45 protein-coding genes and 4 pseudogenes are annotated in these 56,971 nt (G+C 70.5%); 15 read left to right on the top strand and 34 right to left on the bottom strand.

Annotated elements, in window-relative coordinates; all coding sequences use genetic code 11:
* Window positions 1–123 precede the first annotated feature (123 nt).
* Window positions 124–2,583: a DNA gyrase/topoisomerase IV subunit A gene (locus ACZ5DS_RS05055; RefSeq protein ID WP_468234245.1), complete on the top strand. Its 2,460-nt coding sequence runs from the start codon at window positions 124–126 to the stop codon at window positions 2,581–2,583.
* On the opposite strand, the gene ACZ5DS_RS05050 is transcribed toward ACZ5DS_RS05055, so the two are convergent.
* From ACZ5DS_RS05050 to ACZ5DS_RS05020, 7 genes and pseudogenes are all read right to left on the bottom strand, one after another.
* The gene (locus ACZ5DS_RS05050; RefSeq protein ID WP_468234242.1) at window positions 2,580–3,647 is read right to left on the bottom strand and encodes a CobW family GTP-binding protein; all 1,068 of its coding nucleotides are present in this window, start codon (window positions 3,645–3,647) and stop codon (window positions 2,580–2,582) included. The genes ACZ5DS_RS05055 and ACZ5DS_RS05050 overlap by 4 nt on opposite strands.
* Window positions 3,648–3,712: 65 nt before the next feature.
* Window positions 3,713–3,844 (bottom strand): annotated as a pseudogene (locus ACZ5DS_RS05045) (citrate/2-methylcitrate synthase); the annotation flags it as partial.
* 62 nt (window positions 3,845–3,906) lie between these two features.
* Window positions 3,907–6,198, bottom strand: coding sequence for an MMPL family transporter (locus ACZ5DS_RS05040; RefSeq protein WP_468234240.1), 2,292 nt, complete (start codon window positions 6,196–6,198; stop codon window positions 3,907–3,909).
* A gap of 157 nt (window positions 6,199–6,355) precedes the next feature.
* A complete protein-coding gene (locus ACZ5DS_RS05035; protein ID WP_468234238.1) occupies window positions 6,356–6,604 on the bottom strand; it encodes a hypothetical protein in 249 nt (82 codons plus the stop codon).
* The gene (locus ACZ5DS_RS05030) at window positions 6,601–6,942 is read right to left on the bottom strand and encodes an ArsR/SmtB family transcription factor (RefSeq protein WP_468234235.1); all 342 of its coding nucleotides are present in this window, start codon (window positions 6,940–6,942) and stop codon (window positions 6,601–6,603) included. The genes ACZ5DS_RS05035 and ACZ5DS_RS05030 overlap by 4 nt, the downstream gene beginning before the upstream one ends.
* Before the next feature lie 131 nt (window positions 6,943–7,073).
* Entirely contained in the window at window positions 7,074–8,135 is a 1,062-nt protein-coding gene (locus ACZ5DS_RS05025) for a hypothetical protein (RefSeq protein WP_468234233.1), read from the bottom strand.
* 52 nt (window positions 8,136–8,187) lie between these two features.
* Complete coding sequence (locus ACZ5DS_RS05020) at window positions 8,188–8,964, bottom strand: 4'-phosphopantetheinyl transferase family protein (protein ID WP_468234230.1); 777 nt, start codon at window positions 8,962–8,964, stop codon at window positions 8,188–8,190.
* Between the two features lie 192 nt (window positions 8,965–9,156).
* On the opposite strand from ACZ5DS_RS05020, the pseudogene ACZ5DS_RS05015 reads away from it, so the two are divergent.
* Both ACZ5DS_RS05015 and ACZ5DS_RS05010 read left to right on the top strand, forming a co-directional pair.
* A pseudogene (locus tag ACZ5DS_RS05015) lies at window positions 9,157–10,588 on the top strand (tryptophan halogenase family protein).
* A 74-nt stretch (window positions 10,589–10,662) separates the two neighbouring features.
* A complete protein-coding gene (locus ACZ5DS_RS05010) occupies window positions 10,663–12,000 on the top strand; it encodes a cation:proton antiporter (protein WP_468234226.1) in 1,338 nt (445 codons plus the stop codon).
* On the opposite strand, the gene ACZ5DS_RS05005 is transcribed toward ACZ5DS_RS05010, so the two are convergent.
* Window positions 11,997–12,407: an ArsR/SmtB family transcription factor gene (locus tag ACZ5DS_RS05005; protein ID WP_468234223.1), complete on the bottom strand. Its 411-nt coding sequence runs from the start codon at window positions 12,405–12,407 to the stop codon at window positions 11,997–11,999. The two genes, ACZ5DS_RS05010 and ACZ5DS_RS05005, sit on opposite strands and share 4 nt — an antisense overlap.
* A gap of 155 nt (window positions 12,408–12,562) precedes the next feature.
* On the opposite strand from ACZ5DS_RS05005, the gene ACZ5DS_RS05000 reads away from it, so the two are divergent.
* The 4 genes from ACZ5DS_RS05000 (at window position 12,563) to ACZ5DS_RS04985 (ending at window position 17,286) form a co-directional block, all read left to right on the top strand.
* A complete protein-coding gene (locus ACZ5DS_RS05000; RefSeq protein WP_468234221.1) occupies window positions 12,563–13,819 on the top strand; it encodes a citrate synthase in 1,257 nt (418 codons plus the stop codon).
* A gap of 53 nt (window positions 13,820–13,872) precedes the next feature.
* On the top strand, window positions 13,873–14,814 hold the full coding sequence (locus ACZ5DS_RS04995) for a sucrase ferredoxin (protein WP_468234218.1): 942 nt from the start codon (window positions 13,873–13,875) through the stop codon (window positions 14,812–14,814).
* 94 nt (window positions 14,815–14,908) lie between these two features.
* A complete protein-coding gene (locus tag ACZ5DS_RS04990; RefSeq protein ID WP_468234217.1) occupies window positions 14,909–16,609 on the top strand; it encodes an ATP-binding protein in 1,701 nt (566 codons plus the stop codon).
* Window positions 16,606–17,286 carry a response regulator gene (locus tag ACZ5DS_RS04985; protein ID WP_468234214.1) on the top strand — a complete coding sequence of 227 codons (681 nt, stop codon included), beginning with the start codon at window positions 16,606–16,608 and terminating at the stop codon, window positions 17,284–17,286. The genes ACZ5DS_RS04990 and ACZ5DS_RS04985 overlap by 4 nt, the downstream gene beginning before the upstream one ends.
* 13 nt (window positions 17,287–17,299) lie before the next feature.
* On the opposite strand, the gene ACZ5DS_RS04980 is transcribed toward ACZ5DS_RS04985, so the two are convergent.
* The 3 genes from ACZ5DS_RS04980 to ACZ5DS_RS04970 form a co-directional block, all read right to left on the bottom strand.
* Entirely contained in the window at window positions 17,300–18,352 is a 1,053-nt protein-coding gene (locus ACZ5DS_RS04980; protein WP_468234212.1) for an ABC transporter substrate-binding protein, read from the bottom strand.
* Between the two features lie 62 nt (window positions 18,353–18,414).
* The gene (locus tag ACZ5DS_RS04975; RefSeq protein WP_468234210.1) at window positions 18,415–19,278 is read right to left on the bottom strand and encodes an ABC transporter permease; all 864 of its coding nucleotides are present in this window, start codon (window positions 19,276–19,278) and stop codon (window positions 18,415–18,417) included.
* Window positions 19,268–20,083, bottom strand: coding sequence for an ABC transporter ATP-binding protein (locus ACZ5DS_RS04970; RefSeq protein ID WP_468234207.1), 816 nt, complete (start codon window positions 20,081–20,083; stop codon window positions 19,268–19,270). Before ACZ5DS_RS04970 ends, ACZ5DS_RS04975 begins: the two co-directional genes overlap by 11 nt.
* Before the next feature lie 159 nt (window positions 20,084–20,242).
* On the opposite strand from ACZ5DS_RS04970, the gene ACZ5DS_RS04965 reads away from it, so the two are divergent.
* Window positions 20,243–20,935, top strand: a complete 693-nt coding sequence (locus ACZ5DS_RS04965; protein WP_468234204.1) for a response regulator — start codon at window positions 20,243–20,245, stop codon at window positions 20,933–20,935.
* Between the two features lie 20 nt (window positions 20,936–20,955).
* On the opposite strand, the gene ACZ5DS_RS04960 is transcribed toward ACZ5DS_RS04965, so the two are convergent.
* The 6 genes from ACZ5DS_RS04960 to ACZ5DS_RS04935 form a co-directional block, all read right to left on the bottom strand.
* Entirely contained in the window at window positions 20,956–22,548 is a 1,593-nt protein-coding gene (locus tag ACZ5DS_RS04960; RefSeq protein WP_468234201.1) for a solute symporter family protein, read from the bottom strand.
* Window positions 22,545–23,093 carry a DUF485 domain-containing protein gene (locus ACZ5DS_RS04955; protein ID WP_468234198.1) on the bottom strand — a complete coding sequence of 183 codons (549 nt, stop codon included), beginning with the start codon at window positions 23,091–23,093 and terminating at the stop codon, window positions 22,545–22,547. The genes ACZ5DS_RS04960 and ACZ5DS_RS04955 overlap by 4 nt, the downstream gene beginning before the upstream one ends.
* 69 nt (window positions 23,094–23,162) lie before the next feature.
* Window positions 23,163–23,852 carry a response regulator transcription factor gene (locus ACZ5DS_RS04950; RefSeq protein WP_468234195.1) on the bottom strand — a complete coding sequence of 230 codons (690 nt, stop codon included), beginning with the start codon at window positions 23,850–23,852 and terminating at the stop codon, window positions 23,163–23,165.
* Entirely contained in the window at window positions 23,849–25,000 is a 1,152-nt protein-coding gene (locus tag ACZ5DS_RS04945; RefSeq protein WP_468234192.1) for a sensor histidine kinase, read from the bottom strand. Before ACZ5DS_RS04945 ends, ACZ5DS_RS04950 begins: the two co-directional genes overlap by 4 nt.
* Window positions 24,997–25,518, bottom strand: a complete 522-nt coding sequence (locus ACZ5DS_RS04940; RefSeq protein ID WP_468235087.1) for a DUF1453 domain-containing protein — start codon at window positions 25,516–25,518, stop codon at window positions 24,997–24,999. The genes ACZ5DS_RS04945 and ACZ5DS_RS04940 overlap by 4 nt, the downstream gene beginning before the upstream one ends.
* Before the next feature lie 343 nt (window positions 25,519–25,861).
* Window positions 25,862–27,985: a DNA gyrase/topoisomerase IV subunit B gene (locus ACZ5DS_RS04935; protein WP_468234189.1), complete on the bottom strand. Its 2,124-nt coding sequence runs from the start codon at window positions 27,983–27,985 to the stop codon at window positions 25,862–25,864.
* Window positions 27,986–28,425: 440 nt separating this feature from the next.
* Between ACZ5DS_RS04935 and ACZ5DS_RS04930 the strand changes: the two genes are divergently transcribed.
* Entirely contained in the window at window positions 28,426–28,656 is a 231-nt protein-coding gene (locus tag ACZ5DS_RS04930; RefSeq protein WP_468234186.1) for a DUF7455 domain-containing protein, read from the top strand.
* Between the two features lie 98 nt (window positions 28,657–28,754).
* On the opposite strand, the gene ACZ5DS_RS04925 is transcribed toward ACZ5DS_RS04930, so the two are convergent.
* From ACZ5DS_RS04925 to ACZ5DS_RS04895, 7 genes are all read right to left on the bottom strand, one after another.
* Complete coding sequence (locus ACZ5DS_RS04925) at window positions 28,755–29,615, bottom strand: serine protease (protein WP_468234184.1); 861 nt, start codon at window positions 29,613–29,615, stop codon at window positions 28,755–28,757.
* Between the two features lie 122 nt (window positions 29,616–29,737).
* Window positions 29,738–31,282, bottom strand: a complete 1,545-nt coding sequence (locus tag ACZ5DS_RS04920) for an RNA polymerase sigma factor (RefSeq protein ID WP_468234182.1) — start codon at window positions 31,280–31,282, stop codon at window positions 29,738–29,740.
* A 433-nt stretch (window positions 31,283–31,715) separates the two neighbouring features.
* Entirely contained in the window at window positions 31,716–32,603 is an 888-nt protein-coding gene (locus ACZ5DS_RS04915; protein WP_468234180.1) for a FadR/GntR family transcriptional regulator, read from the bottom strand.
* A gap of 162 nt (window positions 32,604–32,765) precedes the next feature.
* Window positions 32,766–35,168, bottom strand: coding sequence for an ATP-binding cassette domain-containing protein (locus tag ACZ5DS_RS04910; protein WP_468234177.1), 2,403 nt, complete (start codon window positions 35,166–35,168; stop codon window positions 32,766–32,768).
* A gap of 163 nt (window positions 35,169–35,331) precedes the next feature.
* On the bottom strand, window positions 35,332–36,090 hold the full coding sequence (locus ACZ5DS_RS04905; RefSeq protein ID WP_468234174.1) for an NUDIX hydrolase: 759 nt from the start codon (window positions 36,088–36,090) through the stop codon (window positions 35,332–35,334).
* Window positions 36,091–36,219: 129 nt separating this feature from the next.
* Entirely contained in the window at window positions 36,220–38,247 is a 2,028-nt protein-coding gene (locus tag ACZ5DS_RS04900; protein WP_468234172.1) for a glycogen debranching N-terminal domain-containing protein, read from the bottom strand.
* Window positions 38,248–38,720: 473 nt separating this feature from the next.
* Entirely contained in the window at window positions 38,721–40,274 is a 1,554-nt protein-coding gene (locus tag ACZ5DS_RS04895) for a DUF4192 domain-containing protein (RefSeq protein ID WP_468234169.1), read from the bottom strand.
* A gap of 176 nt (window positions 40,275–40,450) precedes the next feature.
* Between ACZ5DS_RS04895 and ACZ5DS_RS04890 the strand changes: the two genes are divergently transcribed.
* On the top strand, window positions 40,451–42,616 hold the full coding sequence (locus tag ACZ5DS_RS04890) for a RecQ family ATP-dependent DNA helicase (RefSeq protein ID WP_468234167.1): 2,166 nt from the start codon (window positions 40,451–40,453) through the stop codon (window positions 42,614–42,616).
* 286 nt (window positions 42,617–42,902) lie between these two features.
* Window positions 42,903–43,523, top strand: coding sequence for a hypothetical protein (locus ACZ5DS_RS04885; RefSeq protein ID WP_468234164.1), 621 nt, complete (start codon window positions 42,903–42,905; stop codon window positions 43,521–43,523).
* A 426-nt stretch (window positions 43,524–43,949) separates the two neighbouring features.
* On the opposite strand, the gene ACZ5DS_RS04880 is transcribed toward ACZ5DS_RS04885, so the two are convergent.
* From ACZ5DS_RS04880 to ACZ5DS_RS04870, 3 genes are all read right to left on the bottom strand, one after another.
* Complete coding sequence (locus ACZ5DS_RS04880; RefSeq protein ID WP_468234162.1) at window positions 43,950–44,582, bottom strand: hypothetical protein; 633 nt, start codon at window positions 44,580–44,582, stop codon at window positions 43,950–43,952.
* 68 nt (window positions 44,583–44,650) lie between these two features.
* Window positions 44,651–45,352, bottom strand: coding sequence for a ribonuclease HII (locus tag ACZ5DS_RS04875; protein ID WP_468234159.1), 702 nt, complete (start codon window positions 45,350–45,352; stop codon window positions 44,651–44,653).
* An 81-nt stretch (window positions 45,353–45,433) separates the two neighbouring features.
* Window positions 45,434–46,057 (bottom strand): TetR/AcrR family transcriptional regulator, encoded by a 624-nt coding sequence (locus tag ACZ5DS_RS04870; protein WP_468234156.1) that lies wholly within the window; start codon window positions 46,055–46,057, stop codon window positions 45,434–45,436.
* A 185-nt stretch (window positions 46,058–46,242) separates the two neighbouring features.
* On the opposite strand from ACZ5DS_RS04870, the gene ACZ5DS_RS04865 reads away from it, so the two are divergent.
* Together ACZ5DS_RS04865 and ACZ5DS_RS04860 are read left to right on the top strand one after the other, a co-directional pair.
* Entirely contained in the window at window positions 46,243–47,790 is a 1,548-nt protein-coding gene (locus ACZ5DS_RS04865) for an MFS transporter (RefSeq protein ID WP_468234153.1), read from the top strand.
* Window positions 47,791–47,887: 97 nt separating this feature from the next.
* The gene (locus tag ACZ5DS_RS04860) at window positions 47,888–48,094 is read left to right on the top strand and encodes a hypothetical protein (protein WP_468234150.1); all 207 of its coding nucleotides are present in this window, start codon (window positions 47,888–47,890) and stop codon (window positions 48,092–48,094) included.
* Between the two features lie 70 nt (window positions 48,095–48,164).
* On the opposite strand, the gene ACZ5DS_RS04855 is transcribed toward ACZ5DS_RS04860, so the two are convergent.
* The 3 genes from ACZ5DS_RS04855 to ACZ5DS_RS04845 form a co-directional block, all read right to left on the bottom strand.
* Window positions 48,165–49,070: an ADP-ribosylglycohydrolase family protein gene (locus ACZ5DS_RS04855; protein WP_468234147.1), complete on the bottom strand. Its 906-nt coding sequence runs from the start codon at window positions 49,068–49,070 to the stop codon at window positions 48,165–48,167.
* A 12-nt stretch (window positions 49,071–49,082) separates the two neighbouring features.
* Window positions 49,083–49,742: a histidine phosphatase family protein gene (locus ACZ5DS_RS04850; RefSeq protein WP_468234144.1), complete on the bottom strand. Its 660-nt coding sequence runs from the start codon at window positions 49,740–49,742 to the stop codon at window positions 49,083–49,085.
* 164 nt (window positions 49,743–49,906) lie between these two features.
* Window positions 49,907–50,512, bottom strand: a complete 606-nt coding sequence (locus ACZ5DS_RS04845) for a YdbC family protein (RefSeq protein WP_468234141.1) — start codon at window positions 50,510–50,512, stop codon at window positions 49,907–49,909.
* Window positions 50,513–50,632: 120 nt separating this feature from the next.
* Here ACZ5DS_RS04845 and ACZ5DS_RS04840 point away from each other — a divergent pair, with 120 nt between their 5' ends.
* The gene (locus ACZ5DS_RS04840) at window positions 50,633–51,199 is read left to right on the top strand and encodes a TerD family protein (RefSeq protein ID WP_468234138.1); all 567 of its coding nucleotides are present in this window, start codon (window positions 50,633–50,635) and stop codon (window positions 51,197–51,199) included.
* A gap of 179 nt (window positions 51,200–51,378) precedes the next feature.
* Here ACZ5DS_RS04840 and ACZ5DS_RS04835 read toward each other — a convergent pair.
* The 4 genes and pseudogenes from ACZ5DS_RS04835 to nrdR all read right to left on the bottom strand — a co-directional run.
* Window positions 51,379–51,627, bottom strand: a pseudogene (locus ACZ5DS_RS04835) (hypothetical protein); the annotation flags it as partial.
* A gap of 2 nt (window positions 51,628–51,629) precedes the next feature.
* Window positions 51,630–51,740: pseudogene (locus ACZ5DS_RS04830) on the bottom strand (hypothetical protein); the annotation flags it as partial.
* 34 nt (window positions 51,741–51,774) lie between these two features.
* Window positions 51,775–54,663 (bottom strand): vitamin B12-dependent ribonucleotide reductase, encoded by a 2,889-nt coding sequence (locus ACZ5DS_RS04825; RefSeq protein ID WP_468234136.1) that lies wholly within the window; start codon window positions 54,661–54,663, stop codon window positions 51,775–51,777.
* A gap of 163 nt (window positions 54,664–54,826) precedes the next feature.
* Window positions 54,827–55,378 (bottom strand): transcriptional regulator NrdR, encoded by a 552-nt coding sequence (gene nrdR, locus ACZ5DS_RS04820; RefSeq protein ID WP_468234133.1) that lies wholly within the window; start codon window positions 55,376–55,378, stop codon window positions 54,827–54,829.
* Window positions 55,379–55,941: 563 nt separating this feature from the next.
* On the opposite strand from nrdR, the gene lexA reads away from it, so the two are divergent.
* Window positions 55,942–56,721, top strand: a complete 780-nt coding sequence (lexA, locus tag ACZ5DS_RS04815; RefSeq protein ID WP_030750750.1) for a transcriptional repressor LexA — start codon at window positions 55,942–55,944, stop codon at window positions 56,719–56,721.
* The last annotated feature ends 250 nt before the right edge of the window (window positions 56,722–56,971 follow it).

Genomic DNA, 56,971 nt, shown 5'->3' with positions numbered 1-56,971 from the left:
CAGACGCCTTGCAGACACCGGGCCGGGCCGCAGGGACCGGGTCGTGGCACGGGTTGTCAGTGCCTCGGTCCACAATGGTCCGCGTCAGATCCGTCAAACGCTTCAGCAAGGAGCCAGGCAGCGATGGCCCGCCGCAGCACGAAGACCCCGCCGCCCGACGATTCGTTCGAGGAGAAGATCCTCGACATCGACGTCGTGGACGAGATGCGTGGCTCCTACCTTGAGTACGCGTACTCGGTCATCTACTCGCGCGCCCTGCCGGACGCCCGCGACGGCCTCAAGCCGGTGCACCGCCGGATCGTCTACCAGATGAACGAGATGGGCCTGCGCCCCGACCGCGGCTATGTGAAGTGCGCGCGTGTCGTCGGCGAGGTCATGGGCAAGCTGCACCCGCACGGCGACGCGTCGATCTACGACGCCCTGGTGCGCATGGCCCAGCCGTTCTCGATGCGCGTCCCGCTGGTCGACGGCCACGGCAACTTCGGCTCGCTGGGCAACGACGACCCGCCCGCCGCCATGCGGTACACCGAGTGCCGGATGGCCTCGGCGACGAGCCTGATGACCGATTCCATCGACGAGGACACGGTCGACTTCACGCCGAACTACGACGGCCAGGAGCAGGAGCCGGTGGCGCTGCCCGCCGCCTTCCCGAACCTGCTGGTCAACGGCTCCTCGGGCATCGCGGTCGGCATGGCGACGAACATGCCGCCGCACAACCTGCGCGAGGTCATCGCGGCGGCCCGCCACCTGGTCAGGTACCCGAACGCGGACCTGGACGCGCTGATGAAGCACGTCCCGGGCCCCGACCTGCCCACCGGCGGCCGGATCGTCGGCCTGGACGGCGTCCGGGACGCGTACGCGACGGGCCGCGGCACCTTCAAGATCCGCGCGACGGTCTCGGTCGAGACCGTGACCGCCCGCCGCCAGGGCCTGGTCGTCACCGAGCTGCCGTTCACGGTCGGCCCGGAGAAGGTGATCGCCAAGATCAAGGACCTGGTCAACGCGAAGAAGGTCCAGGGCATCGCCGACGTCAAGGACCTCACCGACCGTGAACACGGTCTGCGCCTGGTCATCGAGATCAAGAACGGCTTCGTGCCGGAGGCGATCCTGGAGCAGTTGTACAAGCTGACCCCGATGGAGGAGTCCTTCGGCATCAACAACGTGGCGCTGGTGGACGGCCAGCCGCTCACCCTGGGCCTGAAGGAGCTGCTGGAGGTCTACCTCGACCACCGCTTCGACGTGGTGCGGCGCCGCAGCGAGTTCCGCCGCAGCAAGCGCCGCGACCGCCTGCACCTGGTCGAGGGCCTGCTCACGGCCCTGGTCGACATCGACGAGGTCATCCGGCTGATCCGCTCCAGCGAGAACTCCGCGCAGGCCAAGCAGCGCCTGATGGAGCGCTTCTCGCTGAGCGAGGTCCAGACGCAGTACATCCTCGACACGCCGCTGCGCCGGCTCACCAAGTACGACCGCATCGAGCTGGAGGCGGAGCAGGAGAAGCTCACCGCGGAGATCGCGGAGCTGACCCGGATCCTGGATTCGGACGCGGAGCTGCGCAAGCTGGTCTCGGCGGAACTGGCCGCCGTGGCCAAGCAGTTCGGCACCGACCGGCGCACGGTCCTGCTGGAGTCGGCCGGCGCCCCGGTGGCCGCTGTGCCGCTCCAGGTCGCCGACGACCCGTGCCGGGTGCTGATGTCCTCCACGGGCCTGCTGGCCCGTACGGCGACCGACGAGCCGTTCCCGGAGGACGCCGGCGCCCGGCGCACCAAGCACGACGTGATCGTCTCCGCGGTCCCGGCGACCGCACGGGGCGAGATCGGCGCGGTGACCTCGGCCGGCCGCCTGCTGCGGATCAACGTGGTCGACCTGCCGCAGCTGCCCGAGACGATGACGGCGCCGAACCTCTCCGGAGGGGCGCCGCTCGCGGAGTTCGTGTCCCTGGAGGACGACGAGACGGTGGTCTGCCTGGCCACGCTGGACGAGTCGTCCCCGGGTCTGGCGCTCGGCACCGAGCAGGGCGTCGTCAAGCGTGTGGTGCCCGACTACCCGTCCAACAAGGACGAGTTGGAGGTCATCACGCTCAAGGAGGGCGACCGGATCGTCGGCGCGGTGGAGCTGCGCACCGGCGAAGAGGACCTGGTGTTCATCACGGACGACGCGCAGCTGCTGCGCTTCCAGGCCTCCATCGTCCGCCCGCAGGGCCGCCCGGCCGGCGGTATGGCGGGCATCAAGCTCGCCGAGGGCGCGAAGGTCATCTCGTTCACGGCGGTCGACCCGGCCGCCGACGCGGTGGTCTTCACGGTGGCGGGCTCTCGCGGCACGCTGGACGACTCCGTGCAGACGACGGCCAAGCTGACCCCGTTCGACCAGTACCCGCGCAAGGGCCGGGCCACCGGCGGTGTGCGCTGCCAGCGGTTCCTGAAGGGCGAGGACTGCCTGTCGCTGGCCTGGGCGGGCCCCACCTCGGCCCGGGCGGCACAGAAGAACGGCACCCCGGTGGCGCTGCCGGAGCTGGACCCGCGCCGGGACGGCTCGGGCACGTCGCTGGCGAAGACGGTGTCGGTGGTCGCGGGACCGGTGTTCTAGGCCTCGTACACCTCTGCGTCGGGTTCCTCCTCGGAGCCCTGGACGTACCGCAGGACGCCCCACATGCCGTGCTCGTCGGCGTGTGGGGCGTCGTTCCTGCACGCCTCCAGTTCCTTGCCGAGGGCGCCCGCGTCGATGCCGGAGCCGATCAGCACGAGCCGGGTGAGGCGGGCGTCGGCGGCCGGCCAGGGCTCGGGGTAGAAGCGCAGGAACCGGCCGACGGCATGGACGGCGTACCGGTTGGCGGTGTCGTGGGGTCCGAAGTCGACGTAGCCCTTGATCCGGTACAGCCCCTCCGGACGGCTGTCCAGGAACTGCATCAGCCTGCGGGGTTCCATCGGCAGGTCGGCGGCGAAGGAGAGGCTGTCGTAGCCGGTGTGCAGATGACCGGAATGGTCGTGGTCGTCGCCGTCCTCGTGCAGGTCGTCGAAGGACAGCTGCCCGATGCGCTCCTCGCTCGGCCGGCAGTCGAAGAGGAACTCCGGGTCGATACGGCCGAAGGTGGCGGGGACGACGGCGGCACGGTCGGTGAGCGAGCGGACGAGGCCGAGGACGCGGTCGGCGTCCGGTGCCCGGTCCAGCTTGTTGACCACGACGAGGTCGGCGAGGGCGAGGTGCCGGTCGATCTCGGGGTGCCGGGCCCGGGTGCCGTCGAACTCGGCGGCGTCCACGACCTCGACGAGGCCGCCGTAGACGATGCCGGGATGCTCGCTGGCGAGCACCATCCGCACGAGTTCCTGCGGCTCGGCGAGTCCGCTGGCCTCGATGACGATGACGTCGATGCCGGCGGCGGGCGCGGCGAGCCGGTCCAGGTAGCGGTCGAGTTCGCTGGCGTCGACGGCGCAGCACAGGCAGCCGTTGCCGAGCGAGACGGTCGAGTCGCCGAGGGCTCCGGCGACGGCCATCGCGTCGATCTCGATGGCGCCGAAGTCGTTGACGATCGCCCCGATGCGGCTGCCGCCGCTGCGGTGCAGCAGGTGGTTGAGAAGGGTGGTCTTTCCGGATCCGAGAAATCCTGCGAGTACGACGACGGGGATCTGCTGCGGGGTGCGGCTGTTGCCCAACGGGCGCCCTCTCTTCCGTGGACCGACTGCCTGACCAGGATAAGAGCCGGCGCCCTGGGGCGGGCTCACGGCCGAGTCGGCACCGCCGTCCCGGGCTCCGGTCCCACATACCGCGCCACCGGACGGATGATCTTCGAATCCGCCGCCTGTTCCAGGATGTTGGCGCTCCAGCCGACCACCCGGGCCGCCGCGAAGGTTCCGGCCCGGAGGTCGGCGATGCCGAGCCTCCGGGCCGGAGCCGGGGGGAGGTACGCCCCGTCTACTGGACGGGGGAATTCCGGACGGGGCGTACCGGTTCGGGGGTGTCCGCGGCGGAGTGCGACGCCGCGGTGCGGCCGTGCCGGTCCCGGGCGGCCGGCCAGGCACGGTCGCCCAGGAGGGCCATGGCGGCGGGCAGGAGGACGCCTCGCACGATGGTGGCGTCGATCAGGATGGCCACGGCCATGCCGATGCCCATCATCTTGTACTCGATGGCGGTGAGGCTGACGAACACCGTGAACACGGCGGTCATGATGACGGCGGCGCTGGTGACGACTCCGGCGCTGCTGCTGATGCCGCCGACGATCGCCTCCCTGGCGGGGGCGCCGTTGGTCCAGCGTTCCTTGATCCGGCTGAGGATGAAGATGTGGTAGTCCATGCTCAGCCCGAAGAGGATCACGAACATGAACAGCGGCAGCCAGGCGACCACGCCGCCGTACGAGGTGAAGCCGAGCGGCGATTCCAGGTGGCCGTTCTGGAAGACCCAGGTGAGCACGCCGTAGGCGGCGCCGATCGAGAGCAGGTTGAGCAGGATCGACACCAGCGGGATGGTCCAGGACCGGAACGCGATCACGAGGAGTACGAAGGCGAGGGCGAGGATGAAGACGAAGACGGCGACGCTGCGGCTGTTGAGCTGCCGGGCGAAGTCGTACGGCTGTGCCGTCTTGCCGCCGACGGCGTAGTCGATTCCCCCCACCTTGCCCAGGGTGGCGGGGAGGACCTTGTTCCTGAGCTTTTCCAGGGACTGGTTGGAGGTGTCGTCGGTGCCCTTGCCGATCAGCGGCACCCGGACCACCATCGCGTCGCCGACCGGCACGGCGGTGATCGGTTCCGCGATGCCGTTGCCGGGCGTCTCTGCCTCGCGGTGCAGCGCGTCGATCGCCTCGCGCAGGGCGGGGGTGTCGGCGCCGGCGCCGTCCCGGCCGGCGATCGCGACCCGGGCGGGGCTCGACGAGCCGGGGAAGGCGTCGTTCATGCGCACCGCGGCGTCCACGGGGGCGACGCTGCGCGGGAGGCTGTCGGTCGTGGCCGGGTCCTGCAGGTGCATGCCGAATGCGGGCAGCGCCACGACGGCCAGGACGAGCGCCGCGAGACCGCCGGTGAGCGCCGGACGCCGTACGACGGTACGGGCCACGGCGGACCAGGTACGCGACTCGCGCGCCGCGGTCCGGCGGCGGCCCAGCCAGGGGATGCGGGCCCGGTCGACGCGGTGACCCAGGGCGGCCAGCAGCGCGGGCAGCACCGTGACGGAGCCGACCACGGTGAGACCCACGACCACCACGGTGCCGGCCGTGAGGCCCTTGAAGACGTCGAGCCCGGTGAACAGCAGGCCGCACACGCAGACCATCACGGTGAGCCCGGAGACCACCACCGCGTGGCCGGACGTGCGGGCGGTGATCGCGAGCGCCTGCCGGGTCTCGCGTCCGGCGAGCCGCTCCTCGCGTTCCCGGCGCAGGTAGAAGAGCGAGTAGTCGATGCCGACGGCCATTCCGACGAGCAGCACGATGGAGGAGGCGGCACTGTTGACCGGCACCACCTTGCCGATGCTCTGGAGGAGTCCGAAGGTGGCGATGACGGCCGTGGCCGACAGGAGCAGCGGGATGCCCGCGGCGATCAGCGATCCGAACACGACGAGCAGGATGACCAGGGTGAGCGGCAGCGAGGTGACCTCGGAGCGCTGGAAGTCGTCCTTGATCGCATCGTCCACGACGGCGTTGAGACTGCGGTCGCCGGCCTGCACGATCCGCAGCTGCGGATGGCTGTCCTGGACCTTCTGCACGGCGTCGACGATGGCGCGGTAGTTCTGTTTCTGCTCCTCGATGGGCCCGCCGATCTCGAAGGTGACGAGGGCGGAGCGGCCGTCGCGGGAGAGCCAGCGGGTGCCGTCGCTGCCGAGGGGCGAGCCGATGTCCCGCACCGCGTCGCCGGTGCCGCGCAGCGCCGTCACCAAGTCGCGGGTTGCACCCTGGAGTTCGGGGCTGGCCGTGAACTCGGGGCCGCCGCTCCGGCGGGACTGGACCAGTACGTTCTCGCGGATGGAGTCGCCGTCGTCCTCGGCGCGGACGATCTGCTGGGCCCTGCCCGCGTCGCCCGGGTCGGTGGAGCGGGCATCGTGCCCGCTGATCAGTGCACTGGAGAGGATGGCGACGACGACGAGTGCAAGCCAGCCGGTGATTGCCAGGGCGCGGTGGCGGACCGACCACCCGGCGACGGCTTCCACGATTCCGCCCTTGACCGCCGGCCCGGGTGCCCTCTCGTGGGGTGTCCGATCCGGCTTGCCTTTGCGCAGCATGAACTGCTCTCCTTGGTGTGGAGGTGCGTGTCCAGGGAAAACTCGCCCGACGGCGAGGGAGATGCCTTCCGAATCTGGGCCGCCGAGTTGCCGCTCGGCGGCCCAGCTCATGTGATCGCATGGCACGGACGGGCGCCGGAGTCGCCGCCGCGCGGGACTATTCGACTTCTTTCAGAATCCGCTCCATCGACTCCAGGCGCTGCCTGAACTCACCGAGTTGCTGCTCGGTCCGCTGCTGGACCTCCACGGCCGCCTCGGCCAGCTTGCGGTACTCGCCCTCGCGCGCCAGCGCCGCCTTGGCCCGGTACGTGGCACCGAACTGCCAGACGACCACGGTGATCACCACGGTGACGAGCAGGAAGAGTCCCGCCGCGCCGACGACCTCCGTCCAGTCGGACCCGCTCATCGGTCAGTCCCCCTTCCGTTGCCGCCCGCCGCCGGGTCGGCACTGGTCAGCGTCGGCATCACAGCCGCGATCGACTCCGGAGTCAGGTGCACCGTGAACGGTGTCACCTCGTAGAACTTCATCGCTTTCCCATCGGGTGAGATCTCCAGCTGCGCCGACACGAGCCCTGCCGTCTCCAGCTTCTTCAGGTGGACCTGGAGCAGCGCGCGGCTGATCCCCATGTCCCGAGCCAACTGGCTCACGTACTTCCGCCCGCCGGCCAGCACCGCCACGACCCGCAGACGGTGCGGGTTCGCAAGCGTCGCCAGCATCAGCACCAGCTCGTCGCCGGTGGGCATCGGCGTCCTCATAGCAACACCCAGCACATGCAAAGGAACGTTAGCAGGTACTCATTTTCTTTGGCACCTGCCAGCGCAAAGAGGCCTGGCGGAAACGGCCAGGCCTCTCGTGTGCCGGGGCGGACCCGGAGTCAGGAGCAACGCCACACGGCGGGGAACCTGGGGTACGTGGTCCCGGCCGGAGCCTTGGCGCCGCCGAGGGTGGCGTCGTCGGCGAGCGTGTACACCAGGCCGTCGCTGACCGTCGCCACCGTGGTGGTGCCCTGCCACAGCGTGGCGTTGCGGGATGTGGACGCGGTACCGAGGATCCGGCCCGTGCTGTTGACGTCGCTGGTGCCGTAGCCGCCGGGCAGCTTCACGGGCTTCCCGTCCTTGCCCCAGAGGACGGCGAAGCGACCGAAGTCCGCGGTCTGTCCATCGCCCACCACGACGCCGCCGGAGATCGCCGAGACGGTGGAGTTCGTCGCCCCGGTCGGCATCGTCAACGGCCTGGCGACACCGGCCTTCCAGAGGTAGGGGCGTGTGGTCCCTTCGATCTCCGACGTCACGGTCACGGCCACCGTGCCGTCGGCGTCCACCCCCTCGATCCGGCTTCCCCGGGGGAATCCGGACGGCTCGAGCACGGTCCCCGGCCGGTCCGCGGGCCAGTAGTACACGGTGTAGTAGTTAGGGTCGGCACCGTACCCGTACCCGTAGATGTCGCCGTTCGCCGTGATCGCCGCCGCCACGACCTGGTGGGCGCCCGCGGGCACCGGCAACTGCTCCAGCCTGCCGTCGCGGGAGCGGAAGGGGAAGTTCTCCCCGATCGGCCGGCCCTCACTGGACCCGGTGAGCTTCCACCCCCAACCGACCGCGACCCCGGAGGCGTTCACGTCATTGACACCGAGGTCGTAGTCGGCCCCCGGTACGGTGCCCAGGTCCGTTGCCCTGCCGCCCGACCAGAGCGCCGCGTGCGACTGCGTCCCGCAGTCGGGGCCCGGGTACGTCAGCTCTCCGGCGGAGACGTCGGTGCCCGCCGTGGCAGTGACCGCGCCGGCGGTGGCACCGCTCGGCACGGTCAGCTGGCTCGACCGGTAGGTGCAGGCCTGGGCGCAGGCCTGGGCGCAGGCCTGGGCGGCGGGAGCGGCGAGGCCGGTGAGCACGCCGGCCACGAGTGAGGCGGCGGCCGTCAGGGGGATCCGTCGGTTGGCCATGGCATCCTTGTTGGCAGGGGGGTCACGGATGCCCCCAGCCTTGACGCCCGCTCTATATTCCGTCTCTGCCGCGCCCGGTGAGCACGCCTTCGAAGGCGCGGACCCGGACCGGCCGCACGGCGCGCGCGTCCTGGGCCAGCGCGCCGTGGAGGCCGCCGGGAAGGACCAGGTCCTGAACGTGCCAGCGCGCGCCCGGCACCGGTTCGCTGCACACCACGGTCACCGGCCCGGCCTCCTGCGGTGACACCTCCAGGGCACCGAGGTCCGCGAGGATGCCGACCCCGCTGGCCTTGAGCACCGCCTCCTTGCGGGTCCACGCCCGCAGGAAGATCCGGCTGCGCCGCTCGGGCTCCACCTGCCGCAACCGCGCCGCCTCCGCCTCGCTCAGCGCGATGCCGGCGACCGGTTCGGCCCCGGTGAAGCGCTCCACGTCGACGCCCACCGGGGTCCCCGCCGTCACGGCGAGCACCCAGTACGGCCCCGATCTGGAGAGGTTGAAGTCCAAACCGGTGACCGGGCTCACGATGCGGGGCCGGCCGTGCCCGGGGTCGCCGCAGCGCGGACAGGGCCGCCGGCCGAAGCGGACCGCACCGGGCGGCACGCCCAGATAGTGCTCGCCGAGAACTCGCCGGACCGCCGCGTGTGCACCCGCGTAGTGTGCGGCACGCGGTCCCGAGCGGGCCTGCGTCGCGCGCAGTTCGGCGTCGTCAAGCAGCGCCGTTTCGTCGTCGAGCAGCGCCGTTTCACAGAGGGCAAGCTCGTCGGACACCCGGCCGTGCCAGAGATGGACGGCGCCCGTCTCACGGAAGCGGCCACTGCTCGTGGTCATGGCGGAATGCTCCTCGCTCGGGGACGGGCGCTCGCTGCGCATCCTCGGGTCGACGCCTATAACCGCCCTATGGGAACGCGCACTCCGGCCCCGGGTTATAGGCCCGTTATAGGGCGCCCTTCCAACCTGAGTGGACTTCAGCCCCGCCCATCCGGCAGAAACTCGCCCTTCGCGGCAGAAAAGAGCCCGCACATGACCCAACGCGACGACAACCGCATCCAGAAGGTCGTCATTCTCGGCGGCGGCACAGCCGGCTGGATGACTGCCGCCTACCTGGGAAAGGCACTCCAGGACACCGTCGAGATCACCGTTCTCGAAGCGCCGGCCATACCGCGCATCGGGGTCGGCGAAGCCACGGTGCCCAACCTCCACCGCACCTTCTTCGAGTACCTCGGCATCCCCGAGGACGAGTGGATGCGGGAGTGCAACGCCAGCTTCAAGATGGCGGTTCGCTTCGTCAACTGGCGTACGGAAGGGCGCGGCGAGGCTCGGCCCCGCACCCTCGCGGACGGGGGGTCCGACCACTTCTACCACCCTTTCGGACTGCTCCCTGACTATGACCAGACACCGCTGTCCCACTACTGGTTCAACCGCAAGCACGAGGGCCGCACCACCGAGCCGTACGACTACGCGTGCTTCCGCGAGCCCCCGGTGATGGACGCCCTGAAGGCCCCGCGCCACATGGACGGCGCGCCCGCCACGCGCTACGCATGGCACTTCGACGCCCAGTTGGTCGCCGACTTCCTGATGCGTTTCGCGACGGGCAAGCAGGGCGTCCGCCACGTCCAGGACGAGATGACCCGGGTGGACCAGGACGAGCGAGGCTACGTCACCGCCCTGCACACCAAGTCGGGCAGGGTGCTGGACGCCGACCTGTTCGTCGACTGCTCCGGCTTCCGCGGTCTGCTCATCAACAAGGCGCTGGGCGAGCCGTTCATCGACATGAGCGACCACCTGCTGTGCGACAGCGCCGTGGCCACGGCGGTCCCGCACGACGACGCCCGGCACGGCGTCGAGCCGTACACCTCGGCCATCGCCATGTCGTCGGGCTGGACCTGGAAGATCCCCATGCTCGGCCGGTTCGGCACCGGCTACGTCTACTCGAGCAGATTCACCGAGCGGGACGAGGCCACCGAGGAGTTCTGCGCCCTGTGGGGTCTCGACCCGCGCGACACCGAGTTCAACCACGTGCGTTTCCGGGTGGGCCGCAACCGTCGCGCCTGGGTCAACAACGTCGTCGGCATCGGCCTGTCCTCGTGCTTCCTGGAGCCGCTGGAGTCCACCGGCATCTACTTCATCACCGCCGCGATCTACCAGCTCGCCAAGCACTTCCCCGACCGCACCTTCAACGAGGCCCTGGTCCGCCAACTCCCCGGTCACCGACGAGAGCACGTACTACGGCAACTTCGAGGCGGAGTTCCGCAACTTCTGGACGAACGGCAGCTACTACTGCATCTTCGCCGGACTCGGACTCGAACCCGACGCACCCCTCCCCGTCCTCGCCCACAAGCCGGAGTCCGTCGCGGGCGCCGAGTCGCTCTTCGACAAGGTGAAGCAGCAGCGGGACCTCGTCGGCACACTGCCCTCCACCTACGAGTACCTGCGCCACCTGCACAACGTCTGACGCTCCGCCCCGCCCACCGGGAAGGCCAGGCGGCCCCCGGCAAACCCTTTTCGGCACCGAAGGAGGCGTCACCGGTGTCCACCTCCGATCCACTGCCCGGACTTCTGATCGCCATTCCGACAGTGATCGTGGCCTGCCGGGCCGGAGCTGTCCTCGCCCGGCGCGTCGGACAGCCGCCGGTCGTGGGAGAGATGGCCGCGGGAATCCTGCTCGGCCCCTCTCTCCTCGGCCGGCTGTGGCCCGAGGCCCAGCACTTCCTGATCCCCTCGGGCTCGATCCCGTACACCGGAGCGCTCGGACAACTCGGCCTGCTGGTCTTCATGTTCATGGTGGGTCTGGAACTGGACCTGGGGGTGTTGCGCAGTCTCGGCCGGACGACCCTGGTCGTCAGTCAGGCCAGTATCGTGTTGCCACTGGCCCTCGGGACAGGGCTGGCGTTCGCGATGTACGGATCGCTCGCCCCGAAGGGCACGGAACGCTGGCCGTTCGTTCTGTTCGTCGCGGTGGCGCTCAGCATCACGGCCTTCCCGGTCCTGGTCCGCATCCTCACCGACCGGGGCATCCAGCGGTCACCCCTGGGCGTCATGGCGACGGGCTGCGCCGCCGTCATCGACGCCATGGCATGGTGCCTGCTCGCCATCGTGGTGACCATGGCGCACGAGGGATCCGCCCACGACCCGCTGATCACCGCCGTGCTGGCGGGCGCCTTCCTCGCGGTCATGCTCTACGTGGTGCGGCCTCTCCTCGGCCGGTGGGCCCTGCGGGACACCGCTGCCGGCGTGTCCGGACCCTCCGGACCGGATCGCGAGCCGCCCGACGGCGGGCGTGACAGCCGTGTGCTGTTGGCGTTGTTCACAGGCCTGTGTCTGTGCTCCCTGGCAACCGACCGGATCGGCCTGCACGCCCTGTTCGGCGCGTTCGCCTTCGGCATGGTCATGCCTCGCGCGTCCACCAGGATCGAGCGCGCCGCCTCCCGGCTGCACGGCATCGCGGCTCCGCTCCTGCTGCCACTCTTCTTCGCGAACACGGGACTGCGCACGGACATCGGTCTGCTGGGTACGGACCCGGCTTTGTGGCTGTGGGCCGGTGCCCTGTTCGCCGTGGCGATCCTCGGCAAATGGGGCGGAAGCGCCGCCGCGGCTCGTCTGTGCGGGCAGGACTGGCGCAGTTCGCTGGCGGTGGGCGCGCTGATGAACTGCCGCGGACTGACCGAGTTCGTCATCCTCGACATCGGGCTCGAACTGGGGGTCATCGGGCAGGATCTCTTCACCATGATGGTGCTGATGGCCCTCGTCACCACGGCCCTCACCTCCCCCGCACTGACCTGGCTCCACGCCGCCGAGGACGGGCCGAGGCACTCCGCCCAGCCGGATCCGGGACCCAGGGACAGGGCAGTGGAGATCGGCAGCTAGGAGCCGCCGGGACCGAGGCCGTCCGGCTCGTCCGCAGACTCCTGCTGCTCGCCCGCAGGAGTCTGCGGCTCGTCCGGGGAATCCTGCGCCGGCACCGCGAGGTCCGCTTCCCGGCGTAAGGCGCCGTCCTGCGCGGCCAGTATCGTCTCGATGGTCAAGTACACCTCGAACGGCGTGAGTTCATAGTACTTAAGCGCCTTGCCGTCCTCGGACACGTCGAGGCTGCCCGTCACCAGGCCGGCTTGCTCCAGGCGTTCGAGATGCATGTAGAGAAGCGGGCGAGACATGTTCAGCCGGCGGGCCAGCTCACTGATGTACATCCGGCGTTCCGCCAGCATGGCGATCACTCTCAGCCTCTGCGGATGCCCGACCGCCGAAAGTACGGCCAACAGATCATGGTCGGCCATGGCCCACTCCCCCCGGACGCCGTGCGTTACCAAGCGTGAGGCTTTCCCCTGGGCTAAGCCACTGTCAACGTCCCACACGCCGAATGACGGCGGCATACACATTGATCCAATCAATATCCACCATCAATGTGTGCAGAGACGGCTACGGTGACTCCATGCGCGATCACGACTCCGTTCCCGACCGTCCCGGGCGAAGGCTGACCACCAAGGAGACCGCCGAACTGCTCGGCGTGAAGCCGGAGACGGTGTACGCCTATGTGAGCCGCGGCCTGCTCAGCAGCAGGCGCGAACCCGGCGGCCGGGCAAGCACCTTCGAGGCGCGGGAAGTCGAGGCCCTCGCCCGGCGCAACCGGCGGGAAGCCGCGGGGAGTCCGGGCTCCGGCGGGGATCTGTCCGTGCGGACCCGGATCACCTTCATCGACAAGGACCGGTACTACTTCCGTGGTGTCGACGCCACGGAGCTGGCCGCGCGCCATTCCTACGAGGAGGTCGCGGAGTGGCTGTGGACCGGCCGGATGACCCCGGGCGCGACCTTCACCGCGCCCGAGACCACCGTCGAGGTCGCCCGCCACGCCGTGAACGCCCTGCCCGAGCACACCTCTCCCACCGACCGGCTGCGGGTGGCCGCGATCGCCGCGGCGGCCGAGGATCCGCTGCGCTTCGACCTGTCCGAGGCGGCCGTGCTGAGCACGGCGCGCATCCTCATCCCCACGCTCGTCGCCGCGCTGCCGCCGGTCCGGCATGCGCCCAAGGACGACGGCCCGCTGGCCCACCGCCTGTGGGGCCGGCTGACCGGCCGCCCCGCGGACGAGAAATCGCTGCGCGTCCTGGACACCGCCCTTGCGCTGCTGGTCGACCACGACCTGGCCGCCTCCACGCTCGCCGTCCGGGTCGCCGCCTCGGCCCGCGCGCACGCCTACGCGGCCGTCTCTGCCGGGCTCGGCGTCCTGGAGGGCCCGCTGCACGGCGCCGCCAGCGGCCTGGCCCACCGGATGCTGCTGGACGTGCTCGACCAGGGCACCGCGGTCCCGGTGATCGCGGACGAGCTGCGTGCGGGGCGTCGCATCCCCGGACTCGGTCACCGGCTCTACTCCGGCGAAGACCCGCGCGCGCGGGCGCTGTTCGCGCTGCTGGAGCAGGTCCCGCGCGCGGAGCCGGCGCTGCTCGCGGCCCGCGACATCGTGGCCACGACCGCCCGCCACACCCCGCTGCACGCCAACGTCGACATGGCTCTTGCCGTGTTCACCGCCTCCTCGGGCATGCCCGCCACGGCCGGCGAGACCATCTTCGCCGTCGCCCGGACAGCGGGCTGGATCGCCCACGTCCTGGAGGAGTACGGCGAGCGCCCGCTGCGCATGCGCCCCAGCGGTCACTACGTCGGTCCGCGCCCTCCGCAGCCGCTCCCGGAGTAGGAAACGAGACGGCCGGAAGTCACCCCCAGGAAAGTCAGGTTAGGCTCACCTCTGTGAGTAGGTGCGCAACCGTCTCCCGCAGCCTCGACGAGCCCGTTTCCGGTACGGCTGCCACGGCGACGACGTGGCTGCTGCTGGAGCAACCGGGCCCGTGGGGTGTCAAGGCGCTCACTTCGAGCCATCTCGACCCCGCGCTGGGCCGTGCCCTGGAAGCCGCCGCCGAGGGCACCGGCGTCCGCGTCGCGCTCATCCGGCGCCCCGGCCGCCACGCGGACCCCGGCACGGCCACGCTCCGGCACGTGTACGTGGCCCACACCGTCCCCGGAAACGTCTGGCTGCACAGCGCCACCACCCGCGATCCGCACCGGCTGCTCGGCCTCGACTTCGCCGCTCTCGGCGCGGGCGACCCCAGCTCCTTCGGCGCGGCGCTCGGCGGCCGGCCGCACACGGGCGACCCGCTCGCGCTCGTGTGCACCAACGGCAAGCGGGACCGCTGCTGCGCCCTCCTGGGCCGTCCCCTCGCCGCCGAGCTGGCCGGAGCGGGGGTGCGGGGCATCTGGGAGGTCACCCATCTGGGTGGTCATCGCTTCTCGCCCACGGTGCTCGTCCTGCCGTACGGCTACGCGTACGGCCGCTCGGAGGCGCACACCGTCAAGGAGGCACTCCGCGGGGTCCGGGAGGGGCGTGTGGTTGTCGAGGGGTGCCGCGGGTGCTCCGCCTGGGACCGGCCCGGCCAGGCGGCCGAGCTGGCCGTGCGCTCGACGGCGGCCGAGTACGCAGCCGGCGCCCTGAGCGTCGTACGGACCGAGGGCCGGGCGCCGCGCTGGGAGGTCACGGTCGCCCACACCGACGGCCGCTGCTGGCGCGTCACGGTGGCGCAGGGCACATCCCTGCCGCCGCGCCCGGAGAGCTGCGGCGCGACGGTGCTCGGGGCGCCGGCGCGGATGGACGTGGTGGCGGTGCACGAGCTGCGGACGGCGGCGCTGGCCAGCTGAGCCGGACCGGCACCCGGTTTCTTCAAGAACTGGTCAAGAGATCCGTGCCACACCCCCTACGGCGACCACCGTCCGTCCACGTACCGTCGTGGGTATGAGCCGCACTCCCCCCGCACGCCGCCTGCGCCTCGGTCTGCCCCGGCGGATGTTCGCGCAGGTACTGCTGATGCAGGTGGCCATCGCCGCGGGAGTGGCGGTGCTCGCGACCGGGCTCTTCCTGGCGCCGCTGAGCAAACAGCTGGACCAGGAGGCGATGCGCCGCGCCCTGGCCATCGCGCAGACCACGGCTCAGGACCCGCAGATCGCCGAGGGCGTCCAGCGCACCCCGCCGACCAGGAACGGCCCGGTGCAGAAGGAGGCCGAGCGGATCCGGAAGGCCACGCACGCCGAGTACATCGTGGTGCTGGACCGGCGATGGATCCGTTGGTCGCACCCCACGCCGAGCGAGATCGGCCGCCCGGTCTCCACCAGCCCCCGCGACGCCCTGGCCGGCAAGGACGTCATGCAGATCGACAACGGCACCCTGGGCCGCTCGGCCCGCGGCAAGGTGCCCCTGTACGACGCCGACCACCGCATCATCGGGGCGGTCTCCGTCGGCATCGCGTACGACAGCGTGCGCGCCCGGCTGCTCAGCGCGATCCCGGGGCTGTTCGCCTACGCCGGCGGTGCCCTCGCGGTGGGCGCGCTGGCCGCCTGGCTGATCTCCCGCCGGGTGCAGCGGCAGACCCGGGACCTGGCTTTCTCCGACATCTCCGCGCTGCTCGCCGAGCGGGAGGCGATGCTGCACGGAATCCGGGAGGGCGTGGTCGCCCTCGACCGCGGCGGCCGCATCCGCCTCCTCAACGACGAGGCACGACGGCTGCTGGGCATCGGCGACGAGGCCGTCGGCAGGTCCCCGGACGAGGCGCTGGGCGAGGGTCGTACGACGGACGTCCTGGCCGGGCGCGTGACCGGCACCGACCTGCTGACCGTGCGCGGACAGCGCGTCCTGGTCGCCAACCGGATGCCCACGGACGACGGCGGCGCGGTGGCCACCCTGCGCGACCGCACCGAGCTGGAGCAGCTGGGCCGCGAACTCGACTCCACGCACGGCCTGATCGACGCCCTGCGCGCCCAGGACCACGAGCACGCCAACCGCATGCACACCCTGCTGGGCCTGCTGGAGCTGGAGATGTACGACGACGCCGTGGAGTTCGTCGGCGAAGTCGTCGGGGACCACCGGGCCACCGCCGAGCAGGTCACCGAGAAGATCCAGGACCCGCTGCTCGCCGCCCTGCTGGTCGGCAAGGCGACCGTGGCGGCCGAACGCGGCGTCGCCCTGTGGGTGTCGGAACACACCCGGCTCCCGGACCGGCTGATCGACCCCCGGGGGCTGGTCACGGTCGTGGGCAACCTCGTGGACAACGCCCTCGACGCGGTCGGGGGCACCCCGCACGCGCGCGTGGAGATCGAGTTGCGCACCGAGGGACGTACGGTCGTCCTCCGGGTACGCGACACCGGGCCCGGAATCCCCGAGGACCAGCGGGAGTTGATCTTCACGGAGGGGTGGTCCACCAAGAAGCCGCCCACGCACGGCAAACGCGGCCTCGGGCTCTCGCTGGTGCGCAGGCTCGCGGAGCGGCAGGGCGGGAGCGCGGCGGTGGGCGCGGCGGACGGCGGGGGCGCGGAGTTCACCGTCGTCCTGCCCGAGGCACTGACCGAGCCGGAGCTGGAGCCCGCGCTCACCGGGTCCGCGGAATCGGGTACCACGGCCCCTGCACACAGTCCGACCCACGCCGAGGAGGACGCCCGATGATCGAGGTCCTGGTCGTGGACGACGACGCCCGGGTCGCTCGGGTGAACGCCGCCTACGTGGAGAAGGTGCCCGGCTTCCATGTGGCCGCCGAGGCGCACAACGCGGCCGAGGCGCTGGACCGGTTGGAGGCGCTGCCGCGGCTCGACCTGGTCCTGATGGACCACTACCTGCCCGACGACACCGGGCTCGCGGTCGTCCGGGAGATGCGCCGGCGCGGCCACCAGACCGACGTGATCATGGTGACGGCCGCTCGGGACGTGTCGACCGTCCAGGCGGCCATGCGGCACGGCGCCCTGCAGTACCTGGTGAAGCCGTTCGCCTTCGCCGGGCTGCGGGCCAAGCTGGAGGCGTACGCCCGGCTGCGCCGCACGCTGGACGGTGGCGGCGAGGCCGAACAGGCCGAGGTGGACCGCATCTTCGGCGCCCTGTCCACGCCGTCCGAGCCGGAGCTGCCCAAGGGGCACTCCCCCACCACCGCCGAGCTGGTGCGCCAGTCCCTGATGAGCGCCGAGGAGCCGCTGTCCGCCCAGGAGATCGCCGAGCGGACCGGGGTGAGCCGCCAGACCGCCCAGCGCTATCTCAAGCTCCTGGAGCGCACCGGACGGGCCCGGCTGACCCTCAAATACGGCGACGCGGGCCGCCCGGAACACCGTTACGTGTGGGCGACCCGCGCCTGAGCGGGTTCGTGCCTTACTTGGCGGCGTTGACGAACTCGGTCGTGTAGGTCTTGCTCAGGTCCACCTTGGCGTTCTTGATGTTGGGGTTGAACGACTTGAGGACCTTCTCGACGGTCTCGGGGCCGTTCGCGGGCATCACGCCGTCCTTGGTGAACATCGGCAGCGTGCTCTTGATCGCCTGGGCGTACAGCGTCTTGCTGCCCTGGGAGTAGTCGGCGGGCATCTTGGCGGCGATCTCGTCCGCGCTGTGGGTGGACATCCACTTGAGCGTCTTGACGAATGCATTGGCCAACTTCTGGACAGTGTCCTTGTGGCTGTTGACCCAGTCCGTCTGCATGTACAGGCTTGACGACGGGTACGGGCCGCCGAGCGCCTCCTGCGAGCCTTCGGGCGTCCGCATGTCGAGGAGGACCTTGCCCGCCTTCTTCGACAGGATCGTCGCGACCGTCGGGTCGGTCGTCATGCCTGCGTCGATGGAACCGTTCTGGAGCGCCGCGATGAACGTGGGGCCGGCTCCCACGGCGACCGGGCTGAACTCGTTCACCTTCACGCCGTTCTTGACCGCGAGGTACTTGGTGAGGAAGTCGGTGGAGGCGCCGAGACCGGTGACACCGAGCTTCTTGCCCTTGAAGTCCTTGGGCGACGTGATGTCGCCGGCCTTCTTGGTGGAGACGACCTCCACCTCGCCGGGCGCCTGCGAGAACTGCACGACGGATTCGACGGCCTTGCCCTTCGTCTGGAGATCGAGGGTGTGGTCGTAGAAGCCGACGGCTCCCTGGACCTGTCCGGAGACGAGCGCGGTCTCGGCCTGGACGCCGGCGGGCTCGCTCAGCAGCTCCACGTCGAGGCCCTCGGCGTCGAAGTAGCCGAGCCGCTGGGTGAGCATCGCGGGCAGGTAGATGACCTTGTCCAGGCCACCGACCATGATCTTGACCTTCGTGCCCTTGCCGTCGCCCTTGCTGCCGGTGGAGGTGGTACTCGCCACGTCATTGGCGCAGGCGGTGAGGGAGGTGAGGGCGAGCAGGCCGGTGGCGGCGAGCGATGCGTATCTGGCGGTCTTGCGCATGGCGGTTCACGTCCTTGTGAGAGGGCGGTGCGGGGAGGACGGGGGGTGGCAGGAGGGGGCGTTCAGTGCCCGGAGTTGGTGGACTTCCAGCGGAAGATGCGGCGTTCGGCGAAGGTGAGCAGCCCCTCCGCGACGAGGGCGACGACCGCGAGGATGACCATCGCGGCGTACACGCCGGCGGAGTTCAAGGTGCCCTGCGACTGGGCGACGAGCAGGCCGATGCCCTTGGTGGCGCCGATGTACTCGCCGACGATGGCGCCGATGAGGGCGAAGCCGAAGCTGACGTGGAGGCTGGTGAAGATCCAGGAGGTGGCCGACGGGATGACCACCTGGAGGGTCACCTGGCGGTCGCTCGCACCCAGGATCCGAGCGTTGGCGACCAGGTTGCGGTCGACTTCACGGGATCCCTGGAAGGCGTTGAAGAACACCGGGAAGAAGACGAGCACCACCGCCGACGCGACCTTGGAGGCAGGGCCCAGCCCGAACCAGATCAGGAAGATCGGAGCAAGGACGATCCTCGGTATGGAGTTGAGCACCTTGATGTATGGACCAAGGAGGTCGGCGAGGAAGGCGATCCGGCCGAGGGCGATACCGAAGAGGACACCGGCCGCGACACCGATGATCCAGCCGAGGAGTGCCTCGTACAGCGTGTACCAGATCTGCTCACCCAGGGATCCGAGCGACGTCCCGTGCAGCATCCACGAGTAGATCTGGTTCCAGATGTCCGAGGGCATCGAGAAGTTGAACGGGTCGATGACCTTGGTCCGGGACAGCGCCTCCCACAGGCCGAGCACGGCCACCAGGAGCAGCACCCGGGCGGCCGCGACGGCCACCTTGCGTCTGCGGGCGGCCTGGGCCCGCGACCGCGCGCGGTCCGGGGTCTTGGCGGTCTCGACGACCGGCGTGGTGATGACCTCAGGCGACATGGGCGGCACCCCTCTCGCGGGTGATGCGGACCTCTTCGCCGAGGGACTCCCAGATCTCGCGGTAGATCTCGATGAACCGCGGCTCCAGGCGGACGGACTCGACCTTGCGCGGCCGGGGCAGGTCGATGTCGAAGACCTGCTTCACCGTCGCGGGTCCGGCGGTCATCACGACGACCTTGTCGGCCAGCGCGATGGACTCCTCCAGGTCGTGGGTGACGAAGACGACGGAGGCACCCGTGCCCTCCCACAGCTCCAGCAGCTCGTCCGACATCAGCGCCCGGGTCTGCACGTCGAGCGCCGAGAACGGCTCGTCCATGAGCAGGATCTCGGGGTCGTTGACGAAGGTGGCGGCGAGGGCGACGCGCTTGCGCTGCCCGCCGGAGAGCTGGTGCGGGTAGCGGTCCTCGAAGGCCGCGAGCCCGACCCGGGCCAGCCATTCCCGGGCCTTCTGCTTGGCCTCCGCCTTGGGCACTCCCCGGAAGCGCGGGCCCGCCATCACGTTGGACAGGACCGTCCGCCAGGGGAAGGTGGCGTCCTGCTGGAAGACGAAACCGACCTTGTCGCCGACGCCGTCGACCGGCTGCCCGGCCACCAGCACCTCGCCCTCGGTGGGCTCCTCCAGGCCGCTGACGAGGGTCAGCGTGGTGGACTTCCCGCAACCGGTCGGCCCGACGACGGCCACGAACTCGCCGCGCTGCACGGTGAGGTCCAGGCCGCGCACGGCCGTGTGCAGACCCCCCGACGGGGTCTTGAAGGTCTTGCTCGCGCCCCGTAGCTCGATGGCGGGGCTCGTGTCTGCGCTCATGGGCCGGGACGGTAGGTGTGGCCCCGGCCACAGCAGCAGTCTTGTGAGCACAAGCCGTTCTTTTGCTCGCAAGAACCTGTTGTGCTCATTTTGCTCGCGCTACAACTGCGGAGCACGAAACACGGGCTTAACGCTCGCCGGCCTTGAAGGAGAGGCCTGATGATTGACGTCCTGGTGGTGGACGACGACTTCCGCGTCGCTGAGATAAACGCCAAATACGTGGGGAAGGTTCCCGGCTTCCGGGTGACCGCCCGCGCGCACAGCGCCGCCCAGGCGCTGGCGGCCGTCGAGCGCGACGCCATCGACCTCGTCCTGCTCGACCACTACCTGCCGGACCGGACCGGCCTCGAACTCGTCCACCGGATGCGGGAGCAGGGCCACGGCACCGACGTCATCATGATCACTGCGGCCAGCGATGTGACGACCGTGCAGCAGGCGATGCGCCTGGGCGCCCTGCACTACCTGGTCAAGCCCTTCACCTTCGCCGCCCTGCGCACCCGCCTGGACTCCTACGCGGCCCTGCGCCGCACCGTCGACCGCGTGGGCGGCCGGGGTCTGACCGGCCAGGAACAGGTCGACCGGATCTTCGGCGCCCTGCGCACCTCCCCCGCCCCGTCCGCGCCGGGCCTGCCCAGCGGCCATTCGGAGCCCACGACAGACCTCATCTGCGGCGTCCTGCACCGCGCGGGCCACCCGATGTCGGCCCACGAGGTCGCCGCCAGAACCGGCCTGAGCCGCTCCACGGCCCAGCGCTACCTCCGCCACCTGGAACAGGCGGGCCGCCTCCGCCTCTCCCTGAGGTACGGCGACACCGGCCGCCCGGAACACCGGTACGCATGGGTGGCGCCGTAACCGGCTGTACGGCCGCGCGCCTAGGCGGCTCCCGCCCCGGTCAGCGACCGCACCTCGGTCTCCGCGTACTTGGCGTCGTCCGCGGCCTCGTCCGAGGTGACCGTGCCCAGCCAGCCCGCGAGGAAGCCGAGCGGGATCGAGACGATGCCCGGATTCTGCAGGGGGAAGTACTGGAAGTCGACGTCCGGGAAGAGCGAGTCCGGGCTGCCGGACACCACCGGTGACAGCAGCACCAGCCCGAGCGCCGGGACCAGACCGCCGTATACGGCCCACACCGCGCCGCGCGTGGTGAAGCCCCGCCAGAACAGCGAGTACAGCAGCACGGGCAGGTTGGCCGACGCGGCCACGGCGAAGGCGAGGCCGACCAGGAAGGCGACGTTGAGGTCGCGAGCCAGTAGGCCCAGCGCGATCGCCACGACGCCGATGCCGACCGCCGCGATCCGTGCCACCGCCACCTCGCTGCGGCCCTTGGCGTGCGGCCGCCGCAGCGACGCATACAGGTCGTGCGCCACGGCCGCCGAGGAGGCGAGCGTGATCCCGGCGACCACGGCCAGGATCGTGGCGAAGGCGACGGCCGCGACGACCGCGAACAGAACCGTTCCCCCGGTGGAACCGGCGCCGCCGCCCACGTCGAGGGCGAGCAGGGGTACCGCCGTGTTCCCGGCCGCGTTCGAGCGGCTCACGGCGTCCGGCCCCACCAGGGCGGCTGCCCCGAAGCCCAGGACGATGGTCATCAGATAGAAGCCGCCGATCAGACCGATGGACCACACCGCCGAGCGGCGGGCCGCCCGCGCGGTCGGGACGGTGTAGAAGCGGGACAGGATGTGCGGCAGCCCCGCCGTACCCAGCACCAACGCGAGCCCCAGGCTGATGAAGTCGAACCGGGCGGTCCAGCTCCCGCCGTACTTCAGTCCCGGCGCCAGGAACGCGGTCCCATGGCCGCTGCGCTCCGCGGCCGTGAGCAGCAGCCGGTCGGGGTCCCCGTGGAACCGCACCAGCACCAGCACAGTCAGCACGACCGTCCCGCTGAGCAGCAGGACCGCCTTCACGATCTGGATCCAGGTGGTGGCCCGCATCCCTCCCAACGACACATAGATCACCATCAGAGCGCCGACCCCGATGACCGTCCAGGCCTGCGCCTCCTCACTCGTCCGCCCCAGCAGCAGCGCCACCAGGCTGCCCGCGCCCACCATTTGCGCCACCAAATAGAGAACGGACACCGTGACCGAGGACGTTCCCGCCGCGATCCGCACCGGCCGCTCACTCATCCGCGCGGCCACCACGTCGGCCAGGGTGAACCGCCCACAGTTGCGCACCAGTTCCGCCACCAGGAACAGCACGACCAGCCAGGCCACGAGGAAGCCCACCACATACAGCATCCCGTCGTAGCCGAACAACGCGATGAGCCCGGTGACCCCGAGGAAGGATGCGGCCGACATGTAGTCACCCGCGATGGCAAAACCATTCTCCATCGGGGAGAAGAGCCGCCCGCCCGCGTAGAACTCCTCCGCCGAGCCGCGCCGCCTGCGGCTCACCCACGTCGTGATCCCCAGGGTGACGGCCACGAACCCGCTGAACAGCAACAGCGCCAGCATCTGGTGATCGCCGGTCACGAGGCACCTCCCCGGGCTCCGCGCGTCAGTTCCTGGGTGTCCCAGCGCAGCTCCAGCGCGGCCCGGTCCCGGCGCAGCCGGGCATGCCGGGCGTACGCCCAGGTGAGCAGGAATGTGCTGAGGAACTGCCCGAGCCCCGCCAGCATCGCCACGTTCACCGCCCCCACCACGGGACGGGCCATGAGCCCGGGCGCGGTCGTCGCGGCAACCACGTACCCCACGTACCAGACGAGAAAGGCGGCAACCCCCGGCACCACGAACCTTCGGTACCGGCTGCGCACCTCCTGGAACGCCTCGCTGCGCTGCACCTCTACGTACACGTCACGAGCGCGAACCTCCGGTCCGTCCTGCTCCTCGCGCGCGGCGGGCACGGGCCGTGCCGGCATGCCGGTGCCGTCCAGCTCGCCCCAGCCGGAGGCCAGTGCGTCGTACCAAGGGTCCTCGTACCTCACGTCGCGGGAAGCGGCGCCGGGGTCTTGTCGACTCTCGGCCGCACTCCCGGAACCGTCCCCGGCTCCCTGGTCACGGCCGTTGCTTGACTGCATGCCCAAGGATGGACAGATCGGTAAGATCCCTGACTCTTCTTCCTCCGGCTCTTCACCCCATCAGGTGATTCACTCCGTGTGTGGCCGCACCAGCCCCTTCCCGTACGCGTACCGCACCGCCTGCGCCCGGTCCTTGACGCCCGTCTTGGCGAAGAGGTTGTTGATGTGCGTCTTCACGGTCGCGGTGGACACATGCAGCTTGCGGGCGATCTCCTGGTTGCTCAAGCCCTCGGCGATCAGCACCAGTACCTCCGTCTCCCGCGTGGTCAGCCCGTCGGGCGCCGCGGCTGCAGCCGGGCCGGGTCCGGGCTCGGGTTCCGACAGCCTTTCCAGCAGCCGACGTTGAATGCTGGGCGACAGTCCGGCATCCCCCGACAGGACGCTCTCCACGGCGCGCACGATCTCGTCGCCGCCCGCGTCCTTGGTGAGATAACCCCGGGCTCCGGCGCGCAGCGCAGGGAACAGCGACTCGTCGTCCGCGTACGTGGTGAGCACCACCACCTGGGTCCCCGGGTACTCCGCCCGGATCCGCCGCGTGGCCTCCACGCCGTCGCAGCGGGGCATCCGCAGGTCCATCAGGACCACGTCGGGGGCGAGTTCCCCGACCAGCCGCACCGCCTCCTCACCGTCCCCCGCGGAACCCACGACCTCCACACCGGGCAGCAGCCCGAGCAGCATCACGATGCCTTCCCGGACCACCGTCTGGTCGTCGGCGACCACCACCCGCGCGGGCTTCTTCTCCCCCTCCGTCTCCGTCATACAGGCACCTTCAGCGTCACCATGAACCCCTCCTCGGCCGGCCCCGCGTCCAGCGAGCCGCCCAGCAGTTCGGCGCGCTCCCGCATCCCCAGCAGACCGTACCCGCCACCGGACCCGGTGAGTTCGCCCGGCCGACCGCCCGAGTCCCGTACGTCCAGCGTCACTTCGTGCTCCCCGTAGTCGAGTCGCAGGTGCACCTTGGCGCCGTGGGCGTGCTTACGGACGTTCGTCAGTGCCTCCTGCGCCACCCGGCGCACGGCCTGGGACGCCTCGGCCGACAGGTGTCTGCGCTCACCCGTGACGGTGACCTCGGCGCCGTCGGCCGCACTGACGAGTTCGGTCAGGTAGTCCTCCAAGGGGGTCAGCTCCCCACGCAGCGCGGACAGCGCCTGCCGGGTCTCGGCGAGGCCGTCGCGAGCCATGCCCCGGGCGGCCACCACCCGCTCCAGGATCTGCTCCCGGTCGGCGCCGCGCTCGATCAGCAGCCGGGCCGCCTCGAGATGTACGAGCTGTGCCGAGAGACTGTGGGCCAGCACATCGTGGATCTCCCGGGCGATCCTCGCCCGCTCGCCCAGCGCCGCCGACTCCGCCTCGGCGGCCCTCGCGGCCCGCTCCTGGGCGAGCAGCCGCTGCGCACTGCCCCGGGCCTCCGCGTCCAGTCGCAGGACATAGCCGGCGAGGGCCATGCCCGCCACGGTCGCCGCCGTGGTCAGCCACACGTCGTTGTTGAAGGCGGAGTACGAGGCCAGCGCCACCGACGTCACGGGCAGGGCGGCTCCCAAGGGGAGTCTCTCCAGGGCGGCGATCCCGCACCCGCACCAGATCATCAGGGCCGGTCCTCTGAACCCCGTGGCCTGGGCCGCGACCGCTATGCCCAGGAGCACACTGATGAGCACCAGCGAGGGCACCAGCCGATGTGCGTAGGTCGTGCGGAAATAGCCCCAGGAGAGGAGACCGGCCAACAGGACGACCGCAGCGGCGGCAAGCGCGCCCCAGATGCCGACGTGCTTCTGGCTGAACGCACCCCACAGCAGCAGGGCGATCACCAGCATCCTGACGGCCCAGGCGAGCATGCGCCGAGACCGGGAGATTCCCGCACGGCCGAGCGCCTCACGCGACGGCCAGCGCGTCCAGGCGTTCTCCGTCATGCGCGCTCCGTCCACGCCGACCGCACGTCGTCACCGTACGCCGGGACCGGGTGACTCGCGGAGCCCACCGCCTGCGCCCGCCAGGCCAGGATCCCGGCACGGACCAGCAGGGTGCCGGCGAGGCCGAGCATCAGTGCCGAGCTGTCCTGGTGCACGCCAGCCACGCTACCGAGGGCGAAGACGCCGACCCGCAGGGCTATGCCGACGATCCATACGACGACGCTGGCCTTGGTGCTCTTAGTCCACACGACTCCGTCGGGTGCCGTCCAGATCCGCGTGGTCCAGGCCCAGCCTGCGCCCGTGGCCAGGCCGATGAGCACCTCCACCGCGAGCAGCGCGGCGGATGCGGTGCGGTGGTGGGCGTCGAGTATGCCGGGCTCGCGCAGCGCGACGACCGCGAGGATCACAGGCAGCAGCCACCAGCGCCGGTCGGTGTCGATCGCACGGGCGCGGAACTGGCGCGCGATCACTATGGCGACGACGGCCACGATCACCAATGCGTTGACGAGCCCGGACATCACTGCCTCCGTCACGAGAAGGTGGTGTCGGAAGCGAGCGCTGCCGACGCCTTCGAAGTTACGGAAATGCGCAGGTCAGGAGATCGGAGCGGGGGTGGATCACGGGTGGAATCCTGCGACCGGCCGGCCTCCACCCATGGGTGGAGAAGCCTGTGGTGAGGCCTGAGGTGCGGGCCGCCGCGCCGCTGGTCGGCCGCGCCTGCCGGCCAGGGGCGGGGTCAGGGTCGGGGTCGGGGTCGGGGTCGGGGTCGGGAGGCAGCCTGGCGGCACAGCCAACGGACACGCTTCGGCCGACCGGCCCACTCCCAGTGAGCAGCCCGGTCGGCCGAAGCCCGCTCAGCGGCTACGCGTCGATGCGCGAACGGTCCAGTGTCGCCGCCGAGCTGGAGATGAACTCCTTGCGCGGCGCCACGTCATTGCCCATGAGCAGGTCGAAGACCTGTTCGGCGGCCTCCAGGTCGGAGAGGTTGATCCGGCGCAGGGTGCGGTGGCGCGGGTCCATCGTGGTCTCGGCCAGCTGGTCGGCGTCCATCTCGCCCAGACCCTTGTAGCGCTGGATGGAGTCCTTGTACCGGATGCCCTTGCTCTGGAACTCCATGAGCTTGTCGCGCAGCTCACGGTCCGAGTACGTGTAGACGTACTTGTCCTGGCCCTTCTTCGGCTGGATCAGCTCGACGCGATGCAGCGGCGGCACCGCGGCGAAGACCCGGCCCGCCTCGACCATGGGGCGCATGTAGCGCTGGAACAGCGTCAGCAGCAGGCACCGGATGTGGGAGCCGTCCACATCGGCGTCGGTCATCATGATGATCTTGCCGTAGCGCGCCTGGTCGATGTCGAACGTACGGCCCGACCCGGCTCCTATGACCTGGATGATCGCGCCGCACTCGGCGTTCTTGAGCATGTCGGTCACCGACGACCGCTGTACGTTGAGGATCTTGCCCCGGATCGGCAGCAGCGCCTGGAACTCGGAGTTCCGGGCCAGCTTCGCCGTACCGAGCGCGGAGTCGCCCTCGACGATGAACAGCTCACTGCGGTCGACGTCGTCGCTGCGGCAGTCGGCGAGCTTGGCCGGCAGGGACGAGGACTCCAGAGCGGTCTTCCGCCGCTGGGCGTCCTTGTGCTGGCGGGCCGCGACACGCGTACGGGCGGCGGCGACCACCTTCTCCATGACGACCCGGGCCTGGGCGGCCGCGTCCCGCTTCGTGCTCGTCAGGAACGCCTTGAGTTCCTTGGTGATCACGTTGAACACGATGCGGCGGGCCGCCGAGGTGCCGAGCACTTCCTTGGTCTGGCCCTCGAACTGCGGCTCGGCCAGTCGCACCGTGACGACCGCGGTCAGGCCCTCCAGGGCGTCGTCCTTGACGATGTCGTCCTCGGCCACGCGCAGCATTTTCTTGGCGCGCAGCATCTCGTTCAGCGTCTTGGTGACGGCCTGCTCGAAACCGGCGACGTGGGTGCCGCCCTTCGGGGTGGCGATGATGTTGACGAAGGACCTGAGCGTCGTGTCGTAACCCGTGCCCCAGCGCAGCGCGACGTCGACGCCCAGCTCACGCGTCACCTCGGTCGGGGTCATCTGGCCGTGCTCGTCCAGGACCGGGACGGTCTCCTTGAAGGTGCCATGACCGGTGAAGCGGAGAACATCGCAGACCGGCTTGTCCTTCGCCAGGTACTCGCAGAACTCGCTGATGCCGCCGTCGAAGCGGAAGGACTCCTCGCCCTTGCTGCCGCCCTCACCGAGACCGAACTCGTCACGGACGACGATCGTCAGGCCCGGCACCAGGAAGGCGGTCTGCCGGGCGCGCTGGTGCAGCGTCTCCAGGGAGAGCTTGGCGTCCTTGAGGAAGATCTGCCGGTCGGCCCAGTACCGCGTGCGCGTGCCGCTGCGGGTCTTGGGGATCTTCTTGGCCTTGACCAGGCCGCTCTTGGCCTCGAACTTCGCGCTCGGACCCTCGCCCCGGAAGACACCCGGCACACCGCGCCGGAAGCTGATGGCGTGGGTGTGGCCGCCGCGGTCCACCTCGATGTCGAGACGGCCGGAGAGCGCGTTGACCACGGAGGCACCCACGCCGTGCAGACCGCCGGAGGCGGCGTAGGAGCCTCCGCCGAACTTGCCGCCGGCGTGGAGCTTGGTCATGACGACCTCGACGCCGGACAGGCCGGTCTTGGGCTCCACGTCCACGGGGATGCCGCGGCCGTTGTCCCGTACCTCGACGGAGCCGTCGTCGTGGAGGATCACCTCGATGTGGTCGCAGTAGCCCCCGAGGGCCTCGTCCACGGAGTTGTCGATGATCTCCCACAGGCAGTGCATCAGACCGCGGCTGTCGGTCGAGCCGATGTACATGCCCGGGCGCTTGCGCACGGCCTCGAGGCCCTCGAGGACGAGCAGGTGCCGCGCGGTGTAGTTGGAACCGTCCCGGTCTGCTCCTGCCAGCAGCGCTGTGGACGGCACGGACGTATCGGCGGTCACGCGGTTCGCTCCTCGCTGAATTTCAGGTAACCCCCTTCTGGGTAGGGGGGCGGCTTCGGTCGCCGCTCAGAGGGTACCGAGGCCTGGTAGAGCCGTTGTAACGCCACCCTCGTCGGGAACTCAGCCTAGTCCAGACTCGCATGCATGTTCGATCCCTCGATGGAGTGAAGTACATATCACGTTCCATTGGAGGCATGAACCATTTAGGCTCCGGGCACGTCCTCATGAACAACCGGCAACCCGGCCGGGAGGACGTTGAACCGAAGACAGCGCGAAACCGTAAGCACAAAGAGACGCACTACGGCACATTCGCCGCCAACCGGCAGCAAACAGCCGCCCCGGAAAGATTTTTTCGAGGAAAAGCCGCAAGCGGGAACGTTTTCGGGCTGGTTGGATGTTGACCCTGGTACGACAGCTCGTCGAGCTAGAGAAGAGGCGACGTGACTACTGTTCTGACCCCCGCGAGCCACCTGACGGCCGCCGATCGCTGCGACCGCTGCGGCGCCCAGGCATACCTGCGCGTCGTGCTGCTCAGCGGCGGAGAACTGCTCTTCTGCGCCCACCACGGCCGCAAGTTCGAGCCGGAACTCAAGAAGATCGCCGCTGAGATACAGGACGAGACGGAGCGGCTGACGTCCGTTCCGGGCACCGCTTCCGACGACGAGCGCTGATTCTCGCACCACGACGAGCCAGCGCCGGCACAGGCCGGTGAACGGGCGGCCGCTCCTCACCAGGAGCGGCCGCCCGCATTCATGCCCTATGGCCGTGCTCAGGAGCCCCTGTGGCGCCGCTGCGGGTCCGTAGCGGCCGCTCCCAGCGTGCGCAGGACGTCGGATACGCGTGTGTACACACCGGGGCTGCCCGGCCGGCCACAGCCACTCCCCCAGGACACGAGCCCGATCAGCCGCCCCGAAGCCACCAGCGGGCCCCCGCTGTCGCCCTGGCAGGCGTCCGGCCCACCCACGGCCTCTCCGGCACAGAGCATGGAGTCGGCCTGGTAGGTGCCGTCGGGACCGCCCGGGTAGGCGCGGGCACAGAGATCGTCGGACAGCACGTGCATGCGTGCGGCATGGAGACGGCGCGCATAGGCGCCCCCGCCTGTCGTGTCACCCCACCCGGACACCAGGGCTTCCGTCCCTGCGCGGTAGGCCGGGTCGCCCGCCGAGGCTGTGGACACGACAGCACTCTGCGGCAGCGGCTCGGCAAGTGTGAGCACGGCGAAGTCACCGGCGTTGGACGCGGGGTCGTAGTCGGGATTGACCACGGCGTCCCGTACGGAGATCTCTGCCCCCTCGGAGGACAGCAGGTCTGTTCGGCCCGTGATGACCTTGAGGTCGCGCACCCGGTTCGGAGGCGCCCCCAGGACGTCGTCGGCCATGCAATGGGCCGCGGTGAGCACGGTGGTCCGCGAGACCGCCACCCCGCCGCAGAACTGCCCCGCGCGCGTACCCCCGAACCGGTCACGGCTGGAGAGCGCCACGGTCCACGGAGCCTGGGAGACATCGATCGGAAACCCCCCTACGACCACACTGTCGGCGGCCACGGAGGCCGCTCCCATCAGGGGTATGGCGGTCATGGTGGCCGCCAGGGCCAGCGGCCGGATCAGAGTCCGGACAACAGAACGGCGCATGCATGCTCCTCACTCTGGGATGGGTACCGGAACACCCAGAGTCATCCAGAGCACGGCTGCGCGCAGCACGAAGGCCCGGCCCCCGCGAGGGGAACCGGGCCTTCGCCGCCGTAGACGCGGGACTAGTCGAGGTAGTCGCGCAGCACCTGCGAACGCGACGGGTGGCGCAGCTTCGACATGGTCTTGGACTCGATCTGACGGATGCGCTCACGCGTCACGCCGTAGACCTTGCCGATCTCGTCGAGGGTCTTCGGCTGACCGTCGGTGAGACCGAAACGCATGGAGACGACGCCGGCCTCGCGCTCGGACAGGGTGTCCAGAACGGAGTGCAGCTGCTCCTGCAGAAGCGTGAAGCTGACGGCGTCGGCGGGGACGACGGCCTCGGAGTCCTCGATGAGGTCACCGAACTCGCTGTCGCCGTCCTCACCCAGCGGGGTGTGGAGCGAGATGGGCTCACGGCCGTACTTCTGGACCTCGATGACCTTCTCCGGGGTCATGTCGAGTTCCTTGGCCAGCTCCTCCGGGGTGGGCTCGCGGCCCAGGTCCTGGAGCATCTGGCGCTGCACGCGCGCGAGCTTGTTGATGACCTCGACCATGTGCACCGGGATACGGATGGTGCGGGCCTGGTCGGCCATGGCGCGGGTGATCGCCTGACGGATCCACCAGGTGGCGTACGTGGAGAACTTGTAGCCCTTGGTGTAGTCGAACTTCTCCACCGCACGGATCAGACCGAGGTTGCCCTCCTGGATGAGGTCCAGGAAGAGCATGCCGCGGCCGGTGTAGCGCTTGGCCAGGGAGACCACCAGACGGAGGTTGGCCTCCAGGAGGTGGTTCTTGGCGCGGCGGCCGTCCTCGGCGATGATCTCCAGCTCGCGCTTGAGCTTGGGCGCCAGCTTGTCGGCGTTGGCCAGCTTGTCCTCGGCGAACAGACCCGCCTCGATGCGCTTGGCCAGCTCGACCTCCTGCTCGGCGTTGAGCAGGGGGACCTTGCCGATCTGCTTGAGGTAGTCCTTGACCGGGTCGGCGGTGGCACCGGCCGCAGCGACCTGCTGGGCGGGCGCGTCGTCCTCGTCCTCGTCGGACAGGACGAAGCCGGCGCTCTCGGCACCCTCGGGCTCGTCGGCGACCTTGGTGTCCTCGAGGACCTCTTCCTCGAGGAGTTCGGCGTCGTCCTTCTTGGCCGTGGTCTTCTTGGCGGCCGTCTTCTTGGCGACGGTCTTCTTCGCGGCCGCCTTCTTGGCGGTCGTCTTCTTGGCTGCTGCTGCCTTCTTGGCGGGTGCGACGTCCTCGGCGGGGTCGTCGGCTGCCGGGGCGGCGGGCACGGCCGGCGCGGCCGTGGTGGCGGTGGCCTTCCTGGTGGTCACCGTCTTCGCCGCGACCGTCTTGGTGGCGGTGCGCTTCGCCGGGCTCTTCGCTGCGACGCTCTTTCGGGTGCGCTTGGGCTCTGCTGCACTGACCATCAGCGTCACACCCTCTTCCTCAAGGATCTGGTTGAGGCTGCGCAGTACGTTCTTCCACTGAGTGGCCGGAATCTGGTCGGCTTCGAAGGCCCGACGCACATCGTCGCCGGCGATCTGCCCCTCAGCCTTTCCCCGCTCAATGAGAGCCATGACAGAGACGGACTCGGCGATCTCCGGCGGGAGCGTACGGGATGTGCTGGCCGACACGAACAACCTCTCGGAACGTTGGAAAACGGCTTCCGGCCCCATCCACAGCGGACAGGAGCCGACCACCGGCCTGGGGATGGGCCGACGGAGCGGGCGGGGGCCGGGAAGATACACAGCGCCTGTCATGGCGTCCGTATTCCCTCCGCGGCTGTCACCTCTTAGGTCATCGCGTTGCTCCCGCGAGCGTTACGCCCAATCTGCGTGGCCCGAGTCACACCCCGTAAGCGGTCAAAAGCGGTCAGACATGGGCGGAGGAGATCGCCGAGGTGCCGATCGGGACCGCTCGGCTGCCCGGCGGCCCGCCGCGCCGCCGGGCCCCGCCGGATTCCCAAGGATCCGACGGGGTCCGGCGACGGCCGGTTCCTGGGCCCGGCTGCGCCACGAGAACCGCGAGAACGCGGCACACTGGCGACCGCACCGCCTTCGGTACGAGTCAGTGCTCGCGCGGGGCCGGAACCACGCGCTCCACCTCAGGGTGGACGGTGAGCAGTTGACGCATGGCCGCCTCCGCCGCCGTGCCGTCCCCGGTGCCGAGCGCGTCGACGATCCGTGCGTGCAGCGCGAGGTGGGCCTCGTTCGGCCGGTCACAGCCCGTGACCGGGCCGCCGGAGACCTGCAGGGCGGCCGAGACGATCCCGGAGAGGTGCTCCAGCATGCGGTTGCCCGCGATCTGGATGAGCAGCGTGTGGAACTCGGTGTCGGCCCGCGAGAAGGTCAGCGCGTCGCCCTGCGCCATGGCATGGCTCATGATCTCGACCATGTCGGACAGGCGCTGCTGCACCTCCTCGCGCCCGTGCCCGGCGGCGAGGCGGGCGGCGAGCGGCTCGATCGTCCAGCGCAGCTCGCTCAGCTCCCGGCGCTGGTCGTCGCGCTGCGGCCCGAAGGCCCGCCATTCGATGATGTCCGGGTCCAGGAGGTTCCAGTCGCTGACGGGACGCACGCGCGTGCCGACGTTCGGTCGGGCGCTGACGAGGCCCTTGGCCTCCAGGACGCGGAGGGACTCGCGGACGACGGTGCGGGAGACCTCGAAGCGCTGGCCGATCTCCTCGGGCACCAGCGGGCGGTCCGCCCCCAGGTCTCCGGAGACGATCATCTGACCCAGCTGCTGAACGAGTTGGCCGTGCAGTCCGCGTCCGCGGCTGCCCGCGGCACGCCGGCCCACCCGGCCCAGCTCCGGGTCCGCTCCCTCCCAGGCGGGCGCTCCGACGCGGTCGGCCACCGGGGCCTCGGCGTAGGGGTAGCGGTCGAGTTCGCCCGGGCCGGTCAGACCAGAGTCTGCGGAGCGGGCGGCGGTCATCATGGTGTGCGCAAGGGTACTCACGGATCCTTTGTCGGCGTCGTCTCCAACTCCCTTGAGGTCTTTGGTGAAAAGCACACGAAAGGGTGATCGCTCACCCCGTCGCAATTGACGCCTTATCGGAAAGAAACGGCCTTTCTGCGGGGAGTTGTGCGCATGGCAGGACCGGAAGCGTGCGGACGGTCGTCATCGGACCCTGGCGCGCAGCGTCGTGGCCAGATACGCACAGAGCAGCACGGCCAGCGACAACGTCAGCGCGCCACCGACGGGTTGGGCGACGACCCGGGCGAAGGCGAGCAGGTACCGCTCCCCTCCGAAGGGCCACTGCAGCAGGAGGACCTCCCGCATCCGCACCGGGAAGTCGGCTGCCCTCCCCACGGAGGGCCCCTGTAGCACCTTGTGCACGAGGGGAACCACGAGCACGGGTACGGCGACGACGGCGGCGAGACCCGCCGCGGTGGACCGGAACACACCGGCCGCCAGCACCCCTGCCCATGCACAGCCGACAACCAGCGCGAACCAACTCGCACTCAGCGAAAGCCAGTCCGAGGGAACTTGCGTCAGCTCCCGTCCGTACACGACATAGAGCACTTCGGCGTCGCAGCCCACGGTGAGGAAGGCGAGCAGCAGGGCGGTGGCTCCGGAGACGAGGAGTTTCGCGGTGAGCAGCCCCAGCCGGCGGGGCACGGTGCCGCGGTCCGCCGCCAGCGCGGGGTGGCGGAACTCGTCCCCGAAGGCCAGCGCACCGAGCAGCCCCGCGGCGAGCGCGGCGGGCGGCAGCGGCAGCTCCCGCGGCCAAGCGACGAACAGCCGTGCCTGCGGGGTGTGGCCGATCCGTGCCAGCACGAGGGCCGTGAGTGCGGAGACCACCAGCACGGCCCCGCAGGTGAGGAAGCCGGTGCCGACTCCGCCGGCGCGCCGGAGTTCGTAGCGCAGGGGACGGAGGGGGCTGCGGGCGGGGCGGACGGCGATGGGGGGCGGGAGGAGGGACGGAGGATCGAGAGCGAGGGCTGTGTCGGCGCGCGGGCGGGACGACTGCCCGGAGTGCTCGGTCCGAGGTGGGCGGCTGCCGGGGTTCCGAGCGTCCGGGTTCCGTGCGCCGGGGACGGTCGTGCCGGCAGCCAGCGTCCTGACGGCCGCGGTGTCCTTGGCGTCCGCCTCCGCTCCCGGGTCCGCGGGGGCCTCCGAGGGGGCGGCCTCCGGCACGGCGGACACCGGGCGGGGGTCACCGGCGACCAGAGGCTCGCCAGAAGGAGCCGCTTCGGGACCGTTGCCCACACCGTTCATGGCACTGGGGGCGGCGCCGGAGGACTTGGGGTCGGCCGCGGAGGAGGCACCGAGCGACGCGTGGCCGGGTGCGGAGGCGGTGTCGGCCCGCGCCGACCCCTCGGCAGGAGGGGCGTTGACGGTCTTCGTGTGGTCCGGGAGCGGGCCGAGGCCCTGAACTCGGCCGGGCGACGGCCGCTCGCCGCCGACGCCCGTCTCCCTCTCCGCCTCCGGCGCCGAGGCACCGGACACCTGCTCCTGCCCCTGCTCCGCGGACAGGCGGTCGGTCGCTGTCTGGGAGCAGCCAGCGACCCGCTCCTGAGGCACCGAGCCCGACACGGCCTGCGCCCGCCGCTCCGGTGTGCCGTCGGGTACTGCCTGCCCCCGCGCGGCTGTCACCACCTCGCCTGCAGTACTCACCCCCTCCCCGGACGCCGTGCCCGCGCACGGCCCCATGTCCCCCACCTCGTCCGCGAGTTGATGGATGAGAATGCCGTGCCGGAACGCGGTCTCGCCGACGTCGGCGGTCGTACTGCCGTACACGGAGAGACGGTTGCCGTACTCTCGTACGATCTCGATGGAGTGCTTGGCGGTACGGGCCTCCTTGGTGAGCAGGGCCGCCAGGCGGGCGGCGTGGGGGCTGCGGACGGCCACACGCGGACGCAGCCGGGTGCGGGCGAACTGCCTGGCCTCCTGATCGGCGACGAGTCGGCCGCCGTCGAGGGTGACGACCCGGTCGGCCGAGCGAGCGGCCTCCTTGGAGTCGGCCGTCGCGAACAGGACCGTGCCGCCCTGGGCCGCGTGGGCGCGCAGCATGCCGTGCAGCCAGCGCGCCTCGCGGGCGGAGAGACCATCGGCGGGCTCGTCCAGCACGAGCGTGTGCGGGTCGGGCAGAAGGGCACCCGCCAGGCCGAGCCTGCGGTCCATGCCGCGCGACAGCGTGCCGAGGCGTTCCTCGCGGAAGCTGACGAGGCCGACCACTTCCAGGACCTCGTCGGCGCGCCGGGCGGCAACTCCCGCCGCCGCACACAGCATGCGCAGATGCCCGCGGACCGAGCGGGCCGGGTGCCCGGGTACGTCACCGAGAAGCACACCGACTTCCCGCGACGGGTGGGGGATCTGGTGCAGGGGCCGGCCCCTGAAATAGGTGATGCCACGGCCCTGTTGGAGTTCGAGCATCAGCCTGAGCGCCGTCGTCTTGCCCGCGCCTGCTGCCCCGTGGAGCGCGGTGACCTGGCCGGCGTGCGCCTCGAAGGAGACGTCGTCGACGGCGGGCGGGTGCGCCTTGCGGGGATTGCTGGTCAGTCCGAAGGCCTGGATCACCTACAGCAAGATAGTGCTCAATGTCCTGTTTTTCGGGTATCGCCCGATCTGTTCTTCGGTGGCGTGCAACTCGAAGGGCACTTTTGTCCGCCGTTCGAGGGATCGGATCGGATCTCGGCACACCGCGCGGGCCGACCGGTTCCGGCAGCCGAACACTGAGGCGTCAGACCTCGGGACGGAGCATCGGAGGGTTGAGCAGGGTGGCGCCGCCGGCCCGGAAGAGCTGGGCCGGCCGGCCGCCCTGACGGGTGGTCGTACCGCCCGTCGGAACCAGGAAGCCCGGTGTCCCGGTGACCTTGCGGTGAAAGTTGCGCGGGTCGAGGGCCACGCCCCACACCGCCTCGTACACCCGGCGCAGCTCGCCGACGGTGAACTCGGGCGGGCAGAACGCAGTGGCCAGCGACGAGTATTCGATCTTGGAACGGGCTCGCTCGACCCCGTCGGCGAGGATCTGGGCGTGGTCGAAGGCGAGCGGTGCCACGGGTTCGCCGTCGCGGCTGTAACCGCCCTGCTGGAGCAGTTCCTCGACCGGTGCCCAGCGCGCGTTGCTCGCGTCGCCGCCGGCCCGGGGCGCGGGCAGGTCCGGGGCGAGGGCGAGGTGCGCGACGCTGACGACCCGCATCCGGGGGTCACGCTTCGGGTCGCCGTAGGTGGCGAGCTGTTCCAGATGCGCGCCGTTGTCCTGGGCCGGAACCGAGGGATCATGGGCGTGCAGCCCGGTCTCCTCGGCCAGCTCACGCGCTGCCGCCTGGGACAGGTCCTCGTCGGCCCGCACGAAGCCGCCGGGGAGCGCCCAGCGTCCCTGGAACGGCGGCTCGCCCCTGCGTACCGCCAACGCGCACAGGGCATGGCGGCGCACGGTCAGCACGACCAGGTCCACGGTGACGGCGAAGGGCGGAAAGGCTGACGGGTCGTAGGGCATGCCGCGATCATAGTCGTCTGCCTGACGATAAACACTCCCTTCGTCCAGCGCGGAGGTGGCGGATCCGCGTCGTTCCGGTATGGGGCGCAGGGTGGGCTCCGGTTCGTCGGCCGGTCGCGTCGTACGAGGTCACACTCCCAATTGCAGACCGTCCGCCGCCTCCTCGACCATGGCGAGTCCGAGGCGGCTGACCCGCACGGCGAAGGGTGCTCCCGCGACCCGCAGCCCCGTCAGGCCAATCCCGCCGAGGGGAGCGCTCTGTATCGGGCGCAGGGTGACGGTGCGGGCGGGGGCATCGGGGCGGATGCCCGCGAGCGTGGTGAGGAGCAGGACCGCGGAGGCCGCTGCGGTGGCCGCCGGGCGGCAGGCCGCCGGATGCGGCAGGGGAGCGCTCCCGGCGGAGCGCTGCTCCCCCGCGAACATCTCCGGCAGTCGGTGGCCGAAGTGCTCCGCCGCATCCAACAGCCCTCTCACCAGGCCGCTCGCCTCCTTCTCGTAACCGGCGGCGGCCAGTCCGGCGACGGCGATCGCGGTCTCGTGGACCCGTACGGCTCCGGTCCGGTGGCCGAACGGATTGTGTCCCGCTTCCTTGGCACCGAGACCGCGCAGCCCCCAGCCCGCATCCATCGCCGGGCCGCCGAGCAGCCGGCCGAGCTGTTCGGTCTGCACCTTGTCGAGCAGGCCGGGGGCGAGCCGGCCGACGCCGAGCAGACCGGTGTCGAGGAGGTGCACGGCGGTGGAGCCGAGGTGCGGAAGGGGGCGGCCGTCCGGCGCCAGGGCCGCGGCCGGGCGTCCGCCGCCGCGATCCTCGACCCAGAAGTCCGCCCGGAACGCGTTCCGCACGCCCTGGGCCCACTGTCTTAACTCCGTGGCTCCTGGCCTGCCGTAGGCGCCGAGGAGGTCGGCGCCGAGGACGGCCGCGCGGTGGGCGTGGGCCTGTGTCTCGCAGCGGACCGGGCCCACCGGCTGCGGGTCGGGAAGGTATGTGCCGTCGCCGACGGTGGTCCGCAGCCAGGTCAGGCAGCGCTCGGCCGCGGGGAGCAGCTCCTGTGTCTCCTGCTCGGGGAGCCCCCAGCGGCGGGCCTCGGCGAGCAGGACAGGGAAGAGGAGCGTGGCCTCCGTGCCCGTGCACGCCGGCGGGAGGAACGCGCCGGCGTCGCGGCGCGGCCCGGGGATCAGGCCGGTCTGTGGGCCCGGGCCCGGACGCTGGGTGCGGGCGAGGGTGCGCAGCGTGCCCACGGCGAGCCGGGTGCCCAGGGGCAGTGCCATCCGGGCGGCGGCGAGGGCCTCTGCCGGTGCCAATCCGCAGCGCCACGGCGCGCCCGCCGCGAGGTAGGTGTCGGAAGGGTGTGCGGGGTCGCGCAGCAGCAGGGCCTGAAGGTCGTCGACGGCGGCCTGGAGCAGGGCGGCCACCCGAGGGTCGTCGCCCGCCGCCCTGGCGGGTGCGAGGGGGCTGGTCGCGGCCTGGCTCGCGGTGCGCAGCGGTCCGGCCCCGTCCTGGCGTACCCGTAGTTCCACGGCTGCCGTTCCGCCCGGAGGCACTTCCAGCTCCCAGCGCAGGAGTCCGGCGGAAGCCAGTGCGTCGGCGGGCGGCGGGTGCGCGGTGACCGAGGCGCCGCCGCCGGCCGAGGACCAGCGCAGGCCCGAGTCGTGGACGCTGGCCGGCAGTTCGGGCCCGGCCCTGCCGGAGGCGATGGCGCCGAGGTCCGCCAGATCGGTGCCGAGGGCGACCTCGACCGGGAGGCGGAGCGGCCGCGGGGTGGCGTTGTGGAGGGTGATGCGCTCGGTGCCGTCGGCGCTGCGGGTTCGTTCGACGACGACGTCGGGGTCCGGGCCCGCCCCCGGTGAGGCGCGCAGCGTCCCGACGAAGCGGGCCCGGTCGGCCCCGGTCATCCTGGCCTGCGCCGCGAGCGGTTCCCGCCCGGCGATGCGGACCTGGCACCGCGAGAGCAGGCGCCGGCCGCCCCGGTAGAACCCGTCCAACCCCCGGCCGGCCAGTTGTCCCTGCTCGCCGGAGATGGCGAGGCCCGGCAGGGCCACGCAGATCAGGGCGGTATGGGTGGGCGGCAGGTCCGGCGCGGAACGAGGCGTCGGATGCGGCGTGCGCGCCGAAGCGCCGGGAGGCGGCGGGGTGGCGGGGCGCCGCGGTCGGCGCATGGGAGGGGCCGAGGCTTGGGTCCGGCCGTTGACGGCTGAGGGGTTCGAAGGCTCACCCGGGGGCGACGGCGCCTTGGGGACTTCGATGGTTCCCGGTGCGGTGATCCCGGCGCCTGCCTGTGGGAAGGACCGGCGCCCGGCCCAGGGCGGGGGGGTGTCGGTGGCGGCAGAGGGCCGAGTCGGCTGCTGATACATGGAGTGGCTTCTTCTGTGCTCGGTGCGCCTCGGACGTGCGGGGCGCGAGGTGGAGCGCCCGATGGGACAAGGAACATTCGGCGGCACGGCCCGTCCGGGCGTTCCGCCACTCAGGTGAACGCGGGCGGACTCGTCCGGGTCACGCTTCGCGCAGGGAAAGCCGACCGGATGACGGCATGGCGGGAGGACGGACCCGGCCTGCGGGGCGCTCCCGCGGGTCCGAGTGCGGTCGGACGCCACCCCGTCCTGACGTCGGCCGCCCCTCCCCCGCGCGGCGCTCATCCGTCCCCCTCCGTCTCCCGCTGACCGCTCGCCGCCGTATCGCGACTCGCACCCTCACCGGCACGCGTACGTGTGGTGCTCGGCTTCGCACGGCCCGGATGGGCGGCTCCGGTGGCCGGAGATTGGGGGTGGGAACCGGCCGGCCGCCTTCGTGTCCCCTCCCCACGCTGCGGACGAGGGCTGCTCTCAGCGCCCTCGGTGACCCGCGTGCGCCGACGGCGCCGAGGGCCGCCGGTCCGTGCGGCGCGGTCAGCGCTGCCATCGTCTGCCTGGGCGGCTGCCGAACAGCCGGCGACGCCTGCCCCCGAAGGGGCGCGCGGGGTCGCGCCAGCTGCCGAACCTGTCTGCTCCACACTCTCCGTCGGTGCACGCTCCGTGCTCTCCGCGCGCAGGCAGCGGCGGACCGACTCGGGGTCGAGCCCTTCATTGCAGGCCTGGTGCAGGAGTCGGGCGAAGAGGTAGTCGGGGTCCGCGCCCAGCGCCATCGCGAGGGCCTCCCGGGCCTCCAGCTCGTCGCCGGTCGACCAGGCGACCCAGCCCGCCAGGGTCAGCGGGGCGGCGGCGTGCTCGCTGTACGGGCCGACGCAGCGGCGGGCCAGTGCGCGCCAGAGCCTCAGGGCCGGACCGGCCTCGTCGCCCTCCATCCACGCGGCTGCCCGGTCGCGGGTCGTGCGGTCCTGGAGCCCCAGGATCAGCGTCGCCGCCTCGTCGTGGGCGAGCAGTTCGTCGTCACGGAGGTCCGCCGGGTGCGTGCCGGACACCGGGGATACCGCGGCGAACCTGCGGATGATCCGCTCGGCCAGAGCGAGGGTCTCCTGTGCCACACCCGCGCGGGCCGCGTCGTCCAGGATGCGGGGGATCAGGGCCATGCCGGCGGCGTCCAGGGCGACCTCCTGCTCCAGAGCCGCGCCGGTCTCCCAGGGCTGCAGCCTGGCCCGCAGCTCACGGAGCGTGCCCCGCACTTGGATCCCGGCATAGGTGGCCGCGGCGGCCAGCACCGACGTGCCGGGCAGGCCCATCGTCGTCCCGTCGTCGGGGCAGCATCCCTTGGTCGCGCAGCAGTACGACCAGAAACGGCCGTCCGAGATGCACAGTGCCTCGATCACCGGCACGTCGACGTTGCCGCACTCGGTGCGCAGGAGGCCGATGAGCGGCTCGAGCCGGAGCATGACGTCCCGGCCCGTCTCACCCGGGCCTGGTTCCTGGCAGACGTAAGCGACCATCCGCTGGGGCCGGGCACCGCGTCGCTCGCTGCCGGTCACCAGTCCCCGGGCCAGCTGCCGTGCGGCCTCCTCCCAGTCCTCCCTCGCTGCAGGGATGCCCAGGCGGGCCCGGCCACCGAACCTGCCGCGACCTCCCCGGTCGTTCAGGGCCACCAGCACGATGCTGTCCTCGGGACGGTAGCCGAGCAGATAGGGCAGGGCGTCGGCCAGTTCGGCCGGGGTGCGCAGGGTGACTTGAGTGTCCTGCGCGGAAAGCTCGTCCAGTGGCTCTGGTCCCGCGATGTCGCCGTTTTCGAAGGGTCCGGTCGTTTCGCCGTGATTCGTCATGCGCAGACGATCTCGCGGATCTGGAGATTCCGGTTGAGCCTGTGGATAACTCGAATCAGGGACACGACAAGCCCGGGGTCGTCCTCGGTGCTTCGTCCACAGCGGGAGCGTCATGGTCGTCCGCTCCTGGCAGGTGTCCCGCCCGATTGTCAGTCGCATCCTGTTGGATGGGGCGCATGGAGCACACGAGCAACGCGGACCTCCGGGCACAGGCCGACGCCGTTCTCGCCCGGCTCGTCGGGGACACCACGGGTGGGGCCCGGCTGCGCGAGGATCAGTGGCGCGCGATCGAGGCGCTGGTCGCCGACCGACGCCGGGCACTGGTCGTCCAGCGGACGGGATGGGGCAAGTCCGCGGTGTACTTCGTGGCCACCGCGCTGCTGCGCGCCAGAGGCAGCGGACCCACGGTGATCGTCTCTCCGTTGCTCGCGCTCATGCGCAACCAAGTGGAGGCGGCTGCCCGCGCCGGCATCCACGCCCGCACGATCAACTCCTCCAACACGGAGGAGTGGGAGGCCGTCCAGACCGAGATCGAGGCCGGCGAGGTCGACGTGCTGCTCGTCAGCCCGGAGCGGCTGAACAACCCCGACTTCCGCGATCAGGTCCTGCCCAAGCTCTCTGCGGCGACCGGCCTGCTCGTCGTGGACGAGGCCCACTGCATCTCCGACTGGGGCCATGACTTCCGCCCGGACTACCGCCGGCTGCGCACCATGCTCGGCGACCTCCCGCCCGGCGTCCCGGTGCTGGCCACCACCGCCACGGCCAACGCGCGCGTGACCGCCGACGTCGCCGAACAGCTCGGTACCGGCGGCACCTCGGACGCCCTGGTGCTGCGCGGGCCGCTGGACCGGGAGAGCCTGAGTCTCGGTGTGCTGCGGCTGCCCGACGCCGCGCACCGGATGGCCTGGCTCGCCGACCACCTCGAAGACCTGCCGGGCTCCGGCATCGTCTACACCCTCACGGTCGCCGCCGCCGAGGAGGTCACCGCCTTCCTGCGGCAGCGCGGGCATGCCGTCGCCTCGTACACGGGCAGGACGGAGAACGCCGACCGGCAGCAGGCCGAGGACGATCTGCTCGCCAACCGGGTCAAGGCGCTGGTCGCCACGTCCGCGCTCGGCATGGGGTTCGACAAGCCGGACCTCGGGTTCGTCGTGCACCTCGGGTCGCCCTCCTCCCCCATCGCCTACTACCAGCAGGTCGGCCGGGCGGGTCGTGGCGTCGAGCACGCCGAGGTACTGCTCCTGCCGGGCAGGGAGGACGAGGCGATCTGGGAGTACTTCGCCTCGCTCGCCTTCCCTTCCGAGGACCTGGTGCGCCGCACCCTGGACGTCCTCACCCGGGCGGACGGGCCCCTGTCACTGCCTGCGCTGGAACCCCTGGTGGAACTGCGCCGCTCCCGGCTGGAGACGATGCTGAAGGTGCTCGACGTGGACGGCGCCGTGAAGCGCGTCAAGGGCGGCTGGATCGCAACCGGACAGCCGTGGTCCTACGACACCGAGCGGTACGCCTGGGTGGCCCGGCAGCGCAAGGCCGAGCAGCAGGCGATGCGCGAGTTCGCGTCCAGCACGGACTGCCGGATGGAGTTTCTCCAGCGCCAGCTGGACGACGAGGGCGCCAAGCCCTGCGGCCGCTGCGACAACTGCGCGGAGCCGCGCTTCACCGCCGACACGTCCACGGCCGCACTGGACGCCGCCCGTGTCGACCTGGGCCGTGCTGGGGTCGAGGTGGAGCCCCGCCGCATGTGGCCGACCGGCCTCCCGGCGATCGGCATCGACCTCAAGGGCCGCATTCCGGTCGGTGAACAGGCCTCGTCCGGGCGGGCTCTCGGTCGATTGTCGGACATCGGCTGGGGCAACCGGCTACGACCCCTGCTCGCGCCCCAGGCCGCGGACACGCCCGTGCCGGACGATGTGGCGCGGGCCGTGGTGGAGGTGCTGGCCGACTGGGCGAAGGGCCCGGGCGGCTGGGCCTCCGGCGCGGCCGACGCCCAGCCCCGACCGGTGGGCGTCGTCACGGTCGCCTCGCACACCCGGCCGATGCTGATCCACTCCCTGGGCGCCCGCATCGCGGAGATCGGCCGGCTGCCCCTGCTCGGTTCCGTGGAGTACGCCGGCGAGGCGCCCCGCGTGCCGCGCAGCAACAGCGCCCAGCGCCTGAAGGCCCTGGACGGCACGCTGACCGTGCCGCCCGCCCTCGCCTCCGCGCTCACGCAGACCCGCGGTCCGGTGCTGCTCGTCGACGACTTCACGGAGACCGGCTGGACCTTGGCAGTCGCTGCACGCCTGCTCAGAAGGGCCGGGGGCGGCGAGGTCTTGCCCCTGGTGCTGGCCGTGCAGGGCTGACAGCCGACTGCGCCTGCGTGCCGACGCCGGCCACCGCGCACGATCCCGCCGCGGTGGAACGCCCCAAGGCATCAACGGAGGTACCTGTGGGTAGGGATATAAGCCACTCACCGCCAGATAACAGTCGGTGGCCCCAATTGCTCGTTGCCGCATCCCAGTTCGACAGGAAGAATTGAAGTCCGCTCCCCGCACGGCTCGTCCGTGATCCGGTTGGGCTTTGCTGCGGTGCGCGCTCCCCCGAATCCGACCTCGCCCGCAGTGTGGGCGCGTAGCCGAAGGGAGGAACGTGACCTTCGGATTCGCCTCGTCCTCGGCGGCCTCGTTGTCGACGTCCGCGTCCGCCGCTTCCGCCAGCCGCCTGCTCGAGCCCGCGGAGTGGGCAAACGCCGGAATCCCCCTGCTGCGCAACCCCCGTGAGGTCGTCAGCGGGCTGCACACCCGCCATCGCCCCCGACCGTCCATGGCGATCGTGGCTGTCCTGGATCCCGACGAACGGCTGTGCGCCAGCGCCTCGTTCCTGCGCCGTCCGGCGCCGGCCGACGGCTGGATGTTCCGCAACGCGCTGCTCGACCAGCTGCGCCGGGTCATACCGCACGACCTGCGCCGCCGCACCCCGGTGCGCACCGCTGTGCTGCTCTACTGCCGTGAGGGCGACGCGCGTTGGACCGAGGAGGACGGCGCCTGGATGTGGGGGCTGCGCGACGCCTGCACCCTGCATGGGCTGCGCTGCGGGGCGTACATCACGCTGACCGGGGACGGCTGGCAGGTGCTCGGGGAGGGGCGCGGGGGACGCAGACCGCACGCCCGCTCGGAGCCGGAGCCCTTCGCCATGTCGGAAGCCCCGCCTCTGGCACCGCGCACCGGTGGCCCGGTCTCCGAGGTCCTGCGCCGCGCTGCTGCTCGCTGACGAGTCGGCCCGGAGGCTACGGGCACAGCCTCCGGCGCGGCCCGCTCGGTGAGCCCGTGCCACCGGCCAGGAGGCGGGTGAGGGAACCGCGGCGGGATGCCCTCGAGAGCCGTTTACGCGTCACGCGACACCGAGGCTCGTACGCGACGCACCACGTCCGTGCGACACCGGGACGGAAGTCGTCGGCACCGCCGCCCAGACGGCGCCTGCGGCTCACAGCCGGCCACGTGACGCGCCATGCCTTTCGTCTCGGCCTTTGACCTGGCCCTGCGGGGCGCCCTCAACTCTGCTGCCGACGCCTGCCAGACGGCCGTCCCGCAAGCAGGAACGGCCACTGCCAGTCGTCCGGGCATGCCAAGAGGCACACCGTGCGGCTGCCCCCGGACTGCCTTCGTCACCTCGACGCCCGGTGGGGCGGGACGTGACTCAGACGCCCGCGCCCAGCACCGAGTTGATCTGCTGCGGGTCGCCGCAGACGATCAGGAGCGCACCGGCCCTGGAGTGGGCCAGCGGGAGGGCAGTGGCGGCAGCGGAGGCGGGCCCCCCGTTGACGGCCACGACGACCACGGGGCGGGAGGCGGCACGGGAGGCGACGGCGGCGTCCGTGTAGAAGACGTCGTCACCGGCGTCGTGCTGCGCCCAGTAGGAGGCTTCGCCGAACGACAGCTCGTGCTCGGCCCACGGGTGCTGCGCACCAGTGGTGATCACCAGCACGTCCCCGGGGGTGCGGCCCGAGTCGAGGAGCAGGTCCACCGCCTCCTCGGCGGCGTCGAGCGCGCCCTCGGCCGAGGCCGGAATCAGCTGGATCTGCGGGGTCGCCGCCTCGGCGGCGGGAGCGGCCGGGCCCGACGGGCCTGGCTTGGCCGGAGCCACGTCACGCGGCGTGCGCTGCACCGGCGGCGTGGGCCGCTGGGGGCCGGGACGACCGGGGCGGGACGGAGCCGCGGGGCGGGGGCCGGGTACGGGGCGGGGGGTCGGCGCGGTACGGCCGCTGGCCGGCGTGGCGCGGGGACCCTGGGCACTCTCGTGAATCTGAGGCTCCTCGGGAATGAGAGGCATGAGCTGATATTTATCAAACGTTGGTGCGGCACGGATGACCGGGTGGCACATCAGTGCGAGCGGAACCGTCAGAAATCGAAGCCGAGCTGACCCTCGATTTCCGGAACGCTTCCGTCCGCCCAGCTGCGGACCTTCTTGAGGTGCCGCCACTGGGGCAGCGCATCAAGATACGCCCACGACAAACGGTGGTACGGGGTGGGTCCCCGCTCCTCGAGTGCGGCCTTGTGCACGGGCGACGGATACCCGGCGTTGTCCGCAAAACCGAAGTCTGCATGGTCGATACCCAGTTCGGCCATCATTTTGTCGCGCTGAACCTTGGCAATCACCGACGCCGCCGCAACAGCCACGCACGACTGGTCACCCTTGATCACCGTGCGCACCTTCCACGGGGCACCGAGATAGTCGTGCTTCCCGTCGAGGATCACGGCGTCGGGGCGGACCGGCAGGGTGTCCAGGGCACGCACGGCGGCGAGCCGCAGGGCGGCGGTCATCCCCAGGTCGTCGATCTCCTCGGGGGAAGCATGCCCCAGGGCATAGGCCGTCACCCACGACTGCAGTATCACGGCCAGTTCCGTACGCCGCTTGACCGTCAGCAGCTTGGAGTCGGTCAGACCCTCGGGCGGGCGGCGGAGTCCGGTGATCGCCGCACAGACGGTGACAGGACCCGCCCAGGCGCCCCGCCCCACCTCGTCGACACCGGCAATGACCTTCGCTCCGGTCGTGGCGCGCAGGGAGCGCTCGACGGTATGAGTGGGCGGTTCGTACGGCATGGCGCCCTTAGCGTACGCCGCCGGGAAGCTCGCGCGACACCCCGGTTCCCCGGTCGGCCCCGAGGGCACGGGCAGGCGGGATCAGGCACCGTGCGGGCGCAGCAGCGGAAGCATCAGATGGTCGATCATCTCCTCGAGATCCTGATCGCTCCATTCGCTGCCGCACATCTTCGATCGGTACATCATCATCGCCGGGACGGCGTCGAAGACGTAACCGTTGGCCGCGTCGGAACGCACCTCACCCCGCCTTATTCCACGGGTGATGACCTCACGCAGCAGCTTGATCGTCGGTTCCACCAAACCATCGAAGATCACTCCATGGAAGCGCTCGGCCTGCGCTGGATCGCATTCGTGAATCACGGCGCGCAGCGCGAAACCGGGGCGGGAGTACATGCCCTCGCGCACCCGCCGGCACAGGGCCAGCAGATCCTCGCGCACGCTGCCGAGGTCGGGCACCTCCTCGACCGGGGACAGTCCGGCCATGAGCGCATCGGCGACCAGGTCCTCCTTGGAGGGCCAGCGACGGTAGACCGCAGCCTTGCCGGTCTGGGCGCCGGCCGCGACGCCCTCCATCGTCAGCCCCTTCCAGCCGACCGTACTGAGCTGCTCCAGCGCGGCGTCCAGGATCGCGCGCTCGAGCACCGCACCGCGCCGACGAGGGGGAGTCATCTGAGCAGGAGGGGCCGTCCAGCGCGAGGTAACCATCGTGTTTCTCCAGCGAGCAAGGGGAAGCGGGGATTCAGGAGCGAGGCTGCGTCGCGTCGCAGCAAGGGGGGACGTGAAACGCGACGCGCGTTTAAGTGAACGCTTGCGTTCTCTGTTGGGGACTCACTACCGTTGACGCGACAGTGAACGCGAGCGTTCACTAACACCTTCGTGGGGGACCCATAGTGACAACCTCTCAGCTGCTTCAGGAACAGAAACCGGGTGCGGCCCGCCGGGAGGGGCATCCCGGCATCGCGCTCACCGTCATCGCGGCCTGCCAACTCATGGTGGTGCTCGACGCGACGATTGTGAACATCGCACTCCCACACATTCAAGACGCGCTCAAGTTCAGCACCACGGACCTCACTTGGGTGGTCAGCGCCTACACGCTCACCTTCGGCGGTCTGCTGCTCCTCGGCGCGCGGGCCGGTGACATCCTCGGCCGGCGCCGGGTGTTCATGACCGGCATCCTGCTGTTCACCTTCGCCTCGCTGCTGGGCGGCCTCGCTCAGGAACCCTGGCAGCTGCTGGCCGCACGCGCCCTGCAGGGTGTGGGAGGCGCGATCGCATCGCCCACGTCGCTCGCTCTGATCACGACCACCTTCCCGGAAGGTCCCGAGCGCAACCGGGCGTTCGGTGTGTTCGCCGGAGTGTCCGCGGGTGGCGGTGCCATCGGTCTGCTCGCCGGCGGCATGCTGACCGACTGGCTCGACTGGCGGTGGGTGCTCTTCGTCAACGTGCCCATCGGTGTGCTGATCGCCGCGCTCGCGCCGCTGTACATCAGCGAATCCGAGCGGCACCCGGGGCGGTTCGACATCGCGGGTGCGCTGACGTCGACGCTGGGTATGGCCTCGCTGGTGTACGGGTTCATCCGTGCCTCGGAGGACGGCTGGCGGGACGGGCTCACCCTCGGTTCGTTCGGTGCGGCGGTGGTGCTCCTGCTGGCCTTCGCCCTCATCGAGATGCGGGCGAAGGAGCCGATCACGCCGCTCAGGATGTTCGCGGACTCCAACCGCTCCGGCACGTACATGATCATGCTGAGCCTGTCCGCGGCGATGTTCGGCATGTTCTTCTACATCGTGCTGTTCGTGCAGAACGTGCTGGGCTACAGCCCGATCAAGGCGGGCGTGGCCTTCCTTCCCGTCACGGTCGCGATCGCGGTCGGCGCGGGCCTGTCGCAGCGATTCCTGCCCATGTTCGGCCCCAAGCCGTTCATGATGGCCGGATCGGCGCTCGTGGCGATCGGGCTGTTCTGGCAGACCTTCATCAGCCCTGACAGCTCCTACGTCAGCGGAGTGCTGGGCCCCATGCTGGTGTTCGGCTTCGGTATGGGGCTGAACTTCGTGACGGTCACCGTCACGGCGGTTTCCGGTGTCGCCCCGCACGAGGCGGGCGCGGCCTCCGGGCTGCTCAACGCCACGCAGCAGATCGGCGGCTCGCTGGGCCTGTCGATCCTGACCACCGTCTTCGGCACCGCGAGCACGGACGAGGCGAAGAAGCAGCTGCCCGACTTCCTCCAGCACGGCACCCCGGAGCAGAAGGCGCAGTTCGCCAAGACGCACCTGCTGCCGACGCCCTGGGGGAGCGAAGTACTCGCCCACGGCATCTCGATCGCCTTCATCCCGGCCGTTGCGATGGCCGTATTCGCCGCCGTCATCGCCGGGCTGGTGATCAAGGTCCGCAAGAGCGACCTCGAAGCCCTCTCGGGCGCGGCCGGGCCGGGCATCGGCTGACCTGCCAGAGGCTGCGGGAAGCCGCGGACGGCCGGACCGTTGCCGGGAGACTGCCGGCACACAGAGCGGTCCGGCCGGCCGCAGCACGCTGATGGCCATGGCCACGACGATCAACGGCAAGGTCAGCACCATCACCACCACGGCAACGACCGGCATCGCCCACTCCCCCCTGCACCCTCGTCTCCCGCCTGCCCGAACCGCTTCCGCATCCGAATCGATGCCGACGGCGGATATTCGGAAAACGGGCGATGCTCACGCAGAGTTCCCCGCGAACACGGAGAGTTTCCGGAGCGGTGAGTGTTGAGGAGACGCGAAGTCCAGCGTCAGAGGCACGCCAGGACGCAGGACCTTGTCGGCCTTTCAGCCCAGGGACCTCACAGAGCCGTGGGCACCCAGTCCGGCAGCGCCTCGGTCCGCTCCAGCCACTCGGCCGGCGGCGCCCCCGCCTTGCCAGACGCGAGCACACCGCCCACGATCGCGCACGTCGTGTCCACGTCCCCGCCCACCTGGGCGGTCGTCCAGAACGCCGTCTCGAAGTCGGCGAGGGACCGCGCGGCGGACCACAGAGCGAACGGAACCGTGTCATGGGCACTCGTACGCCGCCCACAGCCGAGTACGGCCGCGACCGTGCCTGCGTCACCGTAGTCGAGCATGTCCCGGGCACGGCGCAGCCCGGCGCCGACCGCGCTCTTCGGGACTAGGGCGATCACGCCGTCGAGGAGCGCCTCGGGGGCGGGCGGGCCGTCCGGCGCGGCGACCAGCGCGGCGGCCGCGGCAACGGCCATCGCGCCCACCACGGCCTCGCGGTGCTGGTGCGTGGGGTAGGCCGAGATCTCCGCCTGGTGCGTCGCCTGCTCGGGGTCGTCCGCATACCAGGCGCCCAGGGGTGCGATGCGCATCGCCGCGCCGTTGCCCCAGGAGCCCTGTCCGTTGAAGAGGGCTGCGGACAGCTCGCGCCAGTCCCCGCCCTCCCGGACGAGGCGGAGCAGCCGGTTGACGGCGGGGCCGTAGCCCCGGTCGAAGTCGTGGTGCTCGGCGAAGGAGTGGGCCAGCGCGTCCTGGTCGAGGCGTTGGTGGGTGGCCAGGACGGATACGACGGAACAGGCCATCTCCGTGTCGTCCGTCCACTGCCAGGGGCCACCGGGCAGCTCGCGGCTTTTGAGCAGGGGGTAGTTCGCCGGAACGAAGAACTGTGAGCCCAGCGCGTCCCCCACCGCTAGTCCGCACAGGCTGGCCAGGGCGCGACCCAGGCGCCCGAGAGAAGAGGAGTCAGCGGTCATCGCCCTGCCACTCTATCCGGTGACCCAGTACGGAACCGGGTCCCGCCACCGCTCGAAGGGCCGGTCGAGGGTGTATTTGCCGTCCTCACCGAGAACGAGCATCCGCATCTCGGCGTTCCCGGGGTTCGACAGCGACTCGAATTCCGCGACCGTCCAGTGGAACCAGCGCATACAGAACAGCCGCATCGCCAGTCCGTGCGTCACCAGGAGCACGTTCGGCGGATGGTCGGGAGCCTCGAAACTGCGGAACAGGCTCTCCAGGAAGCCGCCGACCCGGTCGTACACGTCGGCACCGGACTCACCCTGCGGGAAACGGAAGAAGAAGTGGCCGTACGCGTCCCGGTACGCCTTCTGCAGGCGCACGTCGTCGCGGTCCTGCCAGTTGCCCCAGTCCTGCTCGCGCAGCCGGGGCTCCTCCCGCACTCGTATGAGGCCGGGGTCGAGATGGAAGGCGCGCAGGGTCTCGAGCGTACGGCGGTACGGGGAGACGTACACGCTCACGGGTTCCTGTCCGAAGATCTCCCGGAGCGTCTTGCCGGTCTCCTCGGCCTGCCGCCAGCCGCGCTCGGTCAGCGCGAGAGCGTGGTCGGGCTCGCGCTCGTACACGGAGTCATCGACATTGCCCGTTGACTCGCCGTGCCGGACAAGGATGATGCGCCGTGGTCGTGCCATGCCAAAACCCTAGATGGAGCGGCGGGTGGTCGAGCACTCGTACGGGCTCCGTTCGGCGTAGGTCACACGGATCCTGCGCACCGAGGTACTTTTCGGGCACACGATGAGAGGGTTTGTTTTTCCAACTATCCAGGACGACGACTGCCCCGCACCAGGCTCCCGTGTCAGACGGTCCAGGACGGCTCCAGGTCCACGATGTCGCCGGAGAGCGCCGCGATGTCCGCCTCCGTCTGCGCGCGCAGGGCGAGGCGCTCCACCCGCTCGGTGCGGTACTTGCCGTGCTCGGCCGCCGATCGCCACATGGACAGGACCATGAACTCGTGCCCGGGTGCCTCGGCGAACATGCCCCGGATCATGCCGGGCGAGCCGGCCATCGCGGGGTTCCAGACCTTTTCCTGCATCAGCGTGAAGTGCTCGACGCGGTCCTCGTGCACCCGGCAGAGGGCGACGCGGATCAGGTCCGTGTCGGTGAACCGGGGTTCGAAGCCGGTCTTCACGTCGAATCGGTACTCGAACAGCTTGACCTGGGCGTCCTTGAACGTGCCGGACTGGGCGGCGGCCAGGCGATCGTGGGAGCGGGCCATGAAGGAGTCGTAGAAGGCGCGGCTCTCCCAGAAGGCGAAGATGTGCGCCGCCCCGGGCCGCTGCCGGCTCCAGCCTCCGCCCTGTCCCCGAAATCCCGGCTCCCCCAGAAGCCCCGCCCATTTCCGCTGCCCCCGCTCGAAGCCGCGGCGGTCCACCACGGTGCAGCGAATCCACTTGACCAGCACCGCGCCATCGTAAGGCCAGCGGGCGTGGCGTCGGTCACGCTCTGGCGGAGATCACCCGCGCATGCGCCCCCGCGCGCGTGGCACGATGAACAAGGAGCCCTGACTCCGCGGGAGTTGGGCGTGAAGGATCTTCAGGGGGGAAGGAGAAGCCCGGTGACCGGCTTCAGCAAGGGAATCCGCAAGGTGGAGGTCGCGCTCAAGTGGGACCCGAGTCCGGCGGGTCAGCCGCCCACCGATCTCGACATCGTCGCCGCGACCTTCGTGTCCGGTGACCCCGACGGGGCTCCCGCCTATCTGGTGCACTTCGACAGCCGCTCGCCGGACGGCACGATCTTCCTCAACCGGGACAGCACGGACGGCAGGGGCTTCGGCTGGGACGAGGTCATGACGCTCGAACTCGACCGGCTCGACAACCGCTACGCGCGCGTCGTGGTCGGTGTCGTCATCCAACAGCAGCCCGGGCACAAGGCGTTCGTCGACGTGCTGAATCCGGCCGTGCGCATCCGCGAGGGCTACACCGTGCTCGCCGAGGACGACTTCGGCTCGGCCCTGGGGGCGACAGCGGCCACGATCGCCGAGTTCGTGCGGGACGAGTCCGGCGGGTGGACCTTCCGCCCGGGGGTGTATGGATTCGACGAGGACCCGGCGTCGTTCACCCGGGTCATGGGCAGGGCGCACAGGCCCTGAGGCTCAGCCCGTGTAGGCGGCGACGATCGCCGGCGTCCCGGCGAGTGCTTCCAGGACAGCCTCTCGATGGGTGAGCGGCTGGGCCGGCTCTTGTGCCTGCTCAGGCCCCGGTCGGCCGGCACGTACAGCATGCGCAGGGTACGCATGGTGTTCGACACCCATGCGGGCACCGGGCCCGGCTCACCCGAGCGGAAGGCGTCGGCGAGCGGGGTCAGCCACCGCACCGAGCCCGTTCCGGTGAGGGTGGGATGGCTGAGGATCTGCGCGAGTGCGTAGGCGACACGGTCGTCCTCCTGCGCGTCGAAGAGGTGGTCGGTGGGAGCCAGCAGCCGGGCGACGACCAGGTCGCCAGCGGCAGCCAGCCCTGGCCGGGATGCCAGGCGAGTACGGCCAGGAGGCCGGCGCCATGGGCGACGGCCTGCAGCCACCCCAACTGCGGGTCGTAGCCCCGCAGATCCGTTTCGGCGGGGTACCAGTCGACGACGGCGCACCACCACCGAATTTGATCACCGCATCGGAAAAGGTAAGGGGCGCCGGCCATTGCCGGCGCCCCTTACCTCAGATACCGCGTGTCATCAGCTGCAGCCGCTGGTCGAGCCGCAGCCCTCGCAGATGTAGCAGGACCCGGCCCGCTGCATCTTCGTACCGCAGGAGAAGCACAGCGGGGCGTCGGCCTGGATGCCCAGCTGCATCTCCACCAGTTCGGCACTGGTGTGCGCCTGCTTCGTGGCCGGCTTGGCCACCTCCACCTTCGGGGTGGCGACGGCCTTCAGCTCCTGGGCGCGCGGCGCCGACTGGGCGAGGCCCTCGACGTCGACCTCGTCCTCGGCGGGCTCGTACGAACCCGTCTCCAGGTGTCGCTGGCGCTCTTCGGCGGAGTGGATGCCGAGGGCGGAGCGGGTCTCGAAGGGCAGGAAGTCCAGCGCCAGGCGGCGGAAGATGTAGTCGACGATGGACTGCGCCATGCGCACGTCCGGGTCGTCCGTCATGCCGGCCGGCTCGAAGCGCATGTTGGTGAACTTCGAGACGTACGTCTCCAGGGGCACGCCGTACTGGAGGCCGACCGAGACGGCGATGGAGAAGGCGTCCATCATGCCCGCGAGGGTCGAGCCCTGCTTGGACATCTTCAGGAAGACCTCGCCCAGGCCGTCGTCCGGGTAGGAGTTGGCCGTCATGTAGCCCTCGGCGCCGCCGACGGTGAAGGACGTGGTGATGCCGGGACGACCCTTCGGGAGGCGCTTGCGGACCGGGCGGTACTCGACCACCTTCTCGACCGCGGTACGGATCGTCTCCTCGGCCTTCTCGGCGATCTCGGCCTTCTCGTCCTCCTTCTTCTTGGCGGAGAGCGGCTGGCCGACCTTGCAGTTGTCGCGGTAGATCGCGAGCGCCTTGACGCCCAGCTTCCAGGCCTCGTAGTAGATCTCCTCGACCTCTTCGACGGTCGCCGTCTCCGGCATGTTGACCGTCTTGGAGATGGCGCCGGAGATCCAGGGCTGGATCGCGGCCATCATGCGGACGTGGCCCATCGGGGAGATGGCGCGCTCGCCCATGGCGCAGTCGAAGACCTCGTAGTGCTGGTGCTTGAGGCCGGGGGCGTCGATCACGTTGCCGTGCTCGGCGATGTGGGCGACGATCGCCTCGATCTGCTCCTCCTGGTAGCCCAGGCGGCGCAGGGCCTGCGGGACGGTGCCGTTGACGATCTGCATCGAGCCGCCGCCGACCAGCTTCTTGAACTTCACCAGCGCGAGGTCGGGCTCGACACCGGTGGTGTCGCAGGACATCGCCAGACCGATGGTGCCGGTCGGGGCGAGGACGGACGCCTGGGAGTTACGGAAACCGTTCTGCTCGCCGAGACGCAGCACGTCCTGCCAGGCCTCCGTGGCGGCGGCCCACACCGGGGTGTCCAGGTCGTCCATGCGGACGGCCACACCATTGGCGTCGGCGTGCTGCTTCATGACGCGCTTGTGGGCGTCGGCGTTGCGGGCGTAGCCGTCGTACGGGCCGACGACCGCGGCCAGCTCGGAGGAGCGGCGGTAGGCCGTACCCGTCATCAGGGAGGTGATGGCGCCGGCCAGGGCGCGGCCGCCGTCCGAGTCGTACGCGTGGCCGGTCGCCATCAGCAGGGCGCCGAGGTTGGCGTAGCCGATGCCGAGCTGGCGGAAGGCGCGGGTGTTCTCGCCGATCTTCTGGGTCGGGAAGTCCGCGAAGCAGATCGAGATGTCCATCGCGGTGATGACCAGCTCGACGACCTTCTGGAAGCGCTCGGTGTCGAAGGACTGGCTGCCCTTGCCGTCGTCCTTGAGGAACTTCATCAGGTTCAGCGAGGCCAGGTTGCAGGACGTGTTGTCCAGGTGCATGTACTCGCTGCAGGGGTTCGAGCCGTTGATCCGGCCGGACTCCGGGCAGGTGTGCCAGTGGTTGATGGTGTCGTCGTACTGGATGCCCGGGTCGGCGCAGGCCCAGGCGGCCTCGGCCATCTTCCGGAACAGGGCCTTGGCGTCGATCTCCTCGATGACCTCGCCGGTCATGCGCGCACGCAGACCGAACTTGCCGCCCTGCTCGACCGCCTTCATGAACTCGTCGTTCACACGGACCGAGTTGTTGGCGTTCTGGTACTGGACCGAGGTGATGTCGTCGCCACCGAGGTCCATGTCGAAGCCCGCGTCACGCAGGGCGCGAATCTTCTCCTCTTCCTTCACCTTGGTCTCGATGAAGTCCTCGACGTCGGGGTGGTCGACGTCCAGGATGACCATCTTGGCGGCCCGGCGGGTGGCGCCACCGGACTTGATGGTGCCCGCGGAGGCGTCGGCACCGCGCATGAAGGAGACCGGACCGGAGGCGTTGCCGCCGGAGGAGAGCAGCTCCTTGGAGGAGCGGATGCGGGAGAGGTTCAGGCCGGCACCGGAGCCGCCCTTGAAGATCATGCCCTCTTCCTTGTACCAGTCGAGGATCGACTCCATGGAGTCGTCGACGGACAGAATGAAGCAGGCGGAGACCTGCTGGGGCTGCGGGGTTCCGACGTTGAACCAGACGGGGCTGTTGAAGCTGAAGATCTGGTGCAGGAGGGCGTACGCCAGCTCGTGCTCGAAGATCTCGGCGTCGGCGGGCGAGGCGAAGTACTTGTGGTCCTCGCCGGCCTTCCGGTACGTCTTCACGATGCGGTCGATCAGCTGCTTGAGGCTGACCTCGCGCTGCGGGGTGCCGACGGCACCGCGGAAGTACTTGCTGGTGACGATGTTGACCGCGTTCACCGACCAGAAGTCGGGGAACTCGACGCCACGCTGCTCGAAGTTGACCGAGCCGTCGCGCCAGTTGGTCATGACGACGTCACGGCGCTCCCACGCCACCTCGTCGTACGGGTGTACGCCGGGGGTGGTGTGGATGCGCTCGATACGCAGCCCCTTGCTGGCCTTGGCGCCCTTGGCTCGGGAACCTCGTGCCGGACCGCTCGCCGTCTCTGTCATGCCGCCTCCCTCTACGGGCGAAAACGCCCTGAAGTGCCACGATGTTCCCGTGGCACGGTGTTCTGTCTGGTGTTGCGGGCACCCTCAGCTGCCACCCGCAACAGGTCTTCGGTCGCCGCCGCCCCGCCGGAACCCGGGTCTCCGTCCGGTTCCGGCTCGTCGGTCAGTCGGCGGCGTGGGCGGGCACGGGGACCTGCGTGGTCCCCCCGGGCCCGCGATCGTCTTCCTGGCTCCCCGCTCCCGCGTCTTCGTCGTCCGCGGCGGGGCCGCGCGTCGCCTCCCTCAGCTCCGCGATGGCGGCCTCGAAGTCATCGAGCGAGTCGAACGCCCGGTAGACGGAGGCGAATCGCAGATAGGCGACCAGGTCGAGCTCCTGCAACGGGCCGAGTATGGCCAGGCCCACATCGTGGGTGGTCAGCTCGGCGCTCCCGGTGGCCCGCACCGCCTCCTCGACCCGCTGGCCGAGCTGGGCGAGTGCGTCCTCGGTGACAGGCCGTCCCTGGCATGCCTTGCGCACGCCGTTGATGACCTTGGTACGACTGAATGGCTCGGTGACTCCGGACCGCTTCACCACCATGAGCGAGCACGTCTCCACGGTCGTGAAACGACGGGAGCAGTCGGGGCACTGGCGGCGCCTGCGGATCGACGTGCCGTCGTCGGTCGTACGACTGTCGACCACGCGGCTGTCGGGGTGCCTGCAGAAGGGGCAGTGCATGATCTCCAACCCTCCTCACAGCAGACTAAACAGCCCCAAGAGATCTCAGGAGTCCCTCGAAGCAGCCCCAAGCATAGGCGATCTCAGAGCCCTCTCGGACCCGGGGGACCACAACTTGTGGGCTGCTGTAGCAATCCAACCACTACATGTGGGGCTTGGCTGATACATCGACAGGTCGCGCGTGTCGCAGCCGTACGCGTCCGCACGGCTGAGTCACCCCGCCACCTGTGAAAACACGCGCGCGCGGACGTACCGCGAGAACACTTACGGAGATACCGTGGGCGCCGCACGGAGGTCAGGTGGGACTCCGGCAGAGAAGGGCTCCGGATCCCGGCTGACGGGGTTCCGGATGGCAGACTGGGGATGCAACCCACGAGGTGATCCATCCCGGCGGTGAAGCGTACAACAATGGGCGCTTTTGTCTGCCAGAGGTCGCGTTGCCATATACCTGGACACATGATCGCGTCAGGCGAATCGCACTTTTTCACTCGAACGTGTGTTTGGCGCAACCTTTCGAAAGCAACTACCGTTGTCCAGCAGGGAGACCATCGAGAGGGGCCGACGTGACCACCACCGCAGACAGTGCCACCATCACTGCCCAGGACCGCTCCCAGGGCCGAGTCGAGCCGGTACATGCGATGAACGAAGCCACGAATCCCGAGGGGCACAAGCGCTCCTTGCCGGGCCGACCTCCAGGCATCCGGGCGGACAGCTCCGGACTGACCGACCGGCAGCGCCGGGTGATCGAGGTCATCAGGGACTCCGTGCAACGGCGCGGCTACCCGCCGTCGATGCGTGAGATCGGCCAGGCCGTCGGTCTCTCCAGCACGTCCTCGGTGGCGCACCAGCTGATGGCACTGGAGCGCAAGGGCTTCCTGCGCCGCGACCCGCACCGCCCGCGCGCGTACGAGGTACGCGGTTCCGACCAGGCCGTGACCGTGCAGCCCACGGACACCGCGGGCAAGCCCGCAGCGTCGTACGTCCCGCTGGTCGGCCGGATCGCCGCCGGTGGCCCGATTCTCGCCGAGGAGTCGGTCGAGGACGTGTTCCCCCTCCCCCGGCAGCTCGTCGGCGACGGCGAACTGTTCGTCCTCAAGGTCGTCGGTGACTCCATGATCGAAGCCGCGATCTGTGACGGCGACTGGGTCACCGTCCGCCGCCAGCCGGTCGCCGAGAACGGCGACATCGTGGCGGCCATGCTCGACGGCGAAGCCACCGTCAAGCGCTTCAAGCGCGAGGACGGCCATGTCTGGCTCCTCCCGCACAACGCGGCCTACGAGCCGATCCCCGGCGACGACGCGACCATCCTGGGCAAGGTCGTCGCCGTGCTGCGGCGCGTCTGACGGCTGCGGCGGGCGGGCCGGGCGCGGCCCGCCTCTTGACCGGGCCCCGGGACCCCTGCGCCGGTTCCGGGGCCCAGTGTTGTACGGAGTCCTGAGCCCTACGGAGTGCTCAGGACAGTTGTGGATCGGGGGGCCTGACCCGGCGCCGGGTCAGGCCCCCCCCCCCCCGCGCCTCCCCCTGCTTCGTTTCCCCTTTGAGCTCCTCGAGCGAACCTCGCACCTCGTTGTCGTCCCTGTTGTGACCCAAACC

The sequence above is a fragment of the Streptomyces sp. NPDC031100 genome (assembly GCF_055570785.1).
This window is presented reverse-complemented; position numbering and strand designations above follow the sequence as displayed.

Excerpts from the sequence above, each read along its gene's own strand:
- ACZ5DS_RS05005 (WP_468234223.1), bottom strand. The coding sequence starts at position 12,407 with ATGGCCGACCATGATCTGTTGGCCGTACTTTCGGCGGTCGGGCATCCG.
- ACZ5DS_RS04975 (WP_468234210.1), bottom strand. The coding sequence starts at position 19,278 with ATGTCGCCTGAGGTCATCACCACGCCGGTCGTCGAGACCGCCAAGACC.
- ACZ5DS_RS04985 (WP_468234214.1), top strand. The coding sequence starts at position 16,606 with ATGATCGAGGTCCTGGTCGTGGACGACGACGCCCGGGTCGCTCGGGTG.
- ACZ5DS_RS04965 (WP_468234204.1), top strand. The coding sequence starts at position 20,243 with ATGATTGACGTCCTGGTGGTGGACGACGACTTCCGCGTCGCTGAGATA.
- ACZ5DS_RS04895 (WP_468234169.1), bottom strand. The coding sequence starts at position 40,274 with ATGACGAATCACGGCGAAACGACCGGACCCTTCGAAAACGGCGACATC.
- ACZ5DS_RS04900 (WP_468234172.1), bottom strand. The coding sequence starts at position 38,247 with ATGCGCCGACCGCGGCGCCCCGCCACCCCGCCGCCTCCCGGCGCTTCG.
- ACZ5DS_RS04825 (WP_468234136.1), bottom strand. The coding sequence starts at position 54,663 with ATGACAGAGACGGCGAGCGGTCCGGCACGAGGTTCCCGAGCCAAGGGC.
- ACZ5DS_RS05035 (WP_468234238.1), bottom strand. The coding sequence starts at position 6,604 with ATGAGCGGGTCCGACTGGACGGAGGTCGTCGGCGCGGCGGGACTCTTC.
- ACZ5DS_RS04905 (WP_468234174.1), bottom strand. The coding sequence starts at position 36,090 with ATGCCCTACGACCCGTCAGCCTTTCCGCCCTTCGCCGTCACCGTGGAC.
- ACZ5DS_RS04870 (WP_468234156.1), bottom strand. The coding sequence starts at position 46,057 with ATGGTTACCTCGCGCTGGACGGCCCCTCCTGCTCAGATGACTCCCCCT.
- ACZ5DS_RS04855 (WP_468234147.1), bottom strand. The coding sequence starts at position 49,070 with ATGACCGCTGACTCCTCTTCTCTCGGGCGCCTGGGTCGCGCCCTGGCC.
- ACZ5DS_RS04970 (WP_468234207.1), bottom strand. The coding sequence starts at position 20,083 with ATGAGCGCAGACACGAGCCCCGCCATCGAGCTACGGGGCGCGAGCAAG.
- ACZ5DS_RS04875 (WP_468234159.1), bottom strand. The coding sequence starts at position 45,352 with ATGCCGTACGAACCGCCCACTCATACCGTCGAGCGCTCCCTGCGCGCC.
- ACZ5DS_RS04980 (WP_468234212.1), bottom strand. The coding sequence starts at position 18,352 with ATGCGCAAGACCGCCAGATACGCATCGCTCGCCGCCACCGGCCTGCTC.
- ACZ5DS_RS05025 (WP_468234233.1), bottom strand. The coding sequence starts at position 8,135 with ATGGCCAACCGACGGATCCCCCTGACGGCCGCCGCCTCACTCGTGGCC.
- ACZ5DS_RS04860 (WP_468234150.1), top strand. The coding sequence starts at position 47,888 with ATGGCCACGACGATCAACGGCAAGGTCAGCACCATCACCACCACGGCA.
- ACZ5DS_RS04925 (WP_468234184.1), bottom strand. The coding sequence starts at position 29,615 with ATGCGCCGTTCTGTTGTCCGGACTCTGATCCGGCCGCTGGCCCTGGCG.
- ACZ5DS_RS04950 (WP_468234195.1), bottom strand. The coding sequence starts at position 23,852 with ATGACGGAGACGGAGGGGGAGAAGAAGCCCGCGCGGGTGGTGGTCGCC.
- ACZ5DS_RS04940 (WP_468235087.1), bottom strand. The coding sequence starts at position 25,518 with ATGTCCGGGCTCGTCAACGCATTGGTGATCGTGGCCGTCGTCGCCATA.
- ACZ5DS_RS05040 (WP_468234240.1), bottom strand. The coding sequence starts at position 6,198 with ATGCTGCGCAAAGGCAAGCCGGATCGGACACCCCACGAGAGGGCACCC.
- ACZ5DS_RS04945 (WP_468234192.1), bottom strand. The coding sequence starts at position 25,000 with ATGACGGAGAACGCCTGGACGCGCTGGCCGTCGCGTGAGGCGCTCGGC.
- ACZ5DS_RS04890 (WP_468234167.1), top strand. The coding sequence starts at position 40,451 with ATGGAGCACACGAGCAACGCGGACCTCCGGGCACAGGCCGACGCCGTT.
- ACZ5DS_RS05000 (WP_468234221.1), top strand. The coding sequence starts at position 12,563 with ATGCGCGATCACGACTCCGTTCCCGACCGTCCCGGGCGAAGGCTGACC.
- ACZ5DS_RS05020 (WP_468234230.1), bottom strand. The coding sequence starts at position 8,964 with ATGACCACGAGCAGTGGCCGCTTCCGTGAGACGGGCGCCGTCCATCTC.
- ACZ5DS_RS04850 (WP_468234144.1), bottom strand. The coding sequence starts at position 49,742 with ATGGCACGACCACGGCGCATCATCCTTGTCCGGCACGGCGAGTCAACG.
- ACZ5DS_RS04955 (WP_468234198.1), bottom strand. The coding sequence starts at position 23,093 with ATGCAGTCAAGCAACGGCCGTGACCAGGGAGCCGGGGACGGTTCCGGG.
- ACZ5DS_RS05030 (WP_468234235.1), bottom strand. The coding sequence starts at position 6,942 with ATGCCCACCGGCGACGAGCTGGTGCTGATGCTGGCGACGCTTGCGAAC.
- ACZ5DS_RS04990 (WP_468234217.1), top strand. The coding sequence starts at position 14,909 with ATGAGCCGCACTCCCCCCGCACGCCGCCTGCGCCTCGGTCTGCCCCGG.
- ACZ5DS_RS05055 (WP_468234245.1), top strand. The coding sequence starts at position 124 with ATGGCCCGCCGCAGCACGAAGACCCCGCCGCCCGACGATTCGTTCGAG.
- nrdR (WP_468234133.1), bottom strand. The coding sequence starts at position 55,378 with ATGCACTGCCCCTTCTGCAGGCACCCCGACAGCCGCGTGGTCGACAGT.
- ACZ5DS_RS04880 (WP_468234162.1), bottom strand. The coding sequence starts at position 44,582 with ATGCCTCTCATTCCCGAGGAGCCTCAGATTCACGAGAGTGCCCAGGGT.